At 65.9% G+C, this 56,941-nt stretch carries 49 protein-coding genes (2 of these 49 cut by a window edge); 20 read left to right on the top strand and 29 right to left on the bottom strand.

Features of this window, described 5'->3' with window-relative positions; translation table 11 throughout:
- From GTP41_RS00775 to GTP41_RS00760, 4 genes are all read right to left on the bottom strand, one after another.
- Positions 1–796, bottom strand: the 5' portion of a protein-coding gene (locus GTP41_RS00775; protein WP_161023645.1) for a purple acid phosphatase family protein. Its footprint begins 380 nt before the window's first position; the window shows 796 of its 1,176 coding nt (coding positions 1–796); its start codon is at positions 794–796; the stop codon falls past the left edge of the window.
- Positions 796–2,160: a Gfo/Idh/MocA family protein gene (locus GTP41_RS00770; RefSeq protein ID WP_161023644.1), complete on the bottom strand. Its 1,365-nt coding sequence runs from the start codon at positions 2,158–2,160 to the stop codon at positions 796–798. Before GTP41_RS00770 ends, GTP41_RS00775 begins: the two co-directional genes overlap by 1 nt.
- A gap of 33 nt (positions 2,161–2,193) precedes the next feature.
- Entirely contained in the window at positions 2,194–5,172 is a 2,979-nt protein-coding gene (locus tag GTP41_RS00765; protein ID WP_161023643.1) for a TonB-dependent receptor plug domain-containing protein, read from the bottom strand.
- A gap of 79 nt (positions 5,173–5,251) precedes the next feature.
- Positions 5,252–8,578 (bottom strand): TIM-barrel domain-containing protein, encoded by a 3,327-nt coding sequence (locus GTP41_RS00760; protein ID WP_161023642.1) that lies wholly within the window; start codon positions 8,576–8,578, stop codon positions 5,252–5,254.
- Positions 8,579–8,893: 315 nt separating this feature from the next.
- On the opposite strand from GTP41_RS00760, the gene GTP41_RS00755 reads away from it, so the two are divergent.
- Genes GTP41_RS00755 through GTP41_RS00730 form a run of 6 tightly spaced genes read left to right on the top strand, consistent with a single transcriptional unit; the run spans position 8,894 to position 16,096 of the window.
- A complete protein-coding gene (locus GTP41_RS00755; protein WP_161023641.1) occupies positions 8,894–10,042 on the top strand; it encodes an AgaS family sugar isomerase in 1,149 nt (382 codons plus the stop codon).
- Positions 10,029–10,970, top strand: a complete 942-nt coding sequence (locus GTP41_RS00750) for an ROK family protein (RefSeq protein ID WP_161023640.1) — start codon at positions 10,029–10,031, stop codon at positions 10,968–10,970. Before GTP41_RS00755 ends, GTP41_RS00750 begins: the two co-directional genes overlap by 14 nt.
- A 41-nt stretch (positions 10,971–11,011) precedes the next feature.
- Positions 11,012–12,319 carry a D-tagatose-bisphosphate aldolase, class II, non-catalytic subunit gene (locus tag GTP41_RS00745; RefSeq protein ID WP_229502689.1) on the top strand — a complete coding sequence of 436 codons (1,308 nt, stop codon included), beginning with the start codon at positions 11,012–11,014 and terminating at the stop codon, positions 12,317–12,319.
- A gap of 33 nt (positions 12,320–12,352) precedes the next feature.
- The gene (locus GTP41_RS00740) at positions 12,353–13,120 is read left to right on the top strand and encodes a DeoR family transcriptional regulator (RefSeq protein WP_161023638.1); all 768 of its coding nucleotides are present in this window, start codon (positions 12,353–12,355) and stop codon (positions 13,118–13,120) included.
- Positions 13,121–13,124: 4 nt separating this feature from the next.
- On the top strand, positions 13,125–14,216 hold the full coding sequence (locus tag GTP41_RS00735; protein ID WP_161023637.1) for an N-acetylglucosamine-6-phosphate deacetylase: 1,092 nt from the start codon (positions 13,125–13,127) through the stop codon (positions 14,214–14,216).
- A 14-nt stretch (positions 14,217–14,230) separates the two neighbouring features.
- Positions 14,231–16,096, top strand: a complete 1,866-nt coding sequence (locus GTP41_RS00730) for an MFS transporter (protein WP_229502688.1) — start codon at positions 14,231–14,233, stop codon at positions 16,094–16,096.
- Between the two features lie 62 nt (positions 16,097–16,158).
- Here the strand turns inward: GTP41_RS00730 and GTP41_RS00725 are convergent, their stop codons facing one another.
- Positions 16,159–16,989, bottom strand: a complete 831-nt coding sequence (locus GTP41_RS00725) for a flagellin N-terminal helical domain-containing protein (RefSeq protein WP_202419564.1) — start codon at positions 16,987–16,989, stop codon at positions 16,159–16,161.
- 27 nt (positions 16,990–17,016) lie between these two features.
- Here GTP41_RS00725 and GTP41_RS00720 point away from each other — a divergent pair, with 27 nt between their 5' ends.
- Positions 17,017–18,927, top strand: a complete 1,911-nt coding sequence (locus tag GTP41_RS00720) for a serine hydrolase (RefSeq protein ID WP_161023636.1) — start codon at positions 17,017–17,019, stop codon at positions 18,925–18,927.
- 249 nt (positions 18,928–19,176) lie between these two features.
- Entirely contained in the window at positions 19,177–19,437 is a 261-nt protein-coding gene (gene infA / locus GTP41_RS00715; RefSeq protein ID WP_161023635.1) for a translation initiation factor IF-1, read from the top strand.
- A 70-nt stretch (positions 19,438–19,507) separates the two neighbouring features.
- Here infA and GTP41_RS00710 read toward each other — a convergent pair whose 3' ends face one another.
- The 10 genes from GTP41_RS00710 to leuS form a co-directional block, all read right to left on the bottom strand.
- The gene (locus tag GTP41_RS00710; protein WP_161023634.1) at positions 19,508–21,040 is read right to left on the bottom strand and encodes an SEL1-like repeat protein; all 1,533 of its coding nucleotides are present in this window, start codon (positions 21,038–21,040) and stop codon (positions 19,508–19,510) included.
- 7 nt (positions 21,041–21,047) lie between these two features.
- On the bottom strand, positions 21,048–23,261 hold the full coding sequence (locus GTP41_RS00705; protein WP_161023633.1) for a putative bifunctional diguanylate cyclase/phosphodiesterase: 2,214 nt from the start codon (positions 23,259–23,261) through the stop codon (positions 21,048–21,050).
- A 6-nt stretch (positions 23,262–23,267) separates the two neighbouring features.
- Positions 23,268–25,433 (bottom strand): HDOD domain-containing protein, encoded by a 2,166-nt coding sequence (locus tag GTP41_RS00700; RefSeq protein WP_229502687.1) that lies wholly within the window; start codon positions 25,431–25,433, stop codon positions 23,268–23,270.
- Between the two features lie 191 nt (positions 25,434–25,624).
- Positions 25,625–26,827: a multidrug effflux MFS transporter gene (locus GTP41_RS00695; protein WP_161023632.1), complete on the bottom strand. Its 1,203-nt coding sequence runs from the start codon at positions 26,825–26,827 to the stop codon at positions 25,625–25,627.
- Positions 26,828–26,909: 82 nt separating this feature from the next.
- The gene (locus tag GTP41_RS00690; protein WP_161023631.1) at positions 26,910–28,103 is read right to left on the bottom strand and encodes a THUMP domain-containing class I SAM-dependent RNA methyltransferase; all 1,194 of its coding nucleotides are present in this window, start codon (positions 28,101–28,103) and stop codon (positions 26,910–26,912) included.
- A 132-nt stretch (positions 28,104–28,235) separates the two neighbouring features.
- A complete protein-coding gene (locus tag GTP41_RS00685) occupies positions 28,236–28,652 on the bottom strand; it encodes a CopD family protein (RefSeq protein ID WP_161023630.1) in 417 nt (138 codons plus the stop codon).
- Positions 28,653–28,656: 4 nt separating this feature from the next.
- Positions 28,657–29,928: a glutamate-5-semialdehyde dehydrogenase gene (locus GTP41_RS00680; RefSeq protein ID WP_161023629.1), complete on the bottom strand. Its 1,272-nt coding sequence runs from the start codon at positions 29,926–29,928 to the stop codon at positions 28,657–28,659.
- Between the two features lie 4 nt (positions 29,929–29,932).
- Positions 29,933–30,949, bottom strand: coding sequence for a DNA polymerase III subunit delta (holA, locus tag GTP41_RS00675; RefSeq protein WP_161023628.1), 1,017 nt, complete (start codon positions 30,947–30,949; stop codon positions 29,933–29,935).
- An 11-nt stretch (positions 30,950–30,960) separates the two neighbouring features.
- Positions 30,961–31,590 carry an LPS-assembly lipoprotein LptE gene (locus GTP41_RS00670; RefSeq protein WP_161023627.1) on the bottom strand — a complete coding sequence of 210 codons (630 nt, stop codon included), beginning with the start codon at positions 31,588–31,590 and terminating at the stop codon, positions 30,961–30,963.
- A 7-nt stretch (positions 31,591–31,597) separates the two neighbouring features.
- A complete protein-coding gene (gene leuS, locus GTP41_RS00665; protein WP_161023626.1) occupies positions 31,598–34,219 on the bottom strand; it encodes a leucine--tRNA ligase in 2,622 nt (873 codons plus the stop codon).
- Positions 34,220–34,300: 81 nt separating this feature from the next.
- On the opposite strand from leuS, the gene GTP41_RS00660 reads away from it, so the two are divergent.
- The 4 genes from GTP41_RS00660 (at position 34,301) to map (ending at position 37,247) form a co-directional block, all read left to right on the top strand.
- The gene (locus tag GTP41_RS00660; RefSeq protein ID WP_161023625.1) at positions 34,301–35,161 is read left to right on the top strand and encodes a helix-turn-helix domain-containing protein; all 861 of its coding nucleotides are present in this window, start codon (positions 34,301–34,303) and stop codon (positions 35,159–35,161) included.
- 207 nt (positions 35,162–35,368) lie between these two features.
- On the top strand, positions 35,369–35,956 hold the full coding sequence (locus tag GTP41_RS00655) for a hypothetical protein (protein ID WP_161023624.1): 588 nt from the start codon (positions 35,369–35,371) through the stop codon (positions 35,954–35,956).
- Positions 35,957–36,032: 76 nt separating this feature from the next.
- On the top strand, positions 36,033–36,398 hold the full coding sequence (locus tag GTP41_RS00650) for a VOC family protein (RefSeq protein ID WP_161023623.1): 366 nt from the start codon (positions 36,033–36,035) through the stop codon (positions 36,396–36,398).
- Positions 36,399–36,455: 57 nt separating this feature from the next.
- Positions 36,456–37,247, top strand: coding sequence for a type I methionyl aminopeptidase (gene map / locus GTP41_RS00645; RefSeq protein WP_161023622.1), 792 nt, complete (start codon positions 36,456–36,458; stop codon positions 37,245–37,247).
- A gap of 41 nt (positions 37,248–37,288) precedes the next feature.
- On the opposite strand, the gene GTP41_RS00640 is transcribed toward map, so the two are convergent.
- The 5 genes from GTP41_RS00640 to GTP41_RS00620 are packed head-to-tail and all read right to left on the bottom strand — an operon-like array spanning position 37,289 to position 40,060.
- Positions 37,289–37,606, bottom strand: a complete 318-nt coding sequence (locus GTP41_RS00640) for a barstar family protein (protein WP_161023621.1) — start codon at positions 37,604–37,606, stop codon at positions 37,289–37,291.
- On the bottom strand, positions 37,606–38,028 hold the full coding sequence (locus GTP41_RS00635) for an ExbD/TolR family protein (RefSeq protein ID WP_161023620.1): 423 nt from the start codon (positions 38,026–38,028) through the stop codon (positions 37,606–37,608). Before GTP41_RS00635 ends, GTP41_RS00640 begins: the two co-directional genes overlap by 1 nt.
- A gap of 4 nt (positions 38,029–38,032) precedes the next feature.
- Positions 38,033–38,689: a MotA/TolQ/ExbB proton channel family protein gene (locus GTP41_RS00630; RefSeq protein ID WP_161023619.1), complete on the bottom strand. Its 657-nt coding sequence runs from the start codon at positions 38,687–38,689 to the stop codon at positions 38,033–38,035.
- Positions 38,689–39,498: a 4-hydroxy-tetrahydrodipicolinate reductase gene (gene dapB / locus GTP41_RS00625; protein ID WP_161023618.1), complete on the bottom strand. Its 810-nt coding sequence runs from the start codon at positions 39,496–39,498 to the stop codon at positions 38,689–38,691. Before dapB ends, GTP41_RS00630 begins: the two co-directional genes overlap by 1 nt.
- A gap of 10 nt (positions 39,499–39,508) precedes the next feature.
- Positions 39,509–40,060: an outer membrane protein assembly factor BamE gene (locus tag GTP41_RS00620; protein ID WP_161023617.1), complete on the bottom strand. Its 552-nt coding sequence runs from the start codon at positions 40,058–40,060 to the stop codon at positions 39,509–39,511.
- Between the two features lie 81 nt (positions 40,061–40,141).
- Between GTP41_RS00620 and fur the strand changes: the two genes are divergently transcribed.
- Entirely contained in the window at positions 40,142–40,570 is a 429-nt protein-coding gene (gene fur / locus GTP41_RS00615) for a ferric iron uptake transcriptional regulator (RefSeq protein WP_161023616.1), read from the top strand.
- Positions 40,571–40,596: 26 nt separating this feature from the next.
- Here the strand turns inward: fur and hrcA are convergent, their stop codons facing one another.
- A complete protein-coding gene (hrcA, locus tag GTP41_RS00610) occupies positions 40,597–41,613 on the bottom strand; it encodes a heat-inducible transcriptional repressor HrcA (RefSeq protein ID WP_161023615.1) in 1,017 nt (338 codons plus the stop codon).
- Positions 41,614–41,617: 4 nt separating this feature from the next.
- Complete coding sequence (locus GTP41_RS00605; protein ID WP_371867233.1) at positions 41,618–42,322, bottom strand: HAD family hydrolase; 705 nt, start codon at positions 42,320–42,322, stop codon at positions 41,618–41,620.
- 129 nt (positions 42,323–42,451) lie between these two features.
- Between GTP41_RS00605 and GTP41_RS00600 the strand changes: the two genes are divergently transcribed.
- Together GTP41_RS00600 and GTP41_RS00595 are read left to right on the top strand one after the other, a co-directional pair.
- Positions 42,452–43,030: a hypothetical protein gene (locus GTP41_RS00600; RefSeq protein WP_161023613.1), complete on the top strand. Its 579-nt coding sequence runs from the start codon at positions 42,452–42,454 to the stop codon at positions 43,028–43,030.
- A 14-nt stretch (positions 43,031–43,044) separates the two neighbouring features.
- Positions 43,045–43,626, top strand: a complete 582-nt coding sequence (locus tag GTP41_RS00595) for a hypothetical protein (protein ID WP_161023612.1) — start codon at positions 43,045–43,047, stop codon at positions 43,624–43,626.
- A 134-nt stretch (positions 43,627–43,760) separates the two neighbouring features.
- Here GTP41_RS00595 and rsmA read toward each other — a convergent pair whose 3' ends face one another.
- The 4 genes from rsmA to GTP41_RS00575 are packed head-to-tail and all read right to left on the bottom strand — an operon-like array spanning position 43,761 to position 49,268.
- Complete coding sequence (rsmA, locus tag GTP41_RS00590; protein WP_161023611.1) at positions 43,761–44,531, bottom strand: 16S rRNA (adenine(1518)-N(6)/adenine(1519)-N(6))-dimethyltransferase RsmA; 771 nt, start codon at positions 44,529–44,531, stop codon at positions 43,761–43,763.
- Positions 44,532–44,543: 12 nt separating this feature from the next.
- Positions 44,544–45,599 (bottom strand): 4-hydroxythreonine-4-phosphate dehydrogenase PdxA, encoded by a 1,056-nt coding sequence (gene pdxA / locus GTP41_RS00585; RefSeq protein ID WP_161023610.1) that lies wholly within the window; start codon positions 45,597–45,599, stop codon positions 44,544–44,546.
- Between the two features lie 16 nt (positions 45,600–45,615).
- Complete coding sequence (locus GTP41_RS00580) at positions 45,616–46,992, bottom strand: peptidylprolyl isomerase (RefSeq protein ID WP_161023609.1); 1,377 nt, start codon at positions 46,990–46,992, stop codon at positions 45,616–45,618.
- 41 nt (positions 46,993–47,033) lie between these two features.
- The gene (locus GTP41_RS00575; RefSeq protein ID WP_161023608.1) at positions 47,034–49,268 is read right to left on the bottom strand and encodes an LPS-assembly protein LptD; all 2,235 of its coding nucleotides are present in this window, start codon (positions 49,266–49,268) and stop codon (positions 47,034–47,036) included.
- A 98-nt stretch (positions 49,269–49,366) separates the two neighbouring features.
- On the opposite strand from GTP41_RS00575, the gene GTP41_RS00570 reads away from it, so the two are divergent.
- From GTP41_RS00570 to GTP41_RS00550, 5 genes are read left to right on the top strand one after another with little or no spacing between them, the layout of a single operon-like run.
- Positions 49,367–50,419 (top strand): aminoglycoside phosphotransferase family protein, encoded by a 1,053-nt coding sequence (locus GTP41_RS00570; protein ID WP_161023607.1) that lies wholly within the window; start codon positions 49,367–49,369, stop codon positions 50,417–50,419.
- Positions 50,420–50,429: 10 nt separating this feature from the next.
- Positions 50,430–51,125 carry an N-acetylmuramate alpha-1-phosphate uridylyltransferase MurU gene (murU, locus tag GTP41_RS00565; RefSeq protein ID WP_161023606.1) on the top strand — a complete coding sequence of 232 codons (696 nt, stop codon included), beginning with the start codon at positions 50,430–50,432 and terminating at the stop codon, positions 51,123–51,125.
- Positions 51,122–52,435 (top strand): Xaa-Pro aminopeptidase, encoded by a 1,314-nt coding sequence (gene pepP, locus GTP41_RS00560; RefSeq protein WP_161023605.1) that lies wholly within the window; start codon positions 51,122–51,124, stop codon positions 52,433–52,435. Before murU ends, pepP begins: the two co-directional genes overlap by 4 nt.
- The gene (locus GTP41_RS00555) at positions 52,432–53,574 is read left to right on the top strand and encodes a UbiH/UbiF/VisC/COQ6 family ubiquinone biosynthesis hydroxylase (RefSeq protein ID WP_161023604.1); all 1,143 of its coding nucleotides are present in this window, start codon (positions 52,432–52,434) and stop codon (positions 53,572–53,574) included. Before pepP ends, GTP41_RS00555 begins: the two co-directional genes overlap by 4 nt.
- Before the next feature lie 7 nt (positions 53,575–53,581).
- The gene (locus tag GTP41_RS00550) at positions 53,582–54,475 is read left to right on the top strand and encodes a TIGR02285 family protein (protein WP_161023603.1); all 894 of its coding nucleotides are present in this window, start codon (positions 53,582–53,584) and stop codon (positions 54,473–54,475) included.
- A 13-nt stretch (positions 54,476–54,488) separates the two neighbouring features.
- Here the strand turns inward: GTP41_RS00550 and GTP41_RS00545 are convergent, their stop codons facing one another.
- The 3 genes in view from GTP41_RS00545 to GTP41_RS00535 are tightly spaced (at most 9 nt apart) and all read right to left on the bottom strand, a layout consistent with a single transcriptional unit that may run on beyond the window.
- A complete protein-coding gene (locus GTP41_RS00545; protein ID WP_161023602.1) occupies positions 54,489–56,024 on the bottom strand; it encodes an NAD(P)(+) transhydrogenase (Re/Si-specific) subunit beta in 1,536 nt (511 codons plus the stop codon).
- Entirely contained in the window at positions 56,021–56,335 is a 315-nt protein-coding gene (locus GTP41_RS00540; protein WP_161023601.1) for an NAD(P) transhydrogenase subunit alpha part 2, read from the bottom strand. The genes GTP41_RS00545 and GTP41_RS00540 overlap by 4 nt, the downstream gene beginning before the upstream one ends.
- Positions 56,336–56,344: 9 nt before the next feature.
- Positions 56,345–56,941, bottom strand: the 3' portion of a protein-coding gene (locus GTP41_RS00535; RefSeq protein WP_161023600.1) for a Re/Si-specific NAD(P)(+) transhydrogenase subunit alpha. The gene runs 516 nt beyond the window's last position; the window shows 597 of its 1,113 coding nt (coding positions 517–1,113); its start codon lies off the right edge, out of view — the gene reads right to left on this strand; its stop codon occupies positions 56,345–56,347.

Below are 56,941 nucleotides of genomic sequence, written 5' to 3'. Positions count from 1 at the left end.
CGTTGGTGTCGTCCGCCTTGTCCTCGCCGGTGTCGAGCACCAGCAGGTGCACCGGGCCCATGCTGCGGGCGTAATAGTAGCTGCCTTCCGGCGTGGGCACATACCCGGCCAGCTGGCGTGCATAGGCGCCGCGCAGTTCGTGGTTGCCGCGTGCGAATAGCAGCGGTTTACCCGGACCCAGGGCGGCCACGGTGGGGCGCAGCCATTTGGCCCACAACTGTTCTTCCGAATCGATCCAGTGGAAGGCGTCGCCCAGGTGCAGCAGCGCATCGCTGCCGGCCCAGTCGACCATCTTCATCAGGCGGGTGATGCGCGCCGTGTCTTCGTGTGTGTCGGTGACGACGCTGAAGGAAACGCGCTTTTGCTGCGGGCTGAAGGTGGTGAAAACAGCGGGCGCGCTGCTGCTGCTCAGGCCTTTGTCCGGCCAGTACGGCTTGAGCCTGACCACGCGCGTGGCGACCGCTTCGTAGCTATAGCGCTTGCCGGGCGTGAGCCCTTCCAGCGTGACCACGTGGCGCTGGCCGACCGGCACCAAGCCGTCGACCTGCGGTTCGAACTCGCGCACGGTGTCGCCGTCGCGCAGGACCACCTTGGCGTGACTGGGCGCATCCGTCATCCACACCACCGACACCGAGGTGTCGGACAGCGCGGACAGGAAGGGGCCTTCCGTGAAGACAGGCCTGGTGTCGAATACCTTGTACGGTTCGGACTGGGCGCGCGCCGGCCCTTGCACGGCCAGCACCGCCAGGCCGAGGCACAGCGACGCTAGCGTCGTGCGGGGGCGCGGCGCCTTCATCAGTAGCGGTCGTCGAAGGCGAAGATCGGCTTGCGCTTGCTCCAATGGCCCCGGGTGAAATCGGGGAAGTCCAGGGTCTGGAAGTTCTGCGCAATCGACTGCTCCGACAACGGCGTGATCGCGCTCCAGGTCACCGCGTCGTAGATATCGATCGGCATCGGCGCGCGCTCCTTCAGCGCTTCGACAAAGGCGTGGATCACGAAGTAATCCATGCCGCCGTGGCCCGCACCGGCCGCTTCGCTGGCGTATTTGCGCCACAGCGGGTGGTCGAACTTGTCCTGGTAGGCCTGGAAGTCCTCCCATTGGTGCGGCTTGCTCTTGCCTTCGATATGGATGGAGCGGTTCAGGTCCATCCACAGGCCGTCGGTGCCCTGCACGCGGAAGCCCAGCGAGTATGGGCGCGGCAGCGAGGTATCGTGCTGCAGCAGGATGGTCTCGCCGTTCTCGCACGACAGCGTGGTGGTCACGATATCGCCCAGGCTGAACTTGATCTTGCCGCTCGGGTGGCTGGCGCCGCCCTGCTTCACCACGTAGTCATGCAGGCCGCGCGCCTTGCTGGCGAAGGCATTGATGCGGGTGAAACGGTTGCCGCGATTGATGTTGGTGTACATCGCGCACGGGCCGATGCCGTGGCTTGGATACAGCTCGCCGTTGCGCTGCACCGAGTGCTCGGTGCGCCACTTGGCTTCCGACCAGCCCTTGGCGCCGAACTCCACGCCGCCGCCGTAAGGCTTGGCCGGATCGCCGCTATTGAACTTCACCGCGCGCAGGTCGTGCTGGTAGCCGCCCTGCAGGTGCACCAGCTCGCCGAACAGGCCGGCGCGCACCATCTGCAGCACCGCCAACACGTCGCGGCGGTAGCACACGTTCTCCAGCAGCATATACGGCGTGCCGGTCTTGAGCTGCGTATCCAGCACATCCCAGTGGTCCTTCAGGGTGATGCCGGCCACCACTTCGCAGCCGACAGCCACTTTCGCCTGCATGGCGTCGATCGCCATTTGCGCATGCCATTCCCACGGCGTGGCGATGATCACGCCGTCCAGCTGCTTCGAGTCCAGCATGCGTTTGTAGGCGTTCTTGTCGCCGTCCTCGCCGTAGGTGCGCGGCTTGGGTTTGCCGCCCTTCTCCACCATGGCCAGGGCCTTGCCCAGCATGATCGGTTCGATATCGCACAGGGCGGCCACTTCCACATCGTCGCGGCGCACCAGCTCGCGCAGCAGCACCTGGCCGCGCATGCCGGTGCCGATCATGCCAAGGCGCAGCTTCTCGCGGCCGCCGGCCGCAAAGGCGGTCGGCAGCAGCAGGCTGCCCGCCAGCGCGGCGCCGGCGGTGAGGAAGTGTCGTCGGTTGAATTGCTTGTCCATCTTTTCAAAAGCCTCTCAATGTTGATGCGCAGGTTACCAGAACTTGTAGCTGGCCGAGAGCGCGAAGGTGCGGCCGAACAGGTTCTGTGCGTGGTTGTAGCCTTCCCAGCCGTTCGGGTCGTAGTAAGGCATCTTGTTGGTCACGTTCTTGATGTTCAGGTTCACATCCAGCTGCTTGGTCGCCTTCCAGTTGAGGCCCAGGTTGGCGGTGGTGTAGGAAGGCTGGCCGCCGCACAGGTCCTGCGGCAGCGAGACGCCGGCGGCAGTGCATTTTTCCGGCGTGTTGTCCTTGTCGTAGTCGCCGTAGGCCCACTTCGCCTTGCCGGTGTAGTTGATGAACAGGCTGGTGACAAAGTTCTTGTAGCTCCAGTCGGCGTTCAACGTGCCGCGCAGGCGTGGCGAATCGTAGTAGCCGACGTAGTTTCCGGAGAAGCCGCCGCCGTCCTCGTAGTTGTAGGTCTCGCGCTTGCGGATGGTGAGCGCGGCACCGGTGCCCAGCTTGCCGTATTCGCCCAGCGACCAGCGGGCGCGCGCATCGATGTCGAAGCCGTCCAGCAGGGTGCGGCCGCGGTTCGAGTAGGAGTTGATCAAGCCGCCCAGGTTGCCCACCGAGTAGCCCGGCAAGGTGCCGGCGCAGGCTGCGGCGTTGGCCGGGTTGGCGCACATGGTCGCCACGGCGGCCATATTGGCGCGGTCGGCGTCGGACAGCGGATTGCGGATCGCCTGGCTGGTGCCGGTCAGCGCCGGGCCATGCTTCTCCACCAGCTGGGTGAACAGCTGGTTGAAGTCCTGGCGCACGATCTCGTCGCGGCGGTACACGAACCAGTAGTCGAGCGAGATGCTGACGTCCTTGGCCGGCTGCAGCACCAGGCCGAAGGTGGAGATCTTGGCCTTCTCCGGCTGCAGGTCCGGGTTGGGCGGGGTCAGGCCGCCCACGGTGGTCGAGCAGTTGGAGTTCAGCAGCGTCTTGCCCAGGTCCTGCTCGGTCTGGGTCACGGATTTCTGCAGCAGCTTGGCGATGGCATTGGTTTCGTCGCAGCGCACGGTGTCGCGGATGCCGCCCACCTGGGCAAACACGCCGCCGCTGCCCGATTCGGCCAGGTTGGGTGCGCGGAAGCCTTCCGAGTAGGTGCCGCGCACCATCACTTGCGGGATCGCGCGCCACGTCACGCCCAGCTTGGGCGCCAGGTTGGCGGAGAAGTTCGGGTATTTGTCCAGGCGCGCCGCCGCATTGACCTCCAGCTTGTCGGTCACCGGCACCACCACTTCGCCGAACAGCGCGCTCACGGTGCGGCGGCCGTCGAACCAGGAACCGCCCTGCTGGGTGATCAGGCCATTGGCCGCGTCGGCATTGCCCGGCGTTTCGAAGCTCTCGCGCATCAGGTTGGTGCCGACCGCGGCGCGCACTTCGCGCTCGCCCAGTTTGAACAGGGTGCCTTCCAGCTTTGCGTCGAAGGTAATGAGCTTGGTCCAGGACTGGATATCGAAGGTCGGATAGGCCTCGCGCAGCAGGGCCGCATTGGCTTCGCTGATCTCGCCGAACTTGTAGGCTGGGTTGTCGGAGATGAAGGTGCGGCCGGTAACCGGATCAACGCGGGTCGGACCGAAGGCTTTCTCAAAGCCCTTGGTGTTGATATTGGTGGTCTGGAACAGGGTGGAGTGGCTGCCCGCCACGCCCAGCGCGGTCTCGAAATCCCAGCTGCCGGTCAGGTGGCCTTTCAGTCCGGCCAGCACGCGGTAGTTGTCGTCCTCGTTCTTCTGGCCAAAGTGCCCTTGGGCGTCCTGCAGGATGTAGTTCAGGCCTGCGGCGCCGCCCATCTTGGCGGCCATGTCGGCGTCCAGCTTGCCCTTCAGGTACACATTGTTCGGGCCCAGGTAGGGCTGGGTGAAGGTAATCAGCTTGTTGCCGGTATTGCGCGAGAACCAGTTGTTGACGGTGCCGCTGTTAAAGCTGCGCGGGCCGTTCTCGCCGCGCAGGCGGATGTGGGTGAAAGCGGCTTCGGCAAACGCTTCCAGGTCGTCGCCGAACTTCTTGCGGCCGGACAGGAAGCCGGTCACGCGGTCGGAGGTGGGGCCGGTGTCCAGCGAGTACGGCAGGTTGTTCCAGACGCAGCGCGTGCCCGATGCCTCGGTGATGAGGGTGGAGCAGCCGGCCACCGCGCGCTGGGTGCGGGCGTTGCCCTTGGCCGGATCGAATACGAAGAAGGTGCCAGGGTTGGGCTGGCCCGGCTCGCTGCCGACGCCGATGCGGAAGTTCGGGATGAAGTTCGGGTTGTTGACGTAGAAGTGCGCCGGGCGCTTGTCGTAGGTGTCGGCCAGCGAGATGCGGTCGCGCTGGTAGACGTTCAGCGAGGCCATGACGTTGTAGCCGTCGTTGCCGACATCGCCTTTGCCGTACACCAGGCTGGCCTGGCGTTCGCCATAGGCCGATACCTTGCTCGAATGGTCGATGCTGGCGCGCGCCTCCAGGCCCTGATAGTTCTTCTTGGTGATGACGTTGATCACGCCGGCCACCGCGTCGGAGCCGTAGACGGCGGAGGCGCCGTCGGTCAGGATTTCCATGCGTTCGATCGCCGCCGCCGGGATCGCGTCGATATTGACGAACATGGTCTGGAAGCCGGCCGGCGCGCCGTAGAAGGACAGGCGGCGGCCGTTCAGCAGCACCAGGGTGCCTTGCGCGCCCAGGCCGCGCAGGTTGGCCTGCGAGCCGCCGTCGGAGCCGGTGAACATGGAACGGAAGTCTTGCTGCGCGGGGCGCGCGGCCGGCAGGTTGTCGAGTACCTGCATCAGGGTGCGGGCGCCCATGTTTTCGATCTGCTTGGCGTCGATCACCTGCACCGGCGATGCGGTTTCGGCGTTGATGCGTTTCAGGCTGGAGCCGGTGACTTCGACGCGATGGACTTTTTCGCCCTTCTCGTCCTTCTTGTCATCGCCCTCGGCCGCGTGGGCCACGACAGCGCCGCCAGCCAGTCCAATTGCTGCCAATGCAGCGATCAATTTCTTCAGTTCCACATGCCTCTCCTTATTTTAGTTTGCAACACGCCCTCCCCGGTCCGAAGAGGGGTTCGTTCTTTTGACGAAAAATGTGCGGTCAGCGCGTTCGGACGGTGGCGCCCTCGGTGCCTAGCAGTACGGCATTGGCCCAGTTGCCGCAAACCTGGGCGGGTTGGGCGCCGCGCGCACCCAGGGTCCGCAGGCTGAGTTGCCTCAACCCGCGCACATCGATTTCCGGCTTGACGACGGCGGGCGCGTTCACCAGGCCGCTGTCGTACAGCAGGCGCTCGCCGCTCCAGACCTGGAACTGCAGGCCGCCGGCGCTACGGCAGCTGTCGTCCACGCCAAGGTCGGCGCGCAGCAGGTTCCAGTTGCCTTCCAGCTGCAGGTCGATGCGGCTGGCGGCGCCGACGCCCAGGCCCTTGCGGAACCACAGGCCGTTCATGCGCATTGCCTTGCCTTTGCCGGCGGGGCGATCGCGTCCCACGCCTTTCGGCAGCGGCAGGTCGGACAGGAAGCTTTGCTGTTCGCTGCCGTCCCTGGCGCGGTGCTCAAGGATGCGGAAGGTGGACAGCGCGATCGGGCCGACTTCCAGCGGCTGCAGGGCATTGACTGCTTTGGCCGGCGCGCTGCCGGGCTGCACTGCGGTGACCATCGGGTCGGTGGCGGCGGCGCCCTCGCCTTCCGGGTTCTGCGTGCTCAGCACGCGGAAGCGCAGCAGGCGGCCGGCGGTGGCGGGGAAGTTGATGGTTTGCGTTTCCTTTTGCAGCTTCAGGCGGCCGGTGTAGCTTGGCTTGCCCCATTCGCCGTTGCTGTCAGCAATATAGATTTCGTAATCGCGCACCTGGCCGTGCTTCCAGTGCTCGTCGCTGCGCGGCGCGATCTCGATGCCGTCCACCAGGCGGCGCTCGGTGAAGCCGATGGTCCATTCATGCGCGCCGGTGCGGATCGACTGGTTGCGTGTGGTGCGGAACCAGGTGTTTGCCTGGTCGTCGAAGGCGTTTTCCAAGGGGTGGCCTGGCTCTTCCGCCGGGCGGTTCACCACCAGCAGCGCATCCGGCGGCAGGGCGCGGCCCAGTTCCGGTGCGGAGGGGAAGTCGCCGTCGCTTGCCGCCACGGTTTGCGTGCCGTGCACGGTGATGCTGAGCGGCTGGCGGATGTCCTGTTTCGCCGTCTTCACATGCAGCGTGCCGGTGCGGTCGTTCGGGTCGTAGAACCAGCCTTCAGGCGCAGCCTCCCACGCCGCTCGATCCGCGAGCGCCGGCAGTGCGCGGCCAGCTTTCACGCTGGCTGGACGCTGGCGCGCCAGCATGCGCAGCGAGTAGGCGCGGCGCGCCTCCTGCCCGGCATAGCTGCCTTCGACCGGCGCAACATCGACCACCACGCGGCCACCACCTTCGCGCACCCGCAGCAGCTGCTGGCTGAACGCGCCCTGCTGGTACTGGCGGGTATTGCCGTCATCCTCATACAGCGTGAACGAGGATTCGCCGTGCGGATACAGGTCCAGCGTCAGCACATCCTTGGGCTTCTCACCGTCATACAAGACCTCCGGGTACATCGGCAAGATCGCCCCGGCCCGCACGAACACGGGCAGCTTGTCGAGGGACACCTGCATATCCAGATCGCGCCCCGCAGCGGTAGCGGCAGTAGCCTGGCGCCCATCCCAATAGTCGAACCAGGTCCCCTGCGGCAGGTGAATCCCCTTGCGCCAGCCCTGCGAAACCGCCTGGCTGCGGTACACCGGCGCCACCAGCATGTCGCGCCCCAGCAGGAACTGGTACTTATGCGCCTCGCTGAACGCCGACGGATCGGACGCGTAATCCCACATCAGGCCGCGCACCAAAGGTGCGCCGGTCTGCTCCGCCTCGCGCCCCAGCGTGTACATATACGGTGTCAGGCGCAGCTTGAGTTTCAGGTACTTGCGGTTGATGCTGCGGTAAGGCTCATCGAACCACCACGGATGCTTGCGCGCATTGGCCGACCAGCCCGACATCCCCATCAGCACCGGCGTGAACGCCTTCCACTGCAGGTCGCGCGTGAAGGTCTCCGGGCTGCCGCCGAAGATCGCATCCACATCGCCCGTCGCATACGCCTGGCCCGACAAGCCCGAGCCCACCAGGGTTGGAATATGCCAGCGGATGTAGTCCCAGCTCGCGCTCTGGTCGCCGGTCCAGGTCACCGCATAACGCTGCGTGCCCGCCCAGCCCATCACCGTCCACAGGAAGGGACGGCTGTCGGAATTATTCAGGATGCCGTCATAGGCCGACTTGTTCGCGTCCAGCGAAAACTGGTAACCCTTGCCGGTCCACGCCACATCCAGCTTCTGCGCGCGGCTGCCGGCCTTGCCGACTTCCCACGCGATCTTGTCGACGCCGTTCTCGGTCCACAGCCCGGTGCGGAAGCCGTACTTCGCCAAGCCCTGCACCGTCTGCGGCAAATCGGTATAACCGCAGCCATAGCCGTCGTTCGGCAGGATCCAGCCGCCCGGCATATCGTGTTCGCGGTATTTGCGCGCCACGCTGTCCACCACGTCGGGCGTCTTGCCGGTCGGGCCGTCGCTCCAGCCCTTCGGCACGGTGCCCGGCTTCTTTACGTTATCGCCGTCGTTGTAGCAGTCCGCGTCGCCGTATTCCAGCGCCCAGCGCGGCAGCATCTGCGCGCGGCCGGTCCACTCGGTATAGCGCGCCAGCACATCGCGCACGTCCTTGCCGACAAAGTAGTAGGCATCGAAGCGCGGCTCGGCATGCTGCAGCGCCACCACATCGTGCTGGCGCAAGTCGTAGCTGCCGTCGGCCCAGGTATTGCGCAGCATGCCCCAGCCGCGCGAACTCATAAGGAATGGCGCCGGGCTGGGCCGGTCGCCCTCTTCCCAGCCGCCGGAATAGGACACGTCCAGCTGGCGCCCCTTGAATTCATAGCGCCCGTTCTGCTGGCCGCCGCCGAAGAAGCGTTCCGCCTTGTCGCTGGACAGCGTCTGCACGCTGGCTTTCTCGCCCAGCTCCAGCGGCTGCACCTCGCGCCACAACGGCTGCGCCTCGCCGGCGCGGTACAGCGCGAAACGCAACGGATTGCGATCGATGCGCAAGCTCAGTTTCGCCGTGCGCAGCAAGATATGGTCGGCCTGTTCGCTTAGGCTATGCTCGACACGTTCGGTCGCCGTACCGACCACGATGGCCGCCGCCTTGTCGCCGGCATCGGTCAGCTTGCCTTTAGGGCCGGCCCAGATACGCAGCACATCGTCGCGCAGCAAACTCACACGCACGATGGCACCCGACTCGGTCGCCAGGTCCCAGTGCTGGCCGCTGGCGGCAAGCGCCGGCGCAGGGCGCATGCCGCGCAGCTTGCCCAGCGGGGCGGCCAGGGTGGAACCAGTGGCCAGGGCCAGCGCGGCGGCAGCGATTGCGGTGCGGGTGAGTCTCTTCATAAGCCTGCCTTGCATGCAAGGTTTTTTCGTTTTGATGGACGTACTTTAGAAATAAAAGCAAAAAAGGTCAACAAAAAGAAAGAAAAACACCTATTCATGGCAAATAATCGCGTTTTTATCTTTCGTTTTCCGTATATTGCAGCGCAATAGCTTTCCTTTGGTAGCGCAAACGCAACAACAGATGCCGATTCAGCCCCAGTTGCCGCACTTTCCGGCACATATGACAGGGGCGACCATCTTTCGTTTTGCTTTCGTATTTGACTTTTCGAAATATATTATTTATGCTTCCCCTAACTTAAAACTTTCCATTTTTCGATGACTACCCTCCTCCAGCGTGACCCGGAAGACTGGCGCAAGATCAGCGGCCTCGACACCGCAGAAGAGATTGCGCAGCAGCCAGCCCTGTGGCGAGAACTGCGCGCCAGCCTGCAAAGCCGCGCCGCCGATGTCGCCGCCTTCCTCGGCGGCTGTCTGCACAATCCGCAGCAGCGCGTGCTCCTGACCGGCGCCGGCAGCTCCTGCTATGTGGGCGAGATCGTCGCCGATGAAATCAACGCCGCCTGGCCCGCGCAAGTGCGCGCCATCGCCACCACCAGCCTGCTGACCCATCCCGAGTTGTACCTGGAGCCGGGCGCGCCCACCCTGCTGGTTTCCTTCGCCCGCAGCGGCAGCAGCCCGGAAAGCCTGGCCGCCGTGGAACTGGTGCGCGCGCTGGTGCCCGAAGCGCGCTTCCTGAATATCACCTGCAACCCGCAAGGCCAGCTGGCACGCCAGGGCGACACCGATGCCCGCACCTTCAATATGCTGATGCCGGCCGCCAGCTGCGACCGCGGCTTCGCCATGACCAGCAGCTTCACCTGCATGCTGCTGGCGGCGCTGTGCATGCTGGGCAAGGGCGACTGGGAAAGCCGCCTGGCGGCGCTGGCGCACGCCGGCGAAGCCGCCCTGCGCGACTGGGCCGCGCCGGTCGCCGCATTGGCGGCGCAGCCGGTGCAGCGCGTGGTCTATCTGGGCAGCGGCCCGCTGGAAGCGCTGGCCAGGGAATCCGCCCTGAAGATCCTGGAACTGACTGGCGGCCGCGTGCTCGCCATGGCGAACACCGCGCTCGGCTTCCGCCACGGCCCGAAATCGGCGCTGAACAAGCAATCGCTGGTGGTGCTGTTCCGCAGCGGCAAAGCGCTGGCGCACCGCTATGAGGAAGACCTGCTGCAGGAGCTGCGCCGCGATGGCGTGGCGGGCAGCATCGTCAGCGTCGGCTTTGGCGCCGATATCGGCCTGGCCGCGCCAGCGCTGCCGGCGCAACTGCCCGACGCCTGGCTGGCGCCGCTCTGGCTGCTGATGGCGCAGCAGTACGCGCTGCACCAGTCGGCTGCGCTGGGCCTGACTCCCGACAATCCCTTTGCCGACGGCACCGTCAACCGCGTCGTGCAAGGCGTCACCATTTATCGCCATGACCAGTTCTGAAGCACGCGGCTACCACGGCATCGACATCGGCGGCACCAAGATTGAACTGGTGTCCTGGCGCGACGCCGGCGGCGAACTGCAGGAAGTGTTCCGCGAACGCGTCGCCACGCCCGGCACCGACTTCGACGATTTCATCGCCGTCATCGCCGGCCTGGTGGCGCGCGGCGACGCGGCGCTCGGCGCCAGCGCGCCGGTGGGGATCGGCCTGCCCGGCGTGATCGACAGCGCCACGGGCCGCCAGCTCAGTTCCAACGTACCGGCCCTGAACGGCCGCCTGGTCGCCGCCACCTTGCAGCAGGCATTGGCACGCCCTGTCGTCATCGGCAACGACTGCCAATGCTTCGCCCTGTCGGAAGCGCAAGGCGGCGCCGCCGACGGCCTGCCCAGCATGTTCGGCGCCATCATCGGCACCGGCGCCGGCGGCGGCTACTGCATCGAAGGACGCCTGCAGCGCGGCCTGAACGCGATTGCCGGCGAATGGGGCCACTGGACCGTGCCCGCCCCGCTGCTGGCGAAGTACGGCCTGCCCGTGCTGGACTGCCCCTGCGGCAAACAAGGCTGCCTGGAACGCTATGTGTCCGGCCCCGGCCTGTCCGCACTGCACACCCACCTGGGCGGCGACGGCGCCGAGCCGCTGGCCATCGCGGCGCGCGCCAACGCGGGCGACGCCATCGCCGCGCACGCCCTGGCCATGCACCTCGACCTGCTCGGCCACGCCATGGCCGGCCTGGTGCTCAGCGTCGACCCGCACGCGATCGTGCTGGGCGGCGGCCTGTCCAACTTGTCGCACCTGTACCAGCAACTTCCGGCAGCCATCCAAAGCCACCTGTTCCGCGGCGTGCAAGCACCGCCCGTCCTGCCGCCCCGCTTCGGCGATGCCGGCGGTGCACGCGGCGCCGCACTCCTGGCCCGCCAACAAACCACGTGATGAAGATGACTGCTCCCGTTTCCCCCGCCGTTTCCCCCGTAATGCAAATCGTCCAGGCGCACCGCCGTGGCGAACCGGTTGGCCTGTACAGCGTGTGCTGCAGCCATCCCACCGTGCTGCGCGCCGCCATGCGGGTGGCCGCGCAATACGGCACGCCGCTGCTGGTGGAGGCGACCTCCAACCAGGTCGACCAGTTCGGCGGCTACACCGGCATGACTCCGGTCGAGTTCCGCGACTACGTGCACCGCCTGGCGCATGAACAGGAATTCCCGCTGGAGCGCCTGGTACTGGGCGGCGACCACCTGGGCCCCAACGCCTGGCAGGCGCAGGACGCCGCCACCGCCATGGCCTACGCCGAAGTGCTGATCGACGCCTATGCCGCCGCCGGCTTCCACAAGATCCACCTCGATTGCAGCATGCGCTGCGCCGACGACGCGCCAGTGCTGAGCGACGACACCGTGGCCGAACGCGCCGTGCGCCTGGCTGCCATCGCCGAACAGGCGGCGGCGCGCGCCGGGCTGCCGCCGCCGGTCTACGTGATCGGCACCGAAGTGCCGGTGCCGGGCGGCGAAGCCTCGCTGGAGCAGGCGCTGGCGGTCACGTCGCCGCAGGCAGCCGCCCGCACCCTGGAGGTACACCGCCGCGCCTTTGCCGGCGCCGGCCTGGGCGAAGCATGGAAGCGCGTGATCGCGATGGTGGTGCAGCCCGGCGTGGACTTCGACCAGGCCAATGTGCAGCACTACGACGCCGCCGCCGCCGCCGAACTGTCCGAGTTCGTCGCCGACCAGCCCGGACTGGTGTTCGAAGCCCACTCCACCGACTACCAGCGCGAATCGGGCCTGCACGACATGGTGCGCGACCACTACGCCATCCTCAAGGTGGGCCCGGCCGCCACCTTCGCCCTGCGCGAAGGTTTCCTGGCGCTGTGCCAGATCGAAGAAGCCCTGCTGGGCAAAGAGCCGGCCTCGCGCCTGATGGATGTGCTGGATGAGGTCATGCGGGCCAAGCCCAAGCACTGGCAAAAGCACTACCTGGGCAGCGCCGACGAGCAGCGCCTGATGCGCCGCTACGGCCTGTCCGACCGCTGCCGCTACTACTGGGGCGAGCCGGAAGTGGCCGCCGCCGTCAGCCGCCTGTTCGCCAACCTGGCCGGGCACGCCATTCCGCTGCCTTTGCTCAGCCAATACCTGCCGGAGCAATTCCTCGCCGTGCTGCAGGGCGAACTGGCCGCCGCGCCGCAAGCCCTGCTGGAACACAAGATCGGCCGCCTGCTGGCGCAGTATGCGCGCGCCTGCAGCGCCAATGCCGCCAGGGCGGCCCGGCCGCACGGCGCCGCCGTCATCTGTTAAGCTCGACGTTTTTGACTTTCAGCGACAGACGACATGCGAAATACCAGCCAACGCCGCGAAACCATCCTGCAGGCGATCGTACAACATGGTTCGGTCCAGGTGTCCGACCTGGTGGACAAGCTTGGCGTGTCCGCCGTCACCATCCGCAGTGACCTGAGCGTGCTCGAGTCGCAAGGCCTGGTGCAGCGCAGCCACGGCGGCGCCCTGCTGGCGCGCACCCCGCCCACCGAGCACACCATCCGCCAAAAGGATTCGCTGAACCAGGCGCAGAAAGAACAAATCGGCCTGCTGGCGGCGCGCATGGTGCAGCCGGGCGATAACATCATCATCGACTCCGGCACCACCACCATCTCGCTGGCGCGCCAGCTGCGCGAAGCAAGCGACGTCACGGTGCTGACCAATGGCCTGAACATCGCGTGGGAACTGGCCGACGCCCCGGGCGTGGACCTGATCCTGACCGGCGGCCTGCTGCGCAAGCAATCGCTGTCGCTGCAAGGCGCGCAGGCCGAAGCCTGCCTCTCGGCCTACAACTTCGACAAGCTGTTCCTCGGCGTCGACGGTTTCGACCTGCAGTTCGGCATCACCACCCACCACGAGGCGGAAGCGAACCTGAACCACAAGATGGTGGAGCGCGCCAAGAAAGTCATCGTGCTGACCGACGCCTCCAAGTTCGGCCGCGTTTCCCTGCACCGCATCGTGCAGCTGGACCGCGTGCACACCGTCATCACCGACGCCAGCATCAGCCCCGAGTACCGCGAAGGGCTGGAAAAGCGCGGCATCGAAGTGATCATCGCGGAGTAAAGCCATGCTGCAAGGGCGCATCCTCACTCCCGACGGCTGGATCAACGGCAGCATCGCCTTCGGCGAGCGCATCACCAGCATTACCGCAGGCCCGGCCGCAGCTGATGCCGGCCTGACCATCATCCCCGGCTTCGTCGACCTGCACGTGCACGGCGCCAGCGGCGTCGACATCATGGAAGGCGGCGCGGCCGGCGCGGTGGTCGCGCGCAGCCATGCCCGCCACGGCACCACCGCCCTGCTGGGCACCACCCTGACCGCCAAGGAAGACTCGATCCGCCACGCCCTGGCCGGCCTGGCCGGCGTCATCGCGCAGCGCCCGCAGCACGGCGCGCGCATGCTGGGCGTGCACCTGGAAGGCCCGTTCCTGAACCGCCGCCGCCTGGGCGCCCAGCCGCCCGATGTGGTGACCGGCAGCCGCGCCCTGGTCGAGAGCTACCACGCCATCGCCCCGATCCGCGTGCTGACCATGGCGCCGGAAGTGACCGGCCACCTGGAGCTGATCCCGCACTTGAAGGAGATGGGCATCCGCGTGCAGATCGGCCACAGCGCCGGCAGCTACGACGACGGCGTGGCCGCCATGCAGGCCGGCGCCGCCGGCTTCACCCACCTGTTCAACGGCATGAGCGGCATGAGCCATCGCGAGCCGGGCATGGTGGACGTGGCCATGGCGCACGCCGAATACGCCGAGATCATTCCCGACCTGCTGCACGTGCACCCGGGCGCCATGCGCGCCGCGCTGCGCGCCATCCCGCGCCTGTACGGCGTGACCGACGCCACCTCCGCCACCGGCATGCCGGACGGCGAATATGCCCTGGGCACCCAGCGCGTCTTCAAGTGCATGGGCTGCGTGCGCCTGTCCACCGGTTCGCTGGCCGGCTCCGTGCTGACCATGGACCAGGCCTTGCGCAATTTCGTCAGCCTCGGCATGGACGTGGCGGAAGCGTCGCAACGCCTGTCGCTGTTCCCCGCCGACTACCTGGGCGAAACGGAACGCGGCCGCCTGGCGCCGGGGGCATGGGCCGACATCGTCGTGCTGGACCAGTCTTTACACCCGGTGGCCGTCTTCGTTGAAGGCGAGGCCATTCCACTCTCATAACAACAGGAGATCCAATGCAGGCCTTATCCATGCGCTACTTATTGTTTATTGCCGGGATGGGCGGCCTGCTTTACGGAATCGATATCGGCATCATTGCCGGTGCCTTGCCCTACCTTGAAGCGACCGCCTCGGTGGCGTGGAAGCTGAGCGCGCAGCAGCTGAGCTTCATCGTGGCCGCCGTGCTGCTCGGCTCCGTGCTGTCCTCCCTGTTCGCCGGCGCGCTGGCCGACGCCATCGGCCGCCGCTGGACCATGGTGCTGGCCGGCGCCCTGTTCACCGCCAGCATCCCGCTGATTGCCCTGTCGGACGGCTACCTGCCGCTGCTGCTGGGGCGCCTGCTGCAAGGCGTCAGCGGCGGCCTGATTGGCGTCGCCGTGCCGCTCTACCTGGCCGAATGCCTGCATGCCGACAAGCGCGGACGCGGCGCCGCCCTGTTCCAGCTCCTGCTGACCATCGGCCTGGTGGCCGCCGCCGTGATCGGCCTGGTGCAGGCCAACAGCGTGGACAGCGCCACCCAGGCCGCGCAAGCCCTGCCCGCAGGCGCGCGCGCCGACGCCATCTTCGCCGCCAAGGACCACGCCTGGCGCAGCATCTTCTGGATGTGCCTGACCCCGGGCCTGGTGTTCACCTTCGGCAGCCTGCTGCTGGCTGAATCGCCGCGCTGGCTGGTGCAGCGCGGCCGCATCGAGCAAGCGCGCGCCGCCCTGCTGCGCACGCGCGCCCCGGCCGAAGCGGAGACCGAACTGCGCGACATGCAGGCCGCCGCCGGCACCGTCGCCGCGCGCCGCAACCAGGCCGCCGCCCAGGGCCCAGGCGCCGGTCCGAGCGCTGGCGATATCGCCGCCGCACGCGGTGTCGCCGCGCCGCGCGACGGCAGCCCTGCCAGCGCCCCGGCCGGCGACAGCCTGGCCAGCCGCCGCTACATCCTGCCCTTCCTGCTGGCCTGCCTGGTGCTGGCCTGCACCCAGGCCACCGGCATCAATTCGGTGCTGGCCTATGTGGTCAATATCCTGAACCAGGCCGGCCTGCCCGGCGCCACCGCCAATATGGCCGACGTCGGCCTGAAAGTACTGAACGCCGTGATGACCGTGGTCGCCGTGCTGCTGGTCGACCGCAAAGGCCGCAAATTCCTGCTCATGCTGGGCAGCGCCGGCATCGTGGTCGCCCTGTTGGCGGCCGGCCTGCTGTTCCGCAGCGCCGAAGGCGAACAACGCGACGTGCGCAGCATCGTCGCCGCCCAGGCGCAAGGCGACACCCTCACCCTGCGCCTCGACGCGCCCACCCTGCAGGCACTCGGCGCGCCTGCCGGTGACGCCGCGCAGCTGCTCACGGTGTCCTACTCCTACGGCCCCTTCACCAACGTGCAGACGCGCCGCAGCGACGACCCGGCATTGCCCGCCATGATCCTGTCGCGCGACAGCGCCGTGCAGGAAGACAGCGTGATCGGCGCCTTCTTCCGCCGCCTGCACCTGAACCCCTTCGCCGACCCGGCCGCAGGCCGCAATGCCCCGCTGCAGATCGAGCAAGCCCGCATCGGCGCCCTGCCGTCGGAAGCCCACGGTTGGCAAGTCACCCTCGCCATCTGCCTGTTCGTCGCCAGCTTCGCCGTCGGCCCCGGGGTCTGCGTCTGGCTCGCCCTGTCCGAGCTGATGCCGACCCGCATCCGCTCCAACGGCATGAGCATCGCCCTGCTGGTGAACCAGTTTGTCTCCACCACCATTGCGGCGGTATTCCTACCGACCGTGGGCCAGTACGGCTACGCCGCCATGTTCTTCTTCTGGGCCGGCTGCACCGTGGTGTACTTCCTCACCGCCACCTTCCTGCTGCCTGAGACCAAGGGCAAGACGCTGGAGGAAATCGAGGCCCACTTCGCGCGCTGAGCGCTACTGCGCCGGCAACTGGTAGCGCCGGCGCAGCGGCTCGGCCGCGCACAAGGGGGGCGTCAGCGCAGCAATTGCAGCACCAGGCGCGGGCCCGCCGTGGCCTGCGACATCATGGCGATGGCCGCCTGGTGCAGGATCTGGCGCCGCGCCAGTTCCGCCGTTTCCGCCGCATAGTCCACATCCATGATGCGCGAACGCGCCGCCGCCAGGTTCTCCGTCATGATGTCGTTATGCGCCGCCGCGTAGCCCAGGCGGTTCTGCGTCGCGCCCAGCATGGCGCGCATATTCGCAATGCCGGCCATGCGCGCATCGACCTGCTTCAGCGCCGCCGTGGCATCGTCATGGCTCATCATACTGATATCGCCCGCCTCTTTCGACCACAACGCCGGCACCGCCAGCGGCAAGGTGTCGCCATCGTCCGGCCCAAGCTGCAACTGCACCACCGCGCTGCCATCGAGCAGGCGCGTGCCGTTGAAATTAGTGTCCTCCGCCACGCGCTTGATCTCCATCAGCAGCGCGCTGGTTTCCAACTGCATCGCCATACGGTCGTTGGCGTTGTAGGTATCGCTGGCCGCCTGCACCGCCAGCTCGCGGATGCGCTGGTAGCTCTCCATCACGCTGCCCAGCGCGCCCTCGGCCACCTGCGCCATCGAAATGCCGTCGTTGATATTGCTGGCCGCCATACGCCGCCCGCGCAACTCGGACGTCATGCGTTCGGCAATGGCCAGCCCCGCTGCATCGTCGGCAGCGCTATTAATGCGCAAGCCACTCGACAGGCGTTGCATGCTTTTGGCGATTGCGTCACTATGGCGCTGCATATTCAGCGCCGCGCGCAAAGCATCGATGTTGGTATTGATCCTCACGCACAGGTTACGGTTGCGCAGCGGCAAACTTAATATCCAAAACTCACATCATTGATGAATATTTTCATTGCGCTACTCGCCGCCGCCACGCTGGCGGCCGCCCCCGCCGACGGCCTGTTCGAGCCGGGCCTGGTGTCCGACAACGGCGTGTTTGGCTTCACGCTCTCGCCCGACGGCCAGCACGCGCTGTGGGTGCAATCGGGCGGCGCCCGCACCCGACTGGTAATCGTGGAGTCGCGCAGGGTGGGCGGCCAATGGCAGGCGCCAAGGCCGGTGCCCTTCTCCGCCACCGACGGCTCGCGCGACATCGACCCCGCGTTCGCCCCGGACGGCAAATCGATCATCTTCCAGTCCAACCGCCCGGTGCCCGACAGGCCGGCGCGCAAAGGCTTCGACATCTACTCCGTGGCGCTGCAGGACGGCCGCTGGGGCCCGGCCCAGCACCTTGGCCACGAGATCAACGGCGACGACTCCGAATCGTCCGGCGCCATCACGGCCGACGGCACCATCTACTTCATGAAGAACGGCGCCGAAGGCAAATCGGACCTGTGGCGCTCACGCCGGGTGGCGGGCAAGTACGGCGCCCCCGAACGCCTGCCCGAACCGGTCAACACCGGCCCCTGGCGCGAATCGAACCCCTACATCGCCGCCGACGAAAGCTACCTGCTGTATTTCTCCGACGCCCCCGGCGGCGCCGGCGACGTCGACCTGTACATCAGCTTTAAAGGCAAAGACGGCTGGAGCGCCCCGCGCAACCTGGGCGCCCCCTTCAATACCGCGCAAGCCGAATTCACGCCCTGGGTGCACGGCGGCCGCCTCTACCTGGCACGGCAGGTCAAAGAAGGCGAGCGCTTCATCGAAAACATCTACTCCTACCCGTTCGACCCCGAGCGCTACCGCGACAGCATGCCGGCGGCCATGCAGAAGGCCGCGACCACCCTGCTGCAAGACAAGCTATTGCACGCCACCTCCATCGCCGTGGTCCACCGCGGCCAGGAATTCATCCTGCACCAGGGCGAACTGGAAACCGGCAAAGCCAACCCGCCCACCGACGCCACGCTGTATGAAATCGGCTCCGTCAGCAAGACCTTCGCCGGCCTGCTGCTGGCCGACGCCGTGGTGCAAGGCAAAGCGGCGCTGGACGACCCGCTCCAGAAATACCTGCCCTCCGCCTATCCCAATTTGCAGTCGCGCGGCCAGCCGATCCGCCTGCGGCACTTGATCACCCATACCAGCGGCATGCCGGGCATGCTGCCGCTGAAAGTCAATACGCTGCTGAAGGACTTTCCGCGCCACGCCACGCCGGCCAGGCTGAATCTGGCCTACAGCGGCTACGGCCAGCGCCAGTTCTGGCAAGACCTGCATGGCGTCAGCATCAAAGGCCCGCTTGGCAAGGATTACGCCTACTCCAGCGCCGGCACCGAACTGGTGGCGCACACGCTGGAGAAAATCCACGGCGTGCCCTACGAAACCCTGCTCGCCGGCTTCCTTGCGCGCGAAGCCGGCATGCGCGACACCAGGCTGCGCCTGAACGCCAGCGACGCGCCGCGCCTGGCGCCCGGCTATCACAGCGACAACCCGGTCGCCACCACGCCCATGCCGCAACTGCCCTGGGGCGCCGCCGGCAACCTCAAGGCCAGCATGCCCGACATGGCGAAGTACCTGCGCCTGCAACTCAGCGCCCACCCCGCCGTGCAGGAATCGCACCGGCCCCTGGTGCGCTTCGCCGACGATTTCAGCATCGCCTACTTCTGGAACATTGGCGACAGCCCCCAGCTCGGCAAGCACTATGTGCACCACGGCGGCGTGCCGCGCGCGCAAAGCTATGCCTTTGTCGTGCCGAAGTACCAACTGGGCGTCTTCATCGTCACCAACCAAAGCGGCAGCGGCACGGCGCAAGCCATGGAAACCGCACTGGCCCCGATTTTCGACGCCGCCCAGGCGCTGCACGGGCATGCAAAATAAATTTGTGCAGCGCACAAATAGTGTGTTACACTGCGTTTTCTGGTGGAGCACTCGAGAACTTCACCTTGTAGCACCAAACATTGGTCACAGGCTGGCACCATGCAGATAGCATGGGCTGACCGCACCGCACCGCACAGATAGCGCGGGCTGGAGCAGCGATTGAATCATTGGCATTACATTGAAACGAAGCCCGCAGCAAAGCGGGCTTTTTTTTCGTCCCCTCGTCACCAATCGCACAGGAATAATCCCATGGCAAAAGAAGAACTAATCGAAATGAGTGGCGTGGTCACCGAAATCCTGCCGGAGCAGCGCTTCCGCGTTGATCTGGACAATGGCCACAAAATGATCGCCTACACCGCTGGCCGCATGAAGAAAAACTTCATCCGCATCATCGCCGGCGACAAAGTCACGCTGGAACTCTCCCCTTACGACCTGACCAAGGGCCGCATCGTTTTCCGCCACATCGAAAACCGCGGCAGCACCGGCCCGCGTCCTCCACGCCGCCGCTAAAGATTCGAGATTCGGGGTCAGGTCTGACAATCGGACAAACTATGCGCTCCGCGCATAGTTTGTCCGATTGTCAGACCTGACCCCGAATCTTTTGGCCGTTGCGGGCGGCTTCGCTCAGCCAGCGCTCGGCTTGCTCGGCGTCGGGCTCGGTGCCCTGGCCGGTGCGGAACATCAGGCCGGCGTTCAGTTGCGCGCGGGCGTGGCCCTGGCGCGCGGCGGCCAGATACCAGGATAAGGCTTGCTTGAAGTCGCGCGGTACGCCCTGGCCGTTGTCGTAACGCAGGCCGAGCGTGAAGCAGGCCAGCGTGTGGCCTTGCTCGGCGGCCTTGCGGTACCAGGCGTTCGCTTGCGCCAGGTCGGGCGCGGGGCCGTCGTCGCGGTCGTACACCTGGCCCAGCATGAACTGGGCGGCGACATAACCTTGCTCGGCGGCGCGGCGGAACCAGGCCAGCGCCTTGCGCGCGTCCTGCGGCACGCCTTGCCCGTGCTCATAACGCAGGCCGAGGTCGAACTGGGCGCGCAAATGGCCCTGGTCGGCGGCCTTGCGGTACCAGAAGATGGCTTCCTGCTGGTCGCGCGGCACGCCGTGCCCCTGTTCGAACAATAGCGCCAGGTGGTATTGCGCGGCCGGGAAACCTTGCTCGGCGGCCTGGTGGTACCAGTGCGCGGCCTGGCGATAGTCCTGCGCCACGCCCTGTCCATGGTCGTAACGTTGCCCCAGATTGTTCTGCGCGGCGGCATGCCCCAGTTCGGCGGCGCGGCGATACCACTTCAACGCCAGCTGTTCGTCGCGCGCCACGCCGTGGCCGTTATCGTAGATCAGGCCCAGGTTGAATTGCGAGCTGACGTGGTCCTGTTCTGCGGCCAGCGTGTACCAGTGGATCGCCTTGGCCGGATCGGCCGCCACGTCCTGCCCCTTGTCATAGCGCAGCGCCAGGTTGAACTGGGCGGCGGCGTAGCCCTGGTCGGCGGCTTTGCGGAACCAGCCCAATGCCTGCCTGGCGTCCTGCGCCACGCCCTGGCCGTTGTCGTAGCGCAGGCCGAGGTTGAACTGGGCGCGCGCATAGCCTTGCTCGGCGGCCTTGCGGTACCACATGATCGCTTGCGCGAAATCCTGCGGCACGCCTTTGCCGGTGTCGTACATCATGCCCAGGTTGTTCTGCGCGCCGGGGTCGCCCTGTTCCGCGGCCTTGGCGAACCAGTGGCGCGCCTGTTCGGTGTCCTGCGCCACGCCTTGTCCTTTGGCATACAGCCAGCCCAGGTTGTACTGCGCGGCGGCATAGCCTTGCTCGGCCGCCAGTTGGTACCAGTGCGCCGCTTCGGCGAAATCGACCTCCCCCCCCTGCCCCTTCTGGAACATCACGCCCAGGTTGTACTGCGCGTGTTCCAGGCCGGCGTTGGCGGCCTGGCGGTACCAGGCCACGGCCAGCTCGTAATTTTGCGGCACGCCCTGACCGTTGAAGTACATGAAGCCCAGGCTGTGCTGGGCGTTGGCGACGCCGCGCTCGGCCAGCTGGCGCACGCGCAGGAACTCCGCCGTGAAGCCGGCGTCCTGTCGCGGCGCACTGGCCTCTTCCACGGCGGTGGGGGTGTAGCGCTGCATGCCGCCCTTACGCCTGGATCGCCAGGCGCGGTACGGCGGCCAGGGCTGGCAACTCGGCCTGGTTCTGCGCCGCCAGCACTTCCATGAAGCTGGTCAGCGCGATCGGGCGGTAGAACAAGTAGCCTTGCATGGTGGCGCAGCCGTTGGCGGCCAGGTAGCGCGCCTGCACTTCGGTTTCCACGCCTTCCGCCACCAGGTGCAGCCCCAGGCCGCGCGCGATCGAGATGATGGCCAGGATCACCGGGTAGTGGCCATGCTCGTCGTGGATCTCCTTGACGAAGCTCTGGTCGATCTTGATGGTGTGGATCGGGAAGCGGTGCAGGTAGGACAGGGAGGAATAGCCCGTGCCGAAATCGTCGATCGCGACCGACACGCCGAGCTGGCACAGCTTGTTCAACTGCTCAATCGCGTACTGCGGGTTGCGGATGCAAATGTTCTCGGTGATCTCGACTTCGATCTGGGCCGGCGCAATCTGGTAGCGCAGCAGCGCATTGCGCATCTTCTCGAAGAAGTCGCCCCGGTCCAGGTATTGCGGCGACAGGTTGAGCGACAGGCGGATATTGTCGGCGCCGGCCGCGTTCCACAGCAGCAGGTCGCGGCAGAGCGCGCCGATCATCCAGTCCGAGATCGGCAGCATCAGCCCATTCTCCTCCGCGAACGGCAGGAACTCGCCGGCCGACAGCAGGCCGCGCGTCGGGTGGTTCCAGCGCATCAGCCCTTCGGCGCCGATGACGCGGCCGCTGGCCTGGTCGACCTGCGGCTGGTAGTACATCTCCAGCTCGTTGTTTTCCAGCGCCTTGCGCAGCGATTGCTCGAGCGCGATCTTCTGGTGCGACATGTCCTGCATCGAGGCGTGGTAGAAGCTGTGGCCGTTCTTGCCCTGCGCCTTGACCTGGTACATGGCGATGTCGGCGTGGCGCAGCAGCTCTTCGATCGTGTCGCCGTCGGTCGGGTAGACCGCGATGCCGATCGAGGCCGAGATATGCACCACATGGCCGTCCAGGTCGAACGGCTGCTGCAGCACTTCCTGGAACTTGTCGGCAATCGCCTTGGCATCGGCGCGGTCGCGCAGCTCGGGCAGCACGATGGTGAATTCGTCGCCGCTGTGGCGCGCCAGGGTGTCGCCCTTGCGCAGGCAATCCTTCAGGCGCCGCGCGGCCTGCTGCAGCAGCTCGTCGCCCTTGACGTGGCCCAGGGTGTCGTTGACCAGCTTGAAGCGGTCCAGGTCGATGAACATCACCGCCAGCTCGGCCAGCTTGCGCTTGGCCTGGATCACGGCCAGGCCCAGGCGGTCCTTGAACAGGATGCGGTTCGGCAGGTCGGTCAGGATGTCGTGGTAGGCCTGGTAGGAGATCATCTCCTCGGCGCGTTTGCGGTCGGTGATGTCGCGCGCCACACCGTAGGTGCCGAAGAATTCATGCTTGGCCACCGCCTCGCCCGGCACATGCATGCCGATCGCGTTGAGCGAAATCGTCATCAAGGTGTTGTTGAAGGTGCGGTCGCCGGCGGCGCTGTTATTGCATTTCAGGCGCAGCTCCACGTTGCGCGAAGCCCGTTCGTCCACGCGGCGCTCGTTGAAGACGTAGCGCGCGCGCTCCTGGTCTTCTTCATGCACCAGCACCGAGTAGTGGCGGCCGATCAGCTCCTCGCGCGTATAGCCCAGGATCTGGTAGGCGCGGTCGTTGATGAAGGTGAAGCAGCCTTCGTGGTTCAGGGTGTAGATGATGTCGGGCGAGCTGTCCACCAGGTAGCGGTACATCTTTTCCGAATTTTCCAGGCGCTGCGCGATGCGCAGGTTCTCCACCGCCAGGCGCCGCTTCTGCAGCGCGTTCTCCACGGTCTTCAGCAGCTCGGGCGGGTTGTACGGCTTGCGCAGGTAGTCGTAGGCGCCGCGCTTCAGGGCGCCGATGGCGGCCTCGATGCCGGCTTCGCCGCTCATCACGATCACGTCGCAGTCGATCTCGCGCGCATTCACGAAATCCATGATGTCGTGGCCGCTCATGTCCGGCAGGCGCAGGTCCAGCAGCAGCAGGTCGAAGTGCTGGCGGCTCAGCGCGGCCAGCGCCTCGGCGCCGTTGGTGGCGGTCACCAGCTGGTAATGGTCCTGCACGCGCAGCAGCTCGTACAGGGAGGTCAGCAGGCGCGGTTCGTCGTCGACCAGCAACAGGCGGGGCTGGAATTCCGGTGCCGGGGTCTGGGGCGTCGGGATGATCGGGTTCATGGGGCCTTATACGGAGTCCACCACGCCGCGCGCCTGCACGGTGGCGAGCTGGCTGGTGCTGCCGCGAGCCGGCAGCAGGAGTTCAAACGAGGTGCCGTTGGCGCCACTGCGGCAGCTGATCATGCCGTTCAGTTTTTTCACGAGGCTATGGACGATGGACAGTCCCAGCCCGTGGTGCTTGCCTTCCTTGCTGCTTTTCACGGCACCAAACAGGTTGGCCAGCACTTCCTGCGACAGGCCGGGACCGGCGTCGCTTACCACCAGCTCGACATACAGCCGGCGTTCGCGGTTGACCAGCCCGCGGTTGGCAATCTCGATGCGGCCGCCCTGCGGCTGCGCCTCGATGGCATTCTTGACCAGGTTGACCAGGATCTGCTTGAGCAGGTCGGCGTCGCCGTCGATCTCCTGCGGGCCGTCCTGCATGCGCGTCACCACCTGCACCGAGGCGGGCAGGAAGTCGGTGGCGCGGAACAGGCGCAGCACGTCTTCCACCACGCGCGCCACGTTCGTCACGCAGCCGGCGTCCGAGGGCTGCAGGTCGGCCAGGCCGTTGATCAGCTGGCCGACGCGGTCGATCTCCTCGTTCAGGATCGACATCTCGGAAACAACCGGTTCACGCCGCGCCAGCTTGGCGTCCAGCACGGAGAGGTAATTCTTGATGATGGAGAGCGGATTGTTCACCTCGTGCACCACGCGCCGCGACGCCTCGCGGTATTCCTCCGCCACGTGCGCCACCTGGCGCCGCGCATGGCCGCGCTCGGACAGCGCGGTTTCCAGCGCGTTGGCCGCCTGGTTGCCGAAAGCCTGCAGGAAGCGCTCCTTCTTTTGCAGCAGCGGCAGCTGCCAGGCCGGCACGCCGCCCACGATCATGCCCAGGCAGCGCTGGCCGGCCACCAGCGGCAGGCAGACCAGCGCTTCGCTGCCGACGATGCGGAACAGCTGTTCTTCCACGATGCCCAGGCCGGGGCCGGCGCCGCGCGCGGCGAAGGCCAGGGTGCGGCCATTGGCGGCATCGGCCAGCATGCCGGGCTTGTTCAGGGGCACGGCGAATTCGGACAGGCGCTGCTGCGCCTCGCCGCTGCCGGCGCCTTGCAGCGCGTGGCCGGTCGGGCTCTCCAGCAGGATGACGGTGGTCTCCAGGTCGAACAGGATGCGCGCCGAACGCGTCATGGCGTCCAGCATGCCCGGCTCGCCCGACTGGCGCGCAAAGCTCTGCCCCATCTCCTGCACCAGCACCATATTGCGCACTTCCTCCTGCAGGCGCGCCTGCACCGGGTCGACCGGCTTCAGCGCCGCCGCCTGCGCCAACGCCGGCGGCGCCGGGATCTCGTCGGCGCCGGCCAGGTCGATGCCCAGGTGCTCGGCGGCGCGCGTGACCTGGCGCGCGGCCGACTTCACGAAGGCGTCCAGCTTGTCCTCCTCGATGCCGCACAGGCCGGCCGCCTCCGCCGCCGCTTGCGGCGTGTCGGCGTGGTAGCACAGCTGGTGCGCCAGGCGCACGATGCGGATCAGGGGATGCGCCGCCTCCAGGCGCGGCACCGGCTCGTGGTGGTACAGCACCGAATCGGCCAGGAAGGAATCCAGGTTCCAGCGTTCGATCAGCCAGGCGCCGGCTTCGGCGTGGGTGATTTCCAGCGTGCGCTGCTCCACCGCGCACAAGTCCTCGTCGTCGCGCGCGGTGAAGTTGTAGGCGTATTCTTTCGGCGCGGTGGCCAGCAGCGCCAGGCGGCCGACATTGTGCAGCAGGCCGGCCAGGTAGGCTTCTTCCACCTGCGGGTAATCAAGCACGCGCGCAATGTCGCGCGCGATCACGGCGGTGGTCAGCGAACCTTTCCAGAAGGCGCGCAGGTCGGTGCTGCCGCTGTGCGGGAAGTTGTTAAAGGTCTGGAACACCGATTCCGAAATCACCAGCGTCTTGATCATGTCGGTGCCGAGCGACACCAGGGCCTGCTCCAGGCCCACCGAGCGGTTGTGCCGCTGGTAGGCCGAGCTGTTGGCCACGGCCATGATCTTGCTGGTCATGCCGGCATCCTTGGCGATCAACGCAGCCAGCTCCGGCATGCCGGCGTCGTCGGCTTGCAGGAGCTCAATCAGCTTGATCAGGATCTGCGGCATAGCCGGCAGCCGCGCGATCAGCAAGCGATTGCGGATGTCTTGTTCGGGGTGTTGCATTTCAGGGTGGTCCAAATCCTCGAATTGCGGGTATTTATCCGCTCTGTTCTCGCTTGCAATCCACGGAGCAAATTGGCATAAATATACTATAACTTATTAGCAATACAAATTTCTGACGGCAATATGTTGCATTTGTGTAGAAACAACTACACTATTGACAGTAATTTACTTTTTACCAACAAGATTTTCATTTAAGCACTTATCTTGCGCCGCAAGACGCGCGCCGTCAACCATAGCCCCAGCGCGGTGAGGGCCAAAGCCAGCTGCCCGCAAGCGAGCCACAGCAGCGAATGCGAGGCCAGCGGCGCCAGCACCCCGGCCACCAGGGCGCCCAGTAGCGTGGTGGCGAAGGACTGGACCGAGGCCACGGTGCCGCGAATATCCGGGAACAGGTCGAGCGCCAGCAAGGTGGCGCCGGGCGCCGCCAGCGACATGCCGAAGGTGTAGAAGAACAGCGGCAGCACGCTCCATGGCAGCGACGGCGGCAGCAGCGCGTGCAGCAGCACGTTGGCCAGCGCCGCCGCCAGCAGGAAGCAGAAGCCATAACCGATCTGGCGCATGAAGCTGATCTTGCCGGCGATGCGGTTGGCCGCCAGCGCGCCAAGGAAGATGCCGCTCACCGCCGGCACGAACAGCCAGGCGAATTGGTCCGGCCCCAGGTGCAGCTGGGTCGGCAGCGCCACCGGCGCGGCGGTAATGTAGAGGAACAGGCCGGCGAAGTTGAAGGCGACGATGCCGGTCTTCAGGTGGAACAGCGGCGAGGACAGGATCTGCCGGTAATTGCGCCACAGCGAGCGCGGATTGAAGGGCTGCCGCTTCTCGCGCGGCAGCGTCTCCGGCAGGCGCCGGTAGCAGACGATGAACAAGACCACGGTATACCCGGCCAGCGCCAGGAAAATGGTGCGCCAGTCCGAATACTTGACGATCACGCCGCCCAGCACCGGCGCAATGGCCGGCGCGATAGCGAAGATCATGGTCACCATCGACAGCAGGCGCGCGGCCGCCGCATCGGCATACAGGTCGCGGATGATGGCGCGCCCCACCACCACGCCGGCACCAGCCGAAACGCCCTGCAGCACGCGGAAGAACCAGAGGTAATGGACGGTATGCGCGGAAGCGCAACCGATAGTCCCGACCAGGAAAGCCACCAGCGACACCAGGATCACGTTGCGCCGCCCGAGCGCATCCGACAGCGCCCCATGCCACAACACCATGCCCGCAAAGGCCAGCATATAGGCCGTCAGTGACTGCTGGACTTCAATTGGCGTCGCATGCAGCGACGCCTGGATATTCGGGAAAGCCGGAAGATAAGCATCAATCGAAAACGGCCCCAGCATGGAGAGGCTCGCCAGCATCGCCGCCAACGCCCGCGGCTTTGGGGTCAGGTCTGTCATTCGGTCATTTGGCGGCCCGCGCCAGCGCAGAAATAGGACACTATACCCGCCAAATGTCCGAATGTCAGACCTGACCCCGAATTCACTCAGCCGCCGGCGGCTTGCGGTTGAACCCCGCCACCATATCAAAGCGGAACAGCCGGCACTCCAGCGCGCCGTTGAAGAACGGCGTCTTGCGCGACTCCTTCAAGCGCAGCAGCTTCGGCAGCCCCAAATCGGCCGTGAACAGGTACGCCGTCCACCCGCTGAAACGCTGCTTCAAAGTGGTCGAGAAAGCGCTATAGAAACTGCGCGCCAGTTCATCCTCCTCTAGGCTGGCATCGCCGCGCACGCCGATCCGCTCGCCATACGGCGGATTGGTCAGCAAGATCCCCGGCTCCTTGGTCGGCGCCTGCACCTGCTGCGCCTCGATCTGCTTGAGCGGCACCTCGAACATAATGCCGGCACAGCGCAGGTTATGGCGCGCCATCGCCACCATATCGCCCGAAATATCCGAACCAAAAATGGTCGGTTCGGCCGGCAGCGGATTCGGCTTGAAGTCGGTCTTCATCTTGTTCCACGGCTCCGGATCGAAGTCGTGGAATTTCTCGAATGCGAAGCGGCGGCGCGCGCCGGGCGGGATGCCCTGCACCATCTGCGCCGCTTCGCACAGGATGGTGCCGGAGCCGCACATCGGGTCGAACAGGGGCATGCCCGGCTTCCAGCCGGACACGCGCAGCAGGCCGGCGGCCAGGTTCTCGCGCAGCGGCGCGTCACCGGTCTCCTCGCGCCAGCCGCGCTTGAACAGCGCTTCGCCGGAGGTGTCGAGGTAGATCATGAACTGGCGCTGGTCGAGGAAGCCGAAGATGCGCATGTCCGGTTCGCGCGTGTCGACCGACGGCCGCTTGCCGTACAGGTCGCGGAAGCGGTCGCACACGGCGTCCTTGATCTTCAGGGTGGTGAATTCGAGCGATTTGAGCGGCGATTTGATGGCGGTGACGTCGACCCGGATGGTGTGGTCGATGCCGAACCATTCTTCCCAGGCCTGGCCGAGGACCAGGTCGTAGATGTCGTTTTCGTTCTGGTAATGGCACACGCCCATGCGCATCAGGACGCGCGAGGCGATGCGCGAGTGCAGGTTGATGCGGTAGGCGTCGTACAGGTCGCCGGAGGCGTGCACACCGCCGGGGACCTGGTTGTGGACCTTCAGGGTCGGGCTTTGGGCCGCGATTTCGGTCAGTTCTTCTGCGAGGGCGGCTTCAAGGCCGCGCGGGCAGGGGCAAAAATAGGATGGCATTTGGGGAACCCTTTATCCGTTGTTTAAAGCAAAACCGGTGGAGCGGTGTCTGACCCGCAGGGTCAGACACCCGGCCTGCGGCGGCCGCGTATCGGTGCCTGACCCTGCGGGTCAGGCACCGGGTTACCGGTTTCAGAAAGGCTTGACGACCACCAGAATCACAATCGCCAGCAACATCAGCACCGGTACTTCATTGAACCACCGGTAAAACACATGACCGCGCGTATTCACGCCGCGTTCAAACTTCTTAAGCAGAGAACCGCAAGCATGGTGATACCCCAGCAGCAGGAACACCACGCCCAGCTTGGCATGCAGCCAGCCCGGCATCTTGGCGCCATACTGCAGCGCCACCAGCCAGATCCCGAACACCAGCGCCGGCAGCGCCAGCATGGTGGTGAAGCGGTACAGCTTGCGCGCCATCGTCAGCAGCCGCTCGGTGCTCGGGCCGGAGGTGTCCATCGCCAGGTTGACGAAGATGCGCGGCAGGTAGAACAAGCCGGCCATCCAGGCCACGATGAAGACAATATGCAGCGCTTTAATCCAGAGCATTGAATTACTTTCTAATCTCACCGTGGCCGAACACCACGTATTTAAGGGAAGTCAGGCCTTCCAGCCCAACCGGGCCGCGTGCGTGCAGCTTATCGTTCGAGATGCCGATCTCGGCGCCCAGGCCGTACTCAAAGCCGTCCGCAAAGCGCGTCGACGCATTGATCATGACCGACGATGAATCGACCTCGCGCAGGAAGCGCATCGCGGCGGAATAATCCTCGGTCACGATCGCCTCGGTGTGCTTGGACGACCAGGTGTTGCAATGCTCGATCGCCGCATCCAGCCCGTCCACCACGCGCACCGCCAGGATCGGCGCCAGGTACTCGGTGGCCCAGTCCTCCTCGCTGGCATGCGCCAGGTGCGGGTAGCCGGCGGCGGCCAGGATGGCGTGCGCCTCGGCATCCGCGCGCAGCTCCACCTTTTCGGTGGCGTAGCGCGCGGCCAGCTGCGGCAGCACTTCGGCCGCAATGCTGCGCGCCACCAGCAGGGTTTCCATGGTGTTGCAGGTACCGTAGCGGTGGCACTTGGCGTTGAAGCCGATGTCCAGCGCCTTGGCGATATCGGCCTTGCCGTCGATGTAGACGTGGCAGATGCCGTCCAGGTGCTTGATCATCGGCACCGTGGCTTCTTCCATCAGGCGCGCGATCAGGCCCTTGCCGCCGCGCGGCACGATCACGTCCACAAACTGCGGCATGGTGATCAGGGCCCCCACGGCGGCGCGGTCGGTGGTGTCGACCACCTGCACGCCGTCGGCCGGCAGGCCGGCGCCGCGCAAGCCCTCGGCCACCAGCTTGGCAAGGGCGCGGTTGCAGTTGATCGCCTCCGAACCGCCGCGCAGGATGGTGGCGTTGCCGCTCTTGATGCACAGCCCCGCCGCGTCCACGGTGACGTTGGGGCGCGCTTCGTAGATGATGCCGATCACGCCCAGCGGCACGCGCATCTGGCCGACCTGGATGCCGGACGGGCGGATCTTCACGTTCGAGATTTCGCCCACCGGGTCCGGCAGCGAAACGATCTGGCGCAGGCCGGCCACCATGGTGGCGATGGCTTTGTCGCTCAGCGCCAGCCGGTCCAGCATGGCCGGCGCCAGGCCGGCGGCGCGCGCGGCGGCCAGGTCCCGCTCGTTGGCGGCGCGCAGCGTGTCGGCGTCGCGTTCGATGGCAGCGGCGATCAGCTCCAGTGCGCGGTTGCGCGTGGCGCTGTCGGCGCGCGCCATGCCGCGCGAAGCGGCGCGGGCGCGCTGGCCGATGTCCTGCATGTACTGCTTGATGTCCATAGTATTAACCTTTTGCGACCTTCAGCGCCAGCTGCAGCATGGCATCCCACTGGTCGCCGGCGAACGCTTTGGCGCGCAAGCCTTTCACCATGCGGTCGACCTGGGCGGCCTGCTGCAGCGCCGCTTCCAGCGTCGGCAGCGAAATGCGGCGCAGCGCCGGCTCCATCAGCCGTTCGCGCGGGCCCCAGATGCGGTACTCCTTGAGCAGCGCCGGCAGCGGACGGCCTTGCGCCATGCCTGCCTTTAATTTTAGCAGCGTGCGGATTTCTTCGGAGACGGCCCACAAGACCAGCGGCAGCGCTTCGCCCTCGCCTTTCAAGCCCTCCAGCATGCGGATCAGGCGCGCGGTGTCGCCGGAGAGCATGGCTTCGGACAGCTTGAACACGTCGTAGCGTGCGACATTGAGCACGGCGTCTTGCACCTGCTCGTGGGCCAGCTTGCCCGGCTCGTGCAGCAAGCCGAGTTTCTGGATTTCCTGGTGCGCGGCCAGCAGGTTGCCTTCAACGCGGTCGGCGATGAAGTCCAGGCTGGCGCGGTCGGCGCTTTGCCCTTGTGCGGCAAGGCGGTGCGCGATCCATCCCGGCAGCGCGTTGCGCTCGATGCTCGGGATGTCGATATACACGGCGGCCTGCTGCAAGGCCGCCACCCACGCCGCCTTCTGCGTCTGCCAGTCCAGCTTGGGCAGCGTGATCAGCGTGAGGTTATCGGGTGATAAGTCTTTCGCGTAGGCCTGCAGGGCGGCGCCGCCATCCTTGCCCGGTTTGCCGGACGGGATGCGCAGCTCGATCAGCTTCTTGTCGCCGAACAGGCTCATGGCCTGGTTGGCCGCCAGCAGCTCGCCCCATTTGAAATTGCGTTCCACCGTCAGCACGTCGCGCTCGGAATAGCCTTGCGCGCGGGCGGCACGGCGGATCTTGTCGGCCGCCTCCAGCGCCAGCAAATGCTCGTCGCTGGTGATGACGTACAGCGGCGCCAGCGTCTTGCTGACGTGGACGTCCAGGGCGTCGGCGCGCAACTGCATCGCGGCGCGCCTTAGCGGATCACCGGCGCGGCCGGCATGCCGCTACCGCTGCCGGTGGCGTCCGGGGTGCCCAGCACGCCCGGCAGCACGCCGGACGGGGTCGGCGCCGGGGCCGGCGTGCCCGGCTTGATGGCGGCCATGCGGCGCATCATCTGCTGCACCAGGTCGGTCTGCATGTCCTTGTACAGCAAGGCTTCTTCCTGCTCTTTCGCCAGCAACTGGTCTTCCTTGAACTCGATCGGGCGGCCCAGCGTGATCTGGGTCGGCGCCAGCAGCTCGTTGCCGGCCTTGTCGGCCACGCGGAACACGATGTTATAGGTCAGCAGGTATTCGCGCACGCGGCCATTGCTGTTCAGCGACAGGATGGATTTGCTGCGCGTTTTTTCCGGATCGGTGATCACTTCGATCACGCCGTCGGCGTCGGCGGCGCGCGCCGCCACCGCCGTATGGCCGTTGGCGCGGATATTGCGCTTCAGGTCAATCGCCAGCGGCGACGACTCCGGCATGGCCACATACAGGGCGTTAAACGGCAGCGTATAGTTGCCGCTCGAGCCGCGCAGGTGGAAGCCGCAACCGCTTGCGGCAGCGGCCAGCGCGCTTGCCAGCACCACGTTGCGCAGGGTTTTCAGAGTCGTCGTCATGTGCGCCTTACACCACGATGTTAACCAGCTTGCCCGGCACCACGATGACCTTCTTCGGCGCGCCTTCCAGGAACTTCTGCACGCTTTCTTCGGCCAGGGCGGCGGCTTCGATGGCGGCCTTGTCGGCGGCCTTCGGCACTTTGACCGAGCCGCGCAGCTTGCCGTTCACCTGGATCATCAGCTCGATCTCGGACTGCTCCAGCGCAGCCGGATCAACCTGCGGCCAGGCCGCGTCCAGGATGTCGCCCGCGTAACCCATCTCCTGCCACAGCACGTGGGTGATGTGCGGCGCCACTGGGTTCAGCAGGCGCAGGAAGATCGAATAGCCTTCGGCCAGCACCGCCGGCTCCACGCCTTTGGCGGACTCCAGGGTGTTCAGCATCTTCATGCACGCCGACACCACGGTGTTGTACTGGATGCGCTTGATGTCGTAGTCGGCCTGCTGCAGCACCTTGTGCATTTCGCGGCGCAGGGTCTTGCCTTCGTCGGTGGAGGCGGCCACGGCCAGCGGCGAGCCGGCGGCGCGGATCGCGTCGCGTTGCGCGTAGCCGAAGTTCCACACGCGCTTCAGGAAGCGGTTGGAGCCTTCCACACCCGAGCCGGACCACTCCAGGGTCTGCTCCGGCGGCGAAGCGAACATGGTGAACAGGCGCGCGGTGTCGGCGCCGTACTGCTCGATCTGGGCTTGCGGGTCGATGCCGTTGTTCTTCGACTTGGACATCTTCTCCGTGCCGCCGATCTGCACCGGCGCGTTATCGGCGCGCAGCAAGGCGGAGACTGGACGGCCACGGTCGTCGGTGGTCAGGTCCACGTCGGCCGGGTTGAACCAGGTCTTCTTGCCGGCCGCGTCTTCGCGGTAGTAGGTCTCGTTCAGCACCATGCCCTGGGTCAGCAGGTTGGTGAACGGCTCGTCGAACTTGACCAGGCCGAAGTCGCGCATCACCTTGGTCCAGAAGCGCGCGTACAGCAAGTGCAGCACGGCGTGCTCGATGCCGCCGATGTACTGGTCCATCGGCATCCAGTAATCGTTGCGGGCGTCGACCATCGCGGCATCGCTGCCTGGCGAGGTATAGCGCATGTAGTACCAGCACGAGTCGACGAAGGTGTCCATGGTGTCGGTCTCGCGGCGCGCCGGCTTGCCGCATTTCGGGCAGTCGCACTTGAGGAAGGCTTCATGCTTGTTCAGCGGGTTGCCGGTGCCGTCCGGCACGCAGTCTTCCGGCAGCACCACCGGCAGGTCCTTCTCCGGCACTGGCACCGAGCCGCAGGACTCGCAGTGGATCATCGGGATCGGGGTGCCCCAGTAGCGCTGGCGCGAGATGCCCCAGTCGCGCAGGCGGAAGGTGGTCTTCTTCTCGCCCAGGCCCTTGGCGGCCAGGTCGGCGGCGATCGCTTCCAGCGCATCGCTGTAACGCAGGCCGTCGTACTTGCCGGAGTTGGTCACCACGGAAATCGACTTGTCGCCGTACCATTCCTGCCAGGCTTCGTCGGAGTAGGACTGGCCTTCGGCCGCGATCACTTGCTTGATCGGCAGATTGTATTTCTTGGCGAAGGCGAAGTCGCGCTCGTCGTGCGCCGGCACGCCCATCACGGCGCCGTCGCCGTAGGTCATCAGGACGTAGTTGCCGATCCAGACTTCGACTTGCGCGCCGGTCAGGGGGTGGGTCACGAACAGGCCGGTCGGCATGCCCTTCTTCTCCATCGTTGCCATGTCGGCTTCGATCACGGAGCCCATCTTGCATTCGGCGATGAAGGCTTGCAGTTCCGGCTTGTCCTGCGCGGCGTGGGCGGCCAGCGGGTGCTCGGCGGCCACGGCGCAGAAGGTCACGCCCATCACGGTGTCGGGACGGGTGGTGAACACGTACAGCTTGCCGTCGTTGATCAACTGGCCGTCGGCGCCCTTGATCTGGTGCGGGAAGGCGAAGCGCACGCCGGTGCTCTTGCCGATCCAGTTCGACTGCATGATGCGCACGCGCTCAGGCCAGCCTGGCAGCTTGTTGTCGACGTAGTCCAGCAGCTCGTCGGCGTAGTCGGTGATGCGGATGTAGTACATCGGGATTTCGCGCTTTTCGATCAGCGCGCCCGAACGCCAGCCGCGGCCATCGACCACCTGCTCGTTGGCCAGCACGGTCTGGTCGATCGGGTCCCAGTTCACGGTACCGGTCTTCTGGTAGATGATGCCCTTCTCCAGCATCTTCAGGAACATCCACTGGTTCCACTTGTAGTATTCCGGCTTGCAGGCGGCCATTTCGCGCGACCAGTCGATCGCCAGGCCCATCGACTCCATCTGCTCTTTCATGTGGTCGATGTTGGAGTAAGTCCATTTTGCCGGCGGCACGTTGTTGGCCATTGCCGCGTTTTCTGCCGGCATGCCGAAGGCGTCCCAGCCCATCGGCATCAGCACGTTGTAGCCGTTCATCCGCAGGTAGCGGTACATCACGTCATTGATCGTATAGTTGCGCACGTGGCCCATGTGCAGCTTGCCCGATGGGTAGGGCAGCATGGAGCAAGCGTAATACTTGCCTTTTGGGAAACGTGGGTCGTTCTCGACCGCTTTGTAGGCGTCGATCGCCTTCCAGTGCGATTGGGCGGCTTTTTCGACTTCTGCTGGACTATATTTTTCTTGCATGATGTGGCGCACTAAAATGGATGGATATGAACCCTTCATTATAACAATGCATTTGGTGCGGCGCGTCAGAATGAAGTCAATATGAGATATCAGGAATTTCCCCCACCGCCGGGGCTGGCCGGGCTGGTGGATTGCCTGTGGCTGTCCGAGACCTCGGGCGGCCCGGCCGCCCTGCCCGTCTCGCACCGCGTGCTGCCGGATAACCGGACCGATATCCTGTGGCAGGATAATGGGACGGCTTTCTTTGTCGGCATGATGAGTACCTGGTTCGATGTGCCGGCGGCGCGTCGCCTGCGCACGGTGGCGGTGCGCTTCCGGGCCGGGGCGGCCAGCCTGTTCCTCGGCCCTTTGCCGCTGGCGGGCCTGGTCGATAGCCGCGCCGACCTGGACCAGCTGTGGGGCCGCTCGGCGGCGGACCGGCTGGCGGATGCGCTATGGTCGGTGGCGCGCAGCGATGCGGAGCGCCTGGCCATGCTGGCCGACGCCCTCTCCGCTCGCCTTGCCCTCGCCTCGCCGGGTGCGCGCGCGGCCACCGCCCTGGTCACGGGCTTGGCGTCGCGCGGCGGCGGCGTGCCGCCGGTGCGCACCTTGGCGCCGGCAGTGGGCACGCCCGGCCAGGCGCTGGCCTTGCGCGCGGTGGCCGAGCTGGAGGCCAGCGGCGGCGCCCTGCGCGTCGAGCAATTGGCGGCGGCGCTGGGCGTCTCGCGCCAATACCTGGCGGCCCAGTTCCGCGACCACGTCGGCCTCTCGCCCAAACTGTTTGCCCGCATCTGCCGCTTCCGCAGCGCGCGCGCCGCCGCCCTCGCGACCGAGGCCGGCGCCCATGGCCGCGACTGGGCCGGCCTCGCCCTCGACAGCGGCTACTTCGACCAATCCCACCTGATCCGCGACTTCCACGACTTCACCGGCAATTCGCCCGACACCCATGTAGGTAAAGGGTAAGCCGCGGCACAGTGTCGGGAGAAAGTGGGATTTTCGGCTTAAATTGGCCTGACCACTCCGGGATTTTTATCGAAAAATCGGGAACAAATGGGATTTTGCTTGTCTAAGTACAAAAATCCCATTTAGAGGGCCGAAAATCGTCAAAAATCCCGGAGTGGTCAGGCCAATTTCGACCAAAAATCCCACTTTCTCCCGAGGGAGGCAATCGTGACACCCACTATATGCATCGCCATCGCACCCCGCACCCTGCGCGCCCTGATGGACTTCCAGCGCGACCATTGCAAAGAAGACGAACTGAGCGAGCTGGCCGACAGGGCCATCGACGACTGGCTCGCCCACCAGCTTGAGCTGGCCAAGCCGAAGGGCCAGCGCGGCTACTTCTGGAAAGCGCTTTTCCTGCCCGACGGCACGCGGCTCAGGATCGCCAGCCATGCCGCTACGCGCTACGCCGCCGTGGTCGGCGACGACCTGGTTTACAACGCCATGTGCCTGTCGCCCAACCAGTTTGCCCAGCAGGCCATCGGCAGCGTGCGCAACGCCTGGAGCGCGATCTACATCCAGATGCCGGGCGAACGCGCCTGGACGCAAGCACAACGCCTGCGCCGCGCCCAGCGCGAAAGCGAGCGTATCGCCAGCCTGCCGCACTTCCGCCCGCATAGCCAGCCGCCGGCCGCGCCGCGCCCAGCGACAGCACACCCATTGCCCCCGGACGTGCTGTTAGCCCCGCAACTCCGGCACGACCGCGTAGAGCGGCGCCATGCCTACCGGCGCGCGGAAGACCTGCTGCTCGACTAGTTTCCATTTTTCCAATCGCGACGCCAACCGGCGTGGCAAGATGCATCCATCCACAACGCCATAGAGGAGAAACAGCATGATCAAAGGTTTGCGCACCGCCATCTACCCCACCCCCGACCTGCAAGCCGGCAAGGCCTGGTACAGCCAGGTCTTCCAGAAAGAACCCTACTTCGACCAACCGTTCTACGTTGGCTTTGAGATCGGCGGTTTCGAGCTGGGCCTGCTGCCCGATGGCGCGCCGGGCAAGACCGGTACCCAGGTCTACTGGGGCGTGGACGACATCGATAAGGAAGTCGAACGCATCATCGCACTGGGAGCGAGCGCTCACTCCAAGATCGAGGACGTGGGCGAAGGCATCCGCGTGGTCGACCTGGCCGACCCGTTCGGCAACATCCTTGGCCTGATCCAGAACCCGCACTTCGACAAGGCCAAAGTGGACTGAGCCGGGGATGGGCGCCTGTGATACCATGCGCCCCTTCCGCTTTCAGAAAGTCCCGCCATGCGCAAGCGTAACAACAAAGCCATCCTGATCAAGACACCCGACCAGGTGGAACTCGCGCGCGTGGCCGGCCAGCTGGCGGCCGACGTTCTCACCTTCATCGCCCCGCACGTCAAGCCGGGCGCCACCACCGCCCAGCTGGACCAGCTGTGCAACGACTACATCGTCAACACGCTGAAGGTGATTCCGGCCAATGTCGGCTATGGCGGCTTTACCGGCACCGTCTGCACCTCGGTCAACGAGGTGGTGTGCCACGGCATCCCGACGCCGAAGAAGATACTGAAGGACGGCGACATCATCAACATCGATGTGGCCGTAATCAAGGATGAATGGTTTGGCGACACCAGCCGCATGTACTACGTCGGCACCCCGTCCAAGGCGGCGCAGAAGCTGTGCGAGGTGACGTATGACGCCATGTGGGCTGGCATCCGCGCGGTGAAGCCGGGTGCGCGCCTGGGCGATGTGGGGCATGCGATCCAGAAGCTGGCCGAGGCGGCCGGCTATAGCGTGGTGCGCGATTATTGCGGGCATGGCATTGGCATGGTGTACCACGAGGATCCGCAGGTGCTGCACTATGGCAAGCCTGGGACCGGGATGGTGCTGGAGCCGGGCATGGTGTTTACCATCGAGCCGATGATTAATGCCGGCAAGCATCCGACGCGTGCGCTGCCGGATGGGTGGACGGTGGTGACCGCCGACCGCTCGCTGTCGGCGCAGTGGGAGCATATGGTGGCGGTGACTGAGACCGGCTTTGATGTGCTGACGTTGGCGCCGGGCGAGCAAACCCGGTAAACCAGGGTCTGACCCGAGGGTCAGACCCCGCCTTGCCGGGTCTAGCGCAAAGTCAGCTTCAACGCCGGCTTCTCGCCGTAATCCTCATAGCGCTCATTGATGCCGCCCACGCAAAAGGAAACCTCCTCCAGCAGATCCTGCGGCATCTTCTTCGAATCGGTGATCACAATCTCCAGCACCTCGTTCGGCTTGAGCCTGAACTTGGTCATATTGTCATCATCGCGCAGGTAAGACAGGCAATCCACCCAAGCGTCAATCGAGCTGGTATACGAAGCCGGAAACCCCAGCTCCGCCTGGCACGCCGCATGGAATGCAGCCTCATCGCCGATCACGGCGCCGTTCAAAGTGGCAATGGCCATTATTTCTTTTCCTTCGGATCGGTGACAAAACCCAGGCGAGTAAGGCCATGCGACTGCGCCGCCGCCATCACCTGCGCCACCACTTCATAACGGGTATCCTTATCCGCGCGCAGCTGCAACTCCGGCTGCGGCGACACACCCGCCGCCTGCACCAGGCGCTGTTCCAGCCCGCCCGGCGCCAAGGCATCGTTATTCCAGTAAATCGTCCCGGCGGCATCGATCGCGATCGACACCGTCTCGGCCTCCTGCGGCACGGCCTTGGCCTGCGCCTTCGGCAGTTCCAGCTGCACCGCATTGGTAAACATCGGCGCGCTGATGATGAAGATCACCAGCAGCACCAGCATCACGTCCACCATCGGCGTGACATTGATGTCCGCCATGGACTCGCGTTGCCGGTGATGGTTGAAGGCGCCGAAGGCCATGGCCTTACCCCTTGGTCAGGTAAGCGTGCAAATCATGCGCAAACGCGTCCAGCTCGGACAGCGTAATGCGGTTGATGCGGTTAAAACCGTTATACGCCAGCACCGCCGGAATTGCCACCACCAGGCCGACGCCGGTCATGATCAAGGCCTCGCCCACCGGCCCGGCCACCTTGTCGATCTGCACCGTGCCCGACGACGACACCGCCGCCAGCGCATGGTAAATGCCCCACACGGTGCCGAGCAGGCCGACAAACGGCGCGGTGGAAGCGATCGACGCCAGCAGGGTCAAGCCGGTCTCCAGCCGCGTGGTCGAGGCATGGATGGCGTCGCGCAGCACGCGCGTGGCCTGTTCGCTGCGCCCCATCTCGGCGGCGATGCTGCCAGCTTTGGCGCGCGCCAGCTGGCCGGACGCAGCTTGCGCCACGGCCGCGAAAATGCCTTCCTGGTCGCGCGCCGCCATCAAGGCCACGCCATCGGCCACGGTCGGCGCATCCCAGAAGGCCTGCACCGCCGGCGCCGCGCGCCGGGTGCGCCAGGAGGCCCAGCCCTTCCACAGGATGAAGAACCAGGACGCCAGCGACATCGCCAGCAGCAGGTAAGCCACACCGTGGCTGATCGCGTCGCCGCGTTCCCAGTAGCTGGCGAAGGTGAAGTGCTCCATCAGCCGTTCAGGCCCAGCACGTCGTACATATCGTAAAGGCCGGTCTTTTTATCGGCCAGGAACTGCGCCGCGCGCAGCGAGCCGTTGGCGTAGTGCTGGCGCGAGGACGATTTGTGGCTGATTTCGATGCGCTCGCCCTCGGTCGCGAACATCACGGTATGGTCGCCGATGATGTCGCCGCCGCGCACGGTGGCAAAGCCGATCTGCGACGGGTCGCGCGGGCCGGTCACGCCTTCGCGCGCGAACACGCCGACCTTTTTCAGGTCGCGCCCCAGGGCGTCGGCGATCACCTCGCCCATTTTCAGCGCGGTGCCGGACGGCGCGTCCACCTTGTGGCGGTGGTGCGCCTCGATGATCTCGATGTCGTAGCCGATGTCGAACTGCTTGGCCGCGAATTCCAGCAGCTTGAGGGTCACGTTCACGCCCACGCTCATATTCGGCGCGAACACGATGGCGGTCTTCTCGGCCGCCTTGGCGATGGCCGCCTTGCCCGCTTCGTCAAAGCCGGTGGTGCCGATCACCAGCTTCACGCCATGCTCGGCGCAGTAAGCCAGGTGCTCCAGCGTGCCTTCCGGGCGGGTGAAGTCGATCAGCACGTCGGCCTCGGCCAGGCCGGTGGCCAGGTCGGCCGTCACGGCCACGCCGGCCGGCTGGCCGGTGAAGGCCGCCGCGTCCTGGCCCAGGGCGGGCGAACCGGCGCGGTCCAGGGCGCCGGCCAGGCGCGCGTCCGGCGCCGCCTGCACCGCCTCGATCAGCATATGGCCCATGCGGCCGCTGGCGCCGGCGATGGCGATTTTCAATTGCGTCATGCTCTATCCTTTATTGCTTCTGGCCCGATTCCTGGCCGCCCGGCAGCGGCGCCTTGCCCGGCGCGGCGTTGCCTTTGGCGTTTTCGGCGCGCTTGAAATCCTTGATCGGGCCGGCGATGCGGGCAATGTACTCCTGCTCGGTCGGCAGGTTGCCGCCTTCGAAGCGCGCCACCTTGTCGTCTTTGTCGAAATACACCACCACCGTGCTGGTGGTCAGCTCGCCATTGCCCTTGGCCAGGCGGAACGGGTAGTCCCAGCGCTGGGCGTGGAAGGGGTCGGCCATGAGCGGGGTGCCGAGCAGGAATTTCACCTGGTCCTTGCCCATGCCGGTCTTGAGCTGGGCCAGCATTTCCTGCGAAACGAAGTTGCCCTGCTGGATATCCGGCCGGTAGGGCGAGAAGAACCACAGGAATTTCTGCACCTGGGTGATGGTGCTGGTCTGGGCGCCCTGGGAAGCCTCGACCGGGGTCACCGTGGCCGGCTTGCTGGCGCAGGCGGCCAACAGGGCGGCGGCCAGCAGCGGAGTGCTACGTTGCAACAAAGACAGCGGGGTGGAACGCATGTTATGAAACCTCAATTCCGTGAGCAGAAGTGCCTAAAACGCTATATCATAAAGCACTTCCCGCAACTGACGTTAGCAAACATGAGTAACAGCCCTACCGACCTGAAGGCGTCCGGCCTGAAGGCTACCCTGCCGCGCCTGAAGATCCTTGATATTTTTCAGAGCAGCCCCGTGCGCCACTTGACGGCGGAAGACGTGTACAAGCTGCTGCTGGCCGAGAATATGGATGTCGGCCTGGCCACGGTGTACCGCGTGCTGACCCAGTTCGAGCAGGCCGGCCTGCTGCACCGCAACCACTTCGAGAGCGGCAAGGCGATTTTCGAGCTGAACGAAGGCTCGCACCACGACCACCTGGTGTGCCTGGACTGCGGCCGCGTGGAGGAATTCGTGGACGACGAGATTGAAAAGCGCCAGCAGCGCATCGCCGCCGAACGCGGCTTCAAGATTGCCGAGCATGCGCTGGCGATCTACGGCACCTGCACCAAGGAGCAGTGCCCGCACAAGCACTAAAAAAATGGGGTACGTCCCCATTTTTTTTACTGGTTGCTCAAAGCATTCGACAGCAGCCGCGACGTGATATCCACAATCGGAATCACCCGCTCATACGCCATGCGGGTCGGCCCGATCACCCCCAGCGTCCCCACGATCTTGCCGTTCGCCTCGTAAGGCGCGGTCACCACGCTCATTTCATCCATCGGCACCAGCTGCGAATCGCCGCCGATGAAAATCTGCACGCCGGACGCCTTGGACGACACGTCCAGCAGCTGCACCAGCCCGGTTTTCTGCTCGAACAGGTCGAACATGGCGCGCAGCGAGGACATATTGGAAGACAGGTCGCTCACCGACAGCAGGTTGCGTTCGCCCGCGATCACCATATCCTCGGACGATTCGGCCATCGCTTCGCTGCCGGCCTCCACCGCCGCCTGCATCAGGCGCCCCATATCGTCGCGCAGCTGGCGCAGCTCGCCCTGCAGGCGGCCGCGCACGTCGTCGAACGACAGGCCGGAATAATGCTGGTTGATGAAATTGGCCGACTGCTGCAGCTGGGCCGGCGTGTAGTCGACGTCGGTCAGCAGGATGCGGTTCTGCACGTCGCCCGAGGGCGCCACGATCACCAGCAGCACGCGCTTTTCGCCCAGCCGCAGGAATTCGATTTGCTGGAACACCGACTCATGGCGCGGCGCCAGCACCACGCCGGCGAACTGGGTCAGCGAGGACAGCATCTGGGCCGCGTTGGCGATCAGCTTTTGCGGCTGCGGCGAGTTGCCGCGCAGGCCGGCCTGCATCGCGCTTTCATCGATATGCTGCACCGTCAACAGGGTGTCGACGAAGATGCGGTAGCCGCGCGGGGTCGGGATGCGCCCGGCCGAGGTGTGCGGGCTGGACACATAGCCCTGCTCCTCCAGGTCCGCCATGACGTTGCGGATGGTGGCGGGCGAGAGCTCCAGGCCGGACAGCTTGGACAGGGCGCGCGAGCCGACCGGCTGGCCGTCGGCGATATAACGCTCGACCAGGGCTTTGAGCAGGGTTTGGGCACGGATATCGAGATGCATACGTCTATTCTGCCAACTGTTGTTCCAGCCACGCAAGCAGTTCATCAAGCGTGGCACAAATCGCGTCCGGTTGCGGCGCGCCGTCCGGCAAGGCAGCGCCACGCCGGTTCATCCACACCGCACGCAGGCCGGCCGCCTGCGCCCCCGCCACGTCCAGCGCCAGGTCGTCGCCGACATAGACCGCGTCGGACGGCGCCACGCCGAGCGCCTGGCAGGCGGCACGGAAGATGCCCGGGTCCGGCTTGGCGGCGCCGAAATGCGCGGCCGCCAGCGATACCTCAAAATGGTGGGCCAGGCCGATCACTTCAAGGTTGGCATTGCCATTGCTGATGGCGCCCAGCTGCACGTGCTGGCGCAGCTTGAGCAGGCCGGGCAGCACGTCGTCGTAGGGCGTGACGGCGTTGCGCGCGGCAAAAAAGTGGGTCATGGCGCCGTCCACCTGGTGCTCCGCCTCGCCCGCCGCCGCGAAGGCCGCCTGCAGGCTGGCGCGGCGCAGCTGGCCGAGGTCGATCAGCAGCTCGGGCCGGGCCGCCGCCAGCTCGGCGCGGTGCGCGCGCAGGGCCTCGATCGACCACGCCGCCGCCACTTTCGGCGCGTGCGTGGTGAGCCAGGCGTGCAGGGTCACTTCCGCTGCGGCGATGACGGGCGCGATCGGCCACAGGGTATCGTCCAGGTCGAACAGGATGGCTTTGGGCTTCATGGCGGCCATTGTACCAAGCCCGGTTGCAAGCTGTTACAAGGGAAAAGCAAGCCAAAACGGCTAAAGATGTGGCAAATGCACTAAAATAGGCGCCGATTTGAACGGCGCCGACGCGCGAAACCGACTGGAGAATGTGGAATGAAGAGTAAGTATCTGTCTGCCGCCGCAGCCCTGCTGTGCGCCGCCGGCCTGGCCGCCTGCGGTGGCGGTGGCAATGGCAGCCTGCCCCTGGTGGTCCAGGTGGTGGGTCTGGACCGCACCGGCCTGGTGCTGCTGAACAATGGCGGCGACGAGCTGCTCGTGACCGGTTCCGGCACCGCCACCTTCAAGACCTTGATGGAACCGGACGCCGCCTTCAACGTCACGATCAAGACCCCGCCGGACGGCACGGTATGCAAGCTCGCCAACAACACCGGCAAGATCAACTACTACTCTTACCAGCAAACCGTGGTCACCTGCACCCCGAATACGTACGAGCTGGGCGGCGAAGTGAGCAACCTGACCACCAGCGGCCTGGTGCTGGCCAACGGCCCCCTGACCGTGGCCGTGCCGGCCAATAGCACGCGCTGGGAGTTCGCGACCAAGATCAACAACCTGGCCCCGTACGGCGTCACCATCCTGTCGCAGCCGGCCGGCCAGACCTGCGCCCTGGCCAACGCCTCGGGTGTCATGCCGCTGGCGCAAAAGGTTGCCAACGTGAACGTCACTTGCCAATAATTTAGGAAAACCCGATGAAAGCAAAACTCTTTGGCGCCGCCCTGCTGGCGGTGGCCCTGGCCGGCTGTGGTGGCAAGGCCAGCTTCACCATCAGCGGCACGGTGTTCGGCCTGACCAGCGACGGCCTGGTGCTGGAAAACAATGGTAGCGATCCGCTGAAGGTGCCGGCCGGCGCCTCCAGCTTCAGCTTCCCGAACAGCATTTCCTACGGCACCATGTACAACGTGAGCGTCAAGTCGTCCCCGGCCTACATGGTGTGCGAAGTCGCCGGCACCAGCGGCCAGGGCTCGGCCGGCCACACCACCAGCATCAACGTGGTGGTCAACTGCGCCCAGAAGACCTTCGCCCTGGGCGGCACCATCACCAACCTGACCGGCGACGGCCTGACCATCATCAATGGCAGCTTCGGCTCCCCGCTCAGCATTACCAAAGGCGCGCCGACCTTCACCTTCGGCAACATTCCGGTCGGCCAGACCTACGGCCTGACCATCAAGGACCAGCCGGCCGGCCAGGTCTGCACCCTGAGCAATGGCACCGGCGTGATGGGCGACTACGAGCGCCGCGACGTGAAGATCGACTGCGTGGCCAAGATATAAAGAAATGGAATGACTGGGATTCCAAAAATAAATTGGAACAATATGCCGCGACGCAGCATACTCAACCCGTCTCCTCCACTTCTTAACAAGAAATGGATTTCACCCGCTCCCTGAGCGGGTTTTTTTTGCCTAATTCACACGGGCAGGTTGGCCAGGGCGACGTAGGCTTCGACCGGGACGGTTTCCGGGCGGTCGCCGGGGTTGATGCCGACGGCTTCCAGCTGCTCGGGGGTGAACATGCCGGCCACGCAGTTGCGGATTACCTTGCGGCGCTGGGAGAAGGCTTTCTGCACCACCGCCTCCAGGCGCGCCGGGTCGCAGGCCAGCGGCTTTTCAATGGGCACCATGCGCACGATGGCGGAATCGACTTTCGGCGGCGGGTCGAACGCTTCCGGCGGGACGATGAACAGCATGTCCATCCGGTAGCGCCACTGCAGCATCACCGACAGGCGGCTGTAGGCCTTGGTGCCGGGTTCGGCCACCATGCGCTCCACCACTTCCTTTTGCAGCATGAAGACCTGGTCTTGCACCAACGGCGCGAATTCGGCCAGGTGGAACAGCAGCGGCGAGGAGATGTTGTACGGCAGGTTGCCGACCACGCGCAGCTTTTGCCCGGGCGGCACCGGGATCGAACCGAAGTCGAACTTGAGGGCGTCGCCGGAGTGGATGGTGAGCTGGTCGCGCGTGAAGCGCTTTTCCAGGCGCGCCACCAGGTCGCGGTCAAGCTCGACCACGTGCATGTGCGGCAGGGATTTCAGCAGCAGATCGGTCATGGCGGCCAGGCCGGGGCCGATTTCCACCATGGTGTCGCCGGGGCGCGGGTCGATGCCGGCGATGATGTTGCCAAGGACGTTGGCGTCGTGCAGGAAATTCTGGCCGAAGCGTTTGCGGGCGATGTGTTTCATGTGTTGTCTTTCTTATGGGCGGCTGGCCTGCACCATCTGCAGGGCGGCTTCCAGGGCGGCCTGCATGCTGGAGCAGTCGGCGCGGCCCAGGCCTTGCGCGGCCAGGTCGAGCGCGGTGCCGTGGTCGACCGAGGTGCGGATCAGCGGCAGGCCGAGGGTGATGTTGACGCCGTGGCCGAAGGTGGCGTATTTCAACACCGGCAGGCCCTGGTCGTGGTACATGGCCAGGACGCAGTCGGCGTCTTGCAGGTATTTGGGCTGGAACAGGGTGTCGGCCGGATACGGGCCGCGGGCGTCGATGCCGCGCTCCCTGGCCGCTGCCAGGGCGGGGCTGATGGTGTCGATTTCTTCGCGGCCCAGGTAGCCGTTTTCGCCGGCGTGCGGGTTGAGGCCGGCCACCAGGATGCGCGGGGCGGCGAGGCCGAACTTGCGGCGCAGGTCGGCCTCCAGGATGTTCAGGGTTTGCGCCAGGCTGTCCAGCGTCAACGCCGCGCTGACGTCTTTGAGCGGCAGGTGGGTCGTGGCCAGGGCGACCCGTAGTTGCGGCGGCACGGCGGCGCTGGCGGCGGCAGGCCAGGGGCTGTGGGGCTGGCCGGCGAGCATCATGACGACGCGCGCGGTGCCGGTCTGCTCGGCGAAGTATTCGGTGTGGCCGGTGAAGGCGACGCCGGCGTCGTTGATGGTGGACTTCTGCACCGGCGCGGTGGCGACGGCATCGAACCAGCCGGCTTGCACGCCTTCGATGGCGGCGTCCAGCGTGGCCAGCACGTAGCGGCCGTTTTCCTTGTCCAGCACGCCCGGCTGCACGTGGGCGCCGAGCGGGATGTCGAGCGCGCACAGGCGGTCGGCGCCGAAGTGCGGCAGGCCGGCATTGCGCGCCGCCATGGTGCTGACGGCGCTGATGCGGATTGCGGGATCGATCTCGGCGGCGGTCATGGCCAGGAAGGCGGCGTCGCCCACCAGCACCGCGTTGACCCGCTGCCGCATGGCCCATGCCGCGCGGATGGCGATTTCCGGCCCGATGCCGGCCGGTTCGCCGGTGGTGATGGCGACGCGCGGTCGGCTCATGCTCTCTCCTCCTGCTTTATTTCAGCGATTCGTCGCGGAACTCGACGTAGGCGCGGTCGCGCACCTGGCGCTGCCAGTCCTCGATCGCTTCCACCAGCTTGCGCTCGCGCAGGGCGTTGCGGGCGGCGGCGCGCTGCTTCTCTTTCGAGACGTCGTCGGCTTTGCGCTCGAGTACTTCGATCAGGTGATAGCCGAAGGCGGTTTCCACCGGCTCCGACACCTGGCCCACTTTCAAGCTATCGACCGCGCGCTCGAACTCGGGCAGCGAGTCGCCCGGCGCCAGCCAGCCCAGGTCGCCGCCCTTGGCGGCGGAGTCCTGCGAGTGCACGCGCGCCAGCTCGTCGAACTTGGCGGCCTTGTTGTCGATGCGCTGCTTCAGCTCCAGCAGCTTGCGCTTGACTTCCGCGGCGTTCTGGGTCGGCGAAACCTTGAGCAGGATGTGGCGCACGTGGGTCTGCTGCACGGTTTCCGCCGCCTGCGCTTCGGCCAGGCTGCGCTTGTCGACCAGCTTCAGGATGTGGAAGCCGGCCGCGCTCTTGATGATCGGGGTCACCTGGCCCGGCTTCAGCTTGCCCAGCGCCTCGGCGAACAGCGGCGGCAGCGCGCTGCTCGGGCGCCAGCCCACGGCGCCGCCCTGCAGCGCGTCGGAGGCGTCGGAATAGGTGGCCGCCATCTTGGCGAAGTCGGCGCCGGTGCGCAGCTGGCGCGCCACTTCCTCGGCGCGTTTCTGGCGCTGGGCAATCACTTCCGGCGTGGCGTTTTCCGGGATGCGCACCATCAGCTGCGAGATGTTCAGCTCGAACTGGTCGGCCGCCGCCGCCTTCTCGGTGGCGATGAAGCTGTCCACTTCCGCTTCCGAGATATTGATCTTGTTGTCCACCTCGTACTCGCGCAGGCGCTGCATCACGATTTCCTCGCGGATCTCCTCGCGGAAGGCGGCAAAGGTGGTGCCTTCTTTTTCCATCTGGTTGCGCATCTGTTGCACCGTCATCTTCTGCTGCTCGGCGATGCGGCCAATGGCGCGGTCCAGCATGGTGTCGTCCACCCGCACGCCCATCTCCTTGGCCAGCTGCAGCTGGGCGCGTTCGATGATCATGCGCTCCAGGATCTGGCGGCGCAGGTCGGCGGCATCGGGCAGCGCCATTTTCTGCTGCTGCATGCGCGCCACGATGGTGCCCACGCGTTCGTTCAGTTCGCGCTGGGTGATCACTTCATCGTTGACGATAACGGCGATGGCGTCGATCGGCTTGTTGGCCGACTGGCCCGGCGGCGTGAAGCCCTTGGACGCCGGTGCCGCAGGCGCGGCGGGTGCGGCCGGCTTGGCGTTTTGCGCCAGGGCCGGGACGGCGAGGGAAGCACACAGCAGGGCAGCAGCTAATTTGATCGGGTGCATAATCTGAAACGCTCTTGTATCAGTGTTGGAAAAGTGGAGGCTTAACGAATGCCTTCATTCACGCGACGATAGCCGGGGATGCTGTTCTTCAGCACCTCCAGCGGGTTGCCGATACCGAATTTGGACAGGCCGTTCAGCTCCAGCTGGAAGAAGAACTGGGTCGAGGTCTTGTTGGCGGTGGTGACGAAGCGCTGCGCGCCGGTACGGAATACCCAGCAATCGCAGTTGTACTCGACCCCCACCACGCTCTCCAGCACCTTGTGGTCGCGCAGCGAATAGGAGACGCGGCCCACACCATACCACTTGGCCGAAATCGGCCACTGGGTCGACAGGTCGGCATTCTTGAAGCTGTCGCGCACATAGCGGTAGCCGGCGTTGATCACCTTATACGCGCCCGGCGTGTACTGCAAGGTCATATTCGAGGTGGTGACCTTGCTGGTGCTCGGGTTGTACTGCACCGCGCTGTCCACGCCCCAGGATTCGGAGATGCGCCCGGTGGCGGCCAGCAGCATGTCGGAACGGCTGCTGTTGACCGGCGTGCTCTTGTCGATCTGCACGCGCTGGTCGGAGAAATAGAAGCGCTGGCCAAACGCCAGGCGCAGGCGCTCGGCGCCGCTGCTTTCCAGGAAGCGCGACACCACGGCCGCCGTCACCTGGTTGGCGTCGCCGATGCGGTCGGAGCCGACAAAGCGGTTCTCGCGGAAGATCTGGGCGAAGTTGAAGGTCGACACCGCCGTGTCGAAGTTCGGGAACTGGTCCTGCTCGCGGTACGGCGTGTAGACGTAGAACAGGCGCGGCTCCAGGGTCTGGGTCAGGGTGCGGCCGCCGAGCTTGGCGTCGCGCTCGAACACCAGGCCCGAATCGAGCGAGAAGGTGGGCACCGCGCGGTCCAGCGAGCGCGCCGCGTCCTTGCCGTGCGCGTCGAGCTGGTAGGCGCTGGCGTTGAGCATCAGCTTGGGCGTCACGAAGTAGGACGGGCCGATAATCGGGTAGCTCACCTGCGGCACCGCCACCAGGCGATTCCCTTTCGGCAGGTCCGGGTGCCAGAAACGCGTCAGCTCGGAATCGAACTGCCAGTCGAAGCCGCCCACGTCGTAGCGCGCCGCGTGCAGGTTGATGGCCGGCAGGCGGTCGTACGGGCGGGTGACGAACAAGTCCTGGTCGCGCACCGAATCCGGGTCCTGCAGCACGTGGTACTTTTGCGCGCGCACCGTCATGGCCCAGTACTCGCCGCGGTAGTCGGTGCGCAGCTCCTTCAGCAGCTGGCGCTCGGAGGAGGACGACACCGTCTTCGAGAAGTCGTTCGGGTAGTTGTCGTCCGACGCCGCGCGCAGGTTCCAGCCGTAGGTCCAGTCCTTGGCCAGCGCCTGGGTGTGCACCGAATGCAGCTGCCAGCGGTCGCGCTTGGCCGCCTTGTCGTTCGGCAGGTACTCGACGAAGGTGCGGCCCTCGTAGTAGTTGCCGGCGTCGGTCTCGCCGATATAGCGGCCCACGGCGCCCATCTGCAGGCCGCGGCGCGAAATATAGCGCGGGTACAGCGTCAGGTCGCGGTTGGGCGCGATATTGAAGTAGTACGGCACCAGCAGTTCCGGGCCGCTCTTGGTCGAATAGGCCGGCGTTGGCGGCAGCCAGCCGGAGCGGCGCGCGCCCGACAGCGAGAACGACAGGGCCGGCGTGCCGAGGAAGGGCACGTCCTTGAAATACACGATGGTGGCGCCGGCGGTGCCGACGTCGCGCCCCTGGTCCAGGTTCAGCGAGCGCGCCTTCAGGTACCAGTCCGGATTCGGGCCGGGGCAGGTGCTGTAGGTGCCGTCCACCACCTGCGCCTCGTCCTCGCTCAGGAAGTTGATGCGCTGCGCCTTGCCCTGGGCGTTGTTCATTTCCAGCTGATAGGTCGGCTGCAGCATGTAGCCGCGCCCCGTTTCCATATTCAGCTTCACTTCATCGGCGGTGTAGTAATCGCCGAAGCGCCACATGCGCACATTGCCCTTGGCCTCCAGCTCCTGCTCCACCTGCTGGAAGGCGGCGCCGTCGGCGGTCACGCGCAGCTTGTCGCGCACCACCTCGACGTCGCGCTGCAGGCGCAGCTCGCGTTCCGGGCGGCCGGCGATGTCCTCGGCGCGCACCGTGGTGACGGCGTTTTTATCTTCCACGCGCGGCGCGCGCTTGGCGGCGGGCGCCTGGGCATGGGCCGGCAACGCCGCGACGGCGGCGGCAATGGCGGTCAAGGCGAACGCCCAGCGTTTCGGGTTGGGTGGAGCCAGGAACCGGGTCATGGAAGGTACGCGTGAAACACCATAAAGGCGATTTTTTAATGTGAATCCCTTATTATATGGGAATCTTTACCTTCAACCGGATTCCGCAGGCTGTTTCAATGTCTTTATTGTCTAATTTATCATCCCAAGCCGCCGATCCACGCCTCGCCGAGCTCAAAGAATGGCTGCAGGGCCTCAACCTGGTCGACGTCGCATCGGCGCGCCCGGCTTCCGAGGACGCCAGCTTCCGCCGTTATTTCCGCGTCGACGTGCTGCCGGAGCAGCGCGCCGCCCACGGCGCCACCCTGGTCGTCATGGACGCCCCGCCGGAACGTGAAAACGTGCCGGCCTTCGTGAAAGTGCAAGGCCTGCTGGCCGACGCCGGCGTCTCGGTGCCGGCCATCGTGGCGGAAAACAGCGCGCGCGGCTTCCTGCTGCTGTCCGACCTGGGCACCGTGACCTACCTGCAGGCGCTGAACCCCGATTCGGCCGCCACCCTGTACGCCGAGGCCCTGTCGGCCCTGGTCAAAGTCCAGCAGGCGAGCCAGCCCGGCGTGCTGCCGGAATTCGACCGCGCCTTCATGCTGCGCGAGCTGAATATCTTCCCCGAGTGGTACATCGGCAAGCACCTCGGTGTGACCCTGGGCGAGGCGCAGCAGAAAGAGCTGGACAAGGTGTTCGAGGCGATCCTGGCCAACTGCCTGGCCCAGCCCCAGGTCTATATGCACCGCGACTTCCACTCGCGCAACCTGATGTGGATGGACGCCGACAATCCCGGCATCCTCGACTTCCAGGACGCGGTGTACGGCCCGATCACCTACGACGCCGCCTCCCTGCTGCGCGACGCCTACGTGGCGTGGGACGAGGAGCTGGTGCTGGACTGGGTGATCCGCTACTGGCAGCACGCGCGCAGCGCCGGCCTGCCGGTGAAGAAGGACTTCGACGATTTCTACAAGGACTTCGAATACATGGCGCTGCAGCGCCACCTGAAGATCCTGGGCATCTTCTGCCGCCTCAATTACCGCGACGGCAAAGCGCTCTACCTGGGCGACCTGCCGACCGTGATGGACTACGTGCGCAAGACCGCCAACCGCTACCGCGACCTCAAGCCGCTGATCAAGCTGCTCGACGCGCTGGAAGGCAGCGCGCCGCAAGTCGGCTACACCTTCTAAGGGACTGCGCATGAAAGCCATGATTCTCGCCGCCGGCCGCGGCGAACGTATGCGCCCGCTGACCGACACCTGCCCCAAGCCGCTGCTGAAAGTGCGCGGCCGGCCGCTGATCGTGTGGCACATCCTGAACCTGGTGCGCGCCGGGATCACCGAGATCGTCATCAACCACGCCCACCTCGGCCACATGATCGAGGCGGCGCTGGGCGACGGCGCGCAGTTCGGCGCCAGGATCCAGTACTCGCCGGAAGCGGAGGCGCTGGAAACGGCGGGCGGCATCGCCAACGCCCTGCACCTGCTGGGCGACCAACCGTTCCTGGTGCTGTCGGGCGATATCTTCTGCCCGCACTTCGATTTTTCGGAAGCGCTGGAGGTGCTGAAGGACCACGACCACCGCGGCGAGCCCTACCCCGCCGCAGTGCGCGACATCGCCTGGGTGTGGCTGACGCCCAACCCATGGCATAACCCGGACGGCGACTTCGCGCTCAACCTGTACACGATTTCCGGCCAGGGCTCGCCCAAGTGGAACTTCGCCAACATCGGCGTGTACCGGCGCGAAATGTTCGACGGCATTGCGCCGGGCCAGAAGGCCGGCCTGGGCAAGCTGCTGTTCCAGTTCGCCGACCAGGGCCGCATCGGCGGCGAGATCTACCAGGATGAGTGGGTCAACGTCGGCACCGTGCAGCAGCTGGAAGAGCTGAACAAATGAAACCGTACAGCGACCGCCGCGCGCGCCTGCTGGCCCAGATGGAGCCGGGCAGCGTGGCGGTCATCGGCACCGCGCCCGAAGTCGCGCGCAATGCCGACAGCGAATACCCCTACCGCCACGACAGCTCCTTTTACTACCTGACCGGTTTCAGCGAGCCGGAAGCGCTGCTGCTGCTGGTGGCGCCGCGCGGCAGCGCCGCCGCGCAATCAATCCTGTTCTGCCGCGAGAAGCACCCGGAATCCGAGATCTGGGACGGCTACCGCTACGGCCCCGCGGCCGCGCGCGACGCCTTTGGCTTCGACTTCGCCTTCCCTATCGGCGCGCTGGACGAACACATGCTGCGCCAGCTGTCCAACGCCAGCGCCCTGTACGGCGCCCTGGGCCGCAGCGCGGACGCCAGCGCGCAGCAGCAGCGCTGGCTGGAAGGCGTGCGCAAGCTGGCGCGCAGCGGCATCAGCGCGCCGCCGGTGCTGCGCGACCTGGCGCCCCTGGTCGATGAAATGCGCCTGTTCAAGGACGATCACGAAAGCGCCATCATGCTGCGCGCCGGCGAGATCTCCGCCGGCGCCCACGCGCGCGCCATGCGCTTCGCCCAGCCCGGCATCCACGAGTACCAGCTGGAGGCGGAGCTGCTGCACGAATTTCGCCGCCACGGCGCCCAGTTCCCGGCCTACACCCCGATCGTCGCCTCCGGCCACAACGCCTGCGTGCTGCACTATAAGGCCAACAACCGGCGCATCGAAGACGGCGACCTGGTGCTGATCGACGCCGGCTGCGAGCTTGACGGCTACGCGGCCGACATCACCCGCACCTTCCCCGCCAACGGCCGCTTCAGCAAGCCGCAGCGCGAACTGTACGAACTGGTGCTGGCCGCCCAGCAAGCCGCCTTCGACGCCATCGCCCCCGGCCGCAAATACCACGACGCGCACGACGCCGCCGTGCGCGTGCTGGCGCAGGGCATGCTGGACTTCGGCCTGCTGCAGGGCAGCCTGGACGAAGTGCTGGCCGAGAAAAAATACACCCAGTTCTACATGCACGGCACCGGCCACTGGATCGGCATGGACGTGCACGACGTCGGCCTGTACCGCGACCTGGCGCGCGAGGACAAGCCATCGCGCCTGCTGCAGCCGGGCATGGCCATGACGGTGGAACCGGGCATCTACGTGCGCCCCGCCGCCGGCGTGCCGCAGCAATACTGGAACATCGGCATCCGCATCGAGGACGACGTGATCGTGCGCGCAGGCGGCTACCAGCTGCTGACGGGCGGCGCGCCCAAAACAGCGGCCGAGATAGAAGCGTTAATGAAATGATTGATTACGATATCGCCATCTGCGGCGCCGGCCCGGCCGGCATGGCACTGGCCGCACTGCTGGTCAAGCGCGGCGCCGACCCGGCGCGCCTGGTGCTGGTCGACGCCAAGCCGCTCGCACAAGCCATGCAAGACCCGCGCACCCTGGCCCTGTCCTACGGCAGCCGCCAGATCCTGGAGCAGATCGGCGCCTGGCCGATCCACGCCACCGCCATCCACGAAATCCACGTCTCGCGCCGTGGCCAGTTCGGCCGCAGCATGATCACGCGCGACGAACACAAGGTGCCCGCGCTCGGCTACGTCACCCGCTACGGCGCCATCGTCGAAGCCCTGGGCCGCAGCTGCCAAGCGCTCGGCATTCCCGCCCTGCGCCCGGCGCGCGTCGCCGGCAGCGACGAGGCGGGCGACAGCGTCACCCTGCACCTGGAACAGGAAGGCCAGCCCGCGCGCGCGCTGCGCGCCGCCGTCGTGGTGCAAGCCGAGGGCGGCCTGTTCGGCGAGCAAGCCGCCAAAGCCCGGCAGCGCGACTACCAGCAAACCGCCATCATCGCCCAGGTCAACACCAGCGCCCCGGTGGCGCACCGCGCCTACGAACGCTTCACCAGCGAAGGCCCGCTGGCCCTGCTGCCGCAGGACGACGGCTACTCCCTGGTCTGGTGCGCCCGCCCCGCCAGCGCGCAAGAGCTGCTGGCACTGGACGACGAGGCCTTCCTGGCGCGCCTGGGCGCCACCTTTGGCGAGCGCCTGGGCCGCTTCACGCATGCCACGCGCCGCCTCGCCTTCCCGCTCGGCCTGAACGCCGGCGCCGTCGGCACTGCGCGCACGGTCGCCATCGGCAACGCCGCGCAAACCCTGCACCCGGTCGCCGGCCAGGGCCTGAATCTCGGCCTGCGCGACGCCAGCGAACTGGCGCGCCTGCTGGCGCGCTATCCCGGCGCCGGGCCCGACGCTTTGGCGCAGTACGCCGCCCAGCGCCGGCAAGACCGCCGCCTGACTGTGCGCCTGACCGACACCATGGCGCGCGTCTTCGCCAACGAATCCGCCCTGCAGCCCCTGCTCGGCCTGGGCCTGGCCGCCATCGACATCGCCGCCCCCGCCCGCACCGTGCTGGCGGAGTTGATGATGTACGGCCGCCGCTGAGCGGAAAATGCACACCACGGGCCAGCACGCCATGAGAACAATCGCCTTCGCCGCCCTGCTGCTCGCCGGCCCATCGCAGGCACAGGAGCAGATGACGTGGCTGATGTCCGACTTCCCGCCCGTCACCATCCCGGTGAACGGCGCCCCGACCACTGGCATCGCCGACCAGATCGTGCGCTACCTGGCCGCACACTGGGGCCACGATGACCACAGCTATGTGTACGCCAATTCGAAGCGCACCTGGGTCATGCTGGAGCAAGGCGCCAAAGCCTGCTTCGTTGCGGCCCTGCGTACGCCCGAGCGCGAGCGCAGCGCGTATTTCAGCAACACCAGCCTGGTGCCGCCGCCGGTGCTGGTGGCGCGCGCGGATTCGCTGGCGGGCCTGCCGCTGAATGCCGCCGGCGAGGTGGAGCTGGCGCAACTGCTCGCCATGCGCAAGTACCGCGGCGCCATTGTCGAGAACCGCAGTTATGGCAAGCAGGTCGATGCGGTCCTGGCGCAGCACGCAAGCACGGCCAATATCGAAAGGACGTCGATTGGCGACTATGGCCGCAAAGTGCTGATGATGGTGGCGCGCAACCGTGCCGACTACACCTTCGACTACGATTTTGCGCTGGCGTACGCGCAGTCGGTGCAAGCGGAGCTGGCGCCACTGCGCACAGTCGCCATTGCCCGCAACACGCAAGCCGTCGTGGCAGGCGTGGCTTGCCCGCGCACGCCATGGGGGCAGGCAATGATCAGGAAAATTGACCGCATCCTCGGCACGCCGCAGGGGGCCGAAATACTGATGCGGGCACAGGATACCTGGCTGACGGAAGCAGGCAAGCAGCGCTACCGCAGCCAGATGCTGGAATTCCAGCGCCAGCGGTCGAAACCGACCGCCGACGCGGACTACCGCTAAAGGCCCGTCAGGGCTACTCGACCGCCTTCACCATGTCTTCCAGGACTTTCTTGGCATCGCCGAACACCATCATGGTCTTGTCCATGTAGAACAGCTCGTTGTCCAGGCCGGCGTAGCCGGAGGCCATCGAGCGTTTGTTGACGATGATGGTTTTCGCCTTGTAGGCTTCCAGGATCGGCATGCCGGCGATCGGCGATTTGGGGTCTTTTGCCGCCGGGTTCACCACGTCGTTCGCGCCCAGCACCAGCACCACGTCGGCTTGCGCGAATTCGCTGTTGATGTCCTCCATCTCGAACACCTGGTCATATGGCACTTCGGCTTCCGCCAGCAGCACGTTCATATGGCCCGGCATGCGGCCGGCCACCGGGTGGATCGCGTACTTCACCGTCACGCCCTGGTGCGTCAGTTTTTCAACCAGCTCCTTGAGCGCGTGCTGGGCGCGCGCCACCGCCAGGCCGTAGCCGGGAACGATGATCACGGTTTCGGCATTCTGCATCAGGAACACGGCGTCGTCGGAGGAGCCCGACTTCACATTGCGCTGCTGCTGGTCGCCGCCGCCCGCCGCCGCCGCCGCATCGCCGCCAAAGCCGCCCAGGATCACGTTGAAGAAGGAGCGGTTCATCGCCTTGCACATGATGTAGGACAGGATCGCGCCCGAGGAACCCACCAGCGAACCGGCAATGATCAGCATCGAGTTATTCAGCGAGAAGCCGATACCCGCCGCCGCCCAGCCGGAGTAGGAGTTCAGCATCGACACCACCACCGGCATATCGGCGCCGCCGATCGGGATGATGATCAGCACGCCCAGCACAAAGGCAATCGCGGTCATCAGCAGGAACGGGGTCCAGGCCGGCGCGACGCCGTCCTTCAGCACGAACACCAGGCCCAGGCCGACCATGACCAGCGCCAGCAGCAGGTTCAGCATGTGCTGGCCGCTGAACACCACCGGCGCGCCCTGGAACAGGCGGAACTTGTACTTGCCCGCCAGCTTGCCGAAGGCGATTACCGAACCGCTGAAGGTGATGGCGCCGACAAAGGTGCCGATGAACAGTTCAATGCGGTTACCCAGCGGCAGTGCTTCGCCGCGCGCCGCGATGCCGAAGGCCGACGGCTCGGCGACTGCGGCAATGGCGATGCACACCGCCGCCATGCCGATCAGCGAGTGCATCGCCGCCACCAGTTCCGGCATCTTGGTCATCTCGACGCGCTTGGCGAGGAAGGCGCCGATGCTGCCGCCCACGAGCACGCCCAGCGCCACCAGGCCCAGCCCCAGGCCGCCCGAGCCAAGCTTGGGCGCCACCGCGTTCATGCCCTGGGCGCGCGCCAGTTCGACCGCCATTTCGGCCATCTGGTTGGCCTGCGACAGGTCGGCCTTGATGCGCAGGATCAGGGCGAAGGTGGTCACGAAGGCGATCGCCATCCCCAGCTTGCCGAAGGCGTTGCCGCGGCGCGCCGTGGCCGGCGAGGACAGACCTTTCAGCGCCTGGATAAAGCAGACCGACGCGATCAGGTACATCATCGTGACAAGGTTCATGGTGACGAAACTCATGCCTTGCCTCCTTCCGACGTTTTCTTTTCCTTCTTCTTGAACATCTCAAGCATGCGCTGCGTGACCATGAAGCCGCCGACCACGTTGACGGCGGCCAGCGCCACCGCGACCGTGCCCATGATTTGCCCGACCAGCCCCTCGGTCAGCGCGGCCGCCAGCATGGCGCCCACGATGATGATGGCCGATACCGCATTGGTTACCGCCATCAGCGGCGTATGCAGCGCCGGGGTGACGTTCCAGACCACGTGGTAGCCCACATACACGGCCAGCACAAAGATGATCAGGTTGATGATGGTGTTGCTGACTTCCATTCCGATCTCCTATTTCCGCAACGTCTCGCCGCCATGGCAGACCAGCGTTGCTTTGATGATTTCATCCTCGCGGTCGATAACCAGTTGATCTTCCTTGTCGAAGACCAGCTTGAGGAAGTCGAGCACATTGCGCGCATACAGGGCCGAGGCGTCCGCCGCCACGTGGCAGGCCAGGTTCGGCTCGCCGACGATGTGCACGCCGTGCTTGATGACCGTCTTGCCCAGTTCGGACAAGGGGCAATTGCCGCCCTGCTCCACCGCCAGGTCGACGATGACGGAGCCGGGCTTCATGGCCTTGACGGTTTCTTCGGAGATCAGCACCGGCGCCGGGCGGCCCGGGATCAGTGCCGTGGTGATGATGATGTCGGCCTGTTTGGCGCGTTCATGCACCAGTGCCGCCTGGCGTTGCATCCAGGCGGCCGGCATCGGGCGCGCATAGCCGCCGACGCCCTTGGCGATCTCGCGCTCTTCATCGGTCTCATACGGCACATCGATGAATTTGGCGCCGAGCGACTCCACCTGTTCTTTCACGGGCGGACGCACGTCGGACGCTTCGATCACGGCACCCAGGCGCTTGGCGGTTGCAATCGCTTGCAGGCCGGCCAC

The organism is Pseudoduganella guangdongensis (genome assembly GCF_009857475.1).
In the GTDB taxonomy this organism is placed as follows: Bacteria; Pseudomonadota; Gammaproteobacteria; order Burkholderiales; family Burkholderiaceae_D; genus Rugamonas; species Rugamonas guangdongensis.
The sequence above is the reverse complement of the archived record's forward strand: the minus strand, read 5'-3'. Positions and strand labels throughout refer to the sequence as shown.

Coding starts and splice junctions, on each gene's coding strand:
- GTP41_RS00770 (WP_161023644.1), bottom strand. CDS start 2,160: ATGGACAAGCAATTCAACCGACGACACTTCCTCACCGCCGGCGCCGCG.
- GTP41_RS00760 (WP_161023642.1), bottom strand. CDS start 8,578: ATGAAGAGACTCACCCGCACCGCAATCGCTGCCGCCGCGCTGGCCCTG.
- GTP41_RS00755 (WP_161023641.1), top strand. CDS start 8,894: ATGACTACCCTCCTCCAGCGTGACCCGGAAGACTGGCGCAAGATCAGC.
- GTP41_RS00750 (WP_161023640.1), top strand. CDS start 10,029: ATGACCAGTTCTGAAGCACGCGGCTACCACGGCATCGACATCGGCGGC.
- GTP41_RS00745 (WP_229502689.1), top strand. CDS start 11,012: ATGCAAATCGTCCAGGCGCACCGCCGTGGCGAACCGGTTGGCCTGTAC.
- GTP41_RS00740 (WP_161023638.1), top strand. CDS start 12,353: ATGCGAAATACCAGCCAACGCCGCGAAACCATCCTGCAGGCGATCGTA.
- GTP41_RS00735 (WP_161023637.1), top strand. CDS start 13,125: ATGCTGCAAGGGCGCATCCTCACTCCCGACGGCTGGATCAACGGCAGC.
- GTP41_RS00730 (WP_229502688.1), top strand. CDS start 14,231: ATGCAGGCCTTATCCATGCGCTACTTATTGTTTATTGCCGGGATGGGC.
- GTP41_RS00720 (WP_161023636.1), top strand. CDS start 17,017: ATGAATATTTTCATTGCGCTACTCGCCGCCGCCACGCTGGCGGCCGCC.
- infA (WP_161023635.1), top strand. CDS start 19,177: ATGGCAAAAGAAGAACTAATCGAAATGAGTGGCGTGGTCACCGAAATC.
- GTP41_RS00710 (WP_161023634.1), bottom strand. CDS start 21,040: ATGCAGCGCTACACCCCCACCGCCGTGGAAGAGGCCAGTGCGCCGCGA.
- GTP41_RS00705 (WP_161023633.1), bottom strand. CDS start 23,261: ATGAACCCGATCATCCCGACGCCCCAGACCCCGGCACCGGAATTCCAG.
- GTP41_RS00700 (WP_229502687.1), bottom strand. CDS start 25,433: ATGCAACACCCCGAACAAGACATCCGCAATCGCTTGCTGATCGCGCGG.
- GTP41_RS00695 (WP_161023632.1), bottom strand. CDS start 26,827: ATGACAGACCTGACCCCAAAGCCGCGGGCGTTGGCGGCGATGCTGGCG.
- GTP41_RS00690 (WP_161023631.1), bottom strand. CDS start 28,103: ATGCCATCCTATTTTTGCCCCTGCCCGCGCGGCCTTGAAGCCGCCCTC.
- GTP41_RS00685 (WP_161023630.1), bottom strand. CDS start 28,652: ATGCTCTGGATTAAAGCGCTGCATATTGTCTTCATCGTGGCCTGGATG.
- GTP41_RS00680 (WP_161023629.1), bottom strand. CDS start 29,928: ATGGACATCAAGCAGTACATGCAGGACATCGGCCAGCGCGCCCGCGCC.
- holA (WP_161023628.1), bottom strand. CDS start 30,949: ATGCAGTTGCGCGCCGACGCCCTGGACGTCCACGTCAGCAAGACGCTG.
- GTP41_RS00670 (WP_161023627.1), bottom strand. CDS start 31,590: ATGACGACGACTCTGAAAACCCTGCGCAACGTGGTGCTGGCAAGCGCG.
- leuS (WP_161023626.1), bottom strand. CDS start 34,219: ATGCAAGAAAAATATAGTCCAGCAGAAGTCGAAAAAGCCGCCCAATCG.
- GTP41_RS00660 (WP_161023625.1), top strand. CDS start 34,301: ATGAGATATCAGGAATTTCCCCCACCGCCGGGGCTGGCCGGGCTGGTG.
- GTP41_RS00650 (WP_161023623.1), top strand. CDS start 36,033: ATGATCAAAGGTTTGCGCACCGCCATCTACCCCACCCCCGACCTGCAA.
- map (WP_161023622.1), top strand. CDS start 36,456: ATGCGCAAGCGTAACAACAAAGCCATCCTGATCAAGACACCCGACCAG.
- GTP41_RS00640 (WP_161023621.1), bottom strand. CDS start 37,606: ATGGCCATTGCCACTTTGAACGGCGCCGTGATCGGCGATGAGGCTGCA.
- GTP41_RS00635 (WP_161023620.1), bottom strand. CDS start 38,028: ATGGCCTTCGGCGCCTTCAACCATCACCGGCAACGCGAGTCCATGGCG.
- GTP41_RS00630 (WP_161023619.1), bottom strand. CDS start 38,689: ATGGAGCACTTCACCTTCGCCAGCTACTGGGAACGCGGCGACGCGATC.
- dapB (WP_161023618.1), bottom strand. CDS start 39,498: ATGACGCAATTGAAAATCGCCATCGCCGGCGCCAGCGGCCGCATGGGC.
- GTP41_RS00620 (WP_161023617.1), bottom strand. CDS start 40,060: ATGCGTTCCACCCCGCTGTCTTTGTTGCAACGTAGCACTCCGCTGCTG.
- fur (WP_161023616.1), top strand. CDS start 40,142: ATGAGTAACAGCCCTACCGACCTGAAGGCGTCCGGCCTGAAGGCTACC.
- hrcA (WP_161023615.1), bottom strand. CDS start 41,613: ATGCATCTCGATATCCGTGCCCAAACCCTGCTCAAAGCCCTGGTCGAG.
- GTP41_RS00605 (WP_371867233.1), bottom strand. CDS start 42,322: ATGGCCGCCATGAAGCCCAAAGCCATCCTGTTCGACCTGGACGATACC.
- GTP41_RS00600 (WP_161023613.1), top strand. CDS start 42,452: ATGAAGAGTAAGTATCTGTCTGCCGCCGCAGCCCTGCTGTGCGCCGCC.
- GTP41_RS00595 (WP_161023612.1), top strand. CDS start 43,045: ATGAAAGCAAAACTCTTTGGCGCCGCCCTGCTGGCGGTGGCCCTGGCC.
- rsmA (WP_161023611.1), bottom strand. CDS start 44,531: ATGAAACACATCGCCCGCAAACGCTTCGGCCAGAATTTCCTGCACGAC.
- pdxA (WP_161023610.1), bottom strand. CDS start 45,599: ATGAGCCGACCGCGCGTCGCCATCACCACCGGCGAACCGGCCGGCATC.
- GTP41_RS00580 (WP_161023609.1), bottom strand. CDS start 46,992: ATGCACCCGATCAAATTAGCTGCTGCCCTGCTGTGTGCTTCCCTCGCC.
- GTP41_RS00575 (WP_161023608.1), bottom strand. CDS start 49,268: ATGACCCGGTTCCTGGCTCCACCCAACCCGAAACGCTGGGCGTTCGCC.
- GTP41_RS00570 (WP_161023607.1), top strand. CDS start 49,367: ATGTCTTTATTGTCTAATTTATCATCCCAAGCCGCCGATCCACGCCTC.
- murU (WP_161023606.1), top strand. CDS start 50,430: ATGAAAGCCATGATTCTCGCCGCCGGCCGCGGCGAACGTATGCGCCCG.
- pepP (WP_161023605.1), top strand. CDS start 51,122: ATGAAACCGTACAGCGACCGCCGCGCGCGCCTGCTGGCCCAGATGGAG.
- GTP41_RS00555 (WP_161023604.1), top strand. CDS start 52,432: ATGATTGATTACGATATCGCCATCTGCGGCGCCGGCCCGGCCGGCATG.
- GTP41_RS00550 (WP_161023603.1), top strand. CDS start 53,582: ATGCACACCACGGGCCAGCACGCCATGAGAACAATCGCCTTCGCCGCC.
- GTP41_RS00545 (WP_161023602.1), bottom strand. CDS start 56,024: ATGAGTTTCGTCACCATGAACCTTGTCACGATGATGTACCTGATCGCG.
- GTP41_RS00540 (WP_161023601.1), bottom strand. CDS start 56,335: ATGGAAGTCAGCAACACCATCATCAACCTGATCATCTTTGTGCTGGCC.